Below are 56,471 nucleotides of genomic sequence, written 5' to 3'. Positions count from 1 at the left end.
CTGGGTGAGGAACGGGAAGCCGCGGATGTCGACGTCCGGCGGCTGCGGCAGGTCCAGCGAGCTCTGCAGCGCCGCCCCCACCCGGTCCTCGGCGACCCACCGGGCCGCGAAGTCGACACCGACCAGCACGGCGACGATCACGACCAGGGCGATCAGCAGTCCGCGCACGCCCGACACCGTGTCATCAGCCGTCGACGACGCGGTCGGCCGGGGCCGGGGCCGGACGGTTGCCGGACGACCGGCCTCGGGGGCCCGCGCGGCCGGTGGGCCGCGCTGCGCCGATCGGCGTGACTCCGGCCCGATCCCCGCGTGATCCGCGTGTCGACCGAGGCGGGCGGGCACCAGGCGGCGTTCCTGACGTCTCGAGCACCCGGGACGGCATCCGGCACGAGGATGGGGAGGCGCATGACCTCCGAGAAGCACGGCCAGACGTCACCGACGGTGTCCGACGCCGTCGCGACCTGGTTCGACGACGTGTTCCGCATCTACGGCGAGGTGGTGGACTCGCAGCGGCGCCTGGCCGTCGCGCTCGTCCACGCGTCCTCGCCGGTGCTCGACGTGGGGGAGCGGGCGAGCGAGAAGGCCGCGGCGGGCGCCGAGCGCCTGTCCGCGACGGTGCAGGCGCGGCGGCAGGCCCCGGGTCCCACCGTGGCGCCGACACCGGTCGCACCGGCACCGACGGGTCGCTCCGGCGACCAGGGGGACGACGAGGCGCTCCCGGCGTCCCGGGAGGACGTCGCCGGGCGGGAGGGCGACGCGACCCCGCGCGGTGGCGAGGGTTCCGGGGGCGAGGGCTCCAGCGTGGGTTCCCGGGGCGAGGGCTCCGGCGACGAGGAGATCGCCGACGTCACCGCGGCCGAGGCGGAGGCCGCCGGCACGGAGGAGGCCGTCGACACGGAGGAGGCCGCCGGCACGGAGGACGCCGACGCCGACGTCGCGGTCCCGACGGGGGCTGACGAGGACGACGTGGAGGCCGAGGCCATCGCCGAGTTCGACGTCGACGTGCCGGAGGACGTCGACACCCCGACGGAGACGGACACCGGGGCCGCGGAGGTCGCCGCGCCGGTGGACGTCGACGTCCCCACGGAGACCGAGACCGAGACCGGGACCGCGGGCGACGGGGCGGCTGGGGACGCCGGGGAGCGCGACAGGACGCCCCGGCGAGCGAACGGCGACGACGCGGACAGCTCCGGGCGGCGTCGCGCCACCGGCACCCGGAAGGCCTCCGGGGGTTCCCGGCCGGCGCGGCGGACGACCTCCGGCACGTCGAGCGGGCGCGGGACCTCGCGCTGATCCGGCGGTGCCGTCCCGGCCGAGCGCCGGGGCGGCACCGCGGCGCAGGACCGGGCACACGAACGCCGGCCGGGCCACGAGGGTCCGGCCGGCGTCGCCGCTGGTCAGCGGGTGCGGAGGATACGGGATTTGAACCCGTGAGGGTGTTGAGCCCTACACGATTTCCAATCGTGCGCCTTAGGCCGCTCGGCCAATCCTCCGCGGGGCACGATACAGCCCGGCGGGAGGCGCCGAGGGGGTCGGGGCGGCCCTCGCGTGGGGATCGGCCGGCTTCGTTACACTGGGCCACGGACCCCGCGCGGCGTCCATCCTGTGAACTCCCCCAGGGCCGGAAGGCAGCAAGGGTCAGCGGGCTCTGGCGGGTGCGCGGGGTCCCCTTCATCTCCCCTCCGGCGACGTCGGGGGGCCCGCGTAGCCTCGGGCTCGTGGCTCTGGCGCTCTACCGCAGGTACCGGCCGGCGACGTTCGCCGAGGTGGTCGGTCAGGAGCACGTCACCGATCCGCTGCGCACGGCGCTGGCCGCCGGCCGGATCAACCACGCCTACCTCTTCTCCGGGCCGCGGGGCTGCGGCAAGACGTCCAGCGCACGCATCCTGGCCCGCTCGCTGAACTGCGAGCAGGGTCCGACGCCCGACCCGTGCGGCGTCTGCGAGTCCTGCATCGCGCTCGCCCCCAACGGCCCCGGCTCGCTCGACGTCACCGAGATGGACGCCGCGAGCCACAACGGCGTCGACGACGCCCGTGAGCTGCGCGACCGCGCCCACTTCGCGCCGGTGAGCTCCCGCTACCGCGTCTTCATCATCGACGAGGCGCACATGGTCACCACGGCGGCGTTCAACGCGCTGCTCAAGGTGGTCGAGGAGCCGCCCGAGCACCTGATCTTCATCTTCGCCACCACCGAGCCGGACAAGGTGCTCACCACCATCCGCTCGCGCACCCACCACTACCCGTTCCGCCTGCTGCCGCCCAGCACGCTGCGCGGGCTCCTCGAGCGCATCTGCACCGAGGAGGGCGTGACGGTCGAGCCGGCCGTCTACCCGCTCGTGGTGCGAGCCGGCGGCGGGTCCGCCCGCGACTCGCTCTCGGTGCTCGACCAGCTGCTGGCCGGCGCCGGCGAGGAGGGCGTCACCTACTCCCACGCGGTGGGGCTGCTCGGGGTCACCGACGTCGCGATCCTCGACGACGTCGTCGATGCGCTCGGTGCCGGTGACGGGCCCGCGGTGTTCGGGGCGGTCGACCGGCTCGTCGAGGCGGGGCACGACCCACGGCGCTTCGCCGCCGACCTGCTGCAGCGCCTGCGCGACCTCATCCTCGTCCAGGCCGTCCCCGACGCCGGGGAGCGCGGTCTCGTCGACGTCCCCGCCGACGAGATGGAGCGGATGGTCGATCAGGCGCAGCGCCTCGGCCCGGCAGCGCTGGCCCGCCACGCGGAGCTCGTGCACACCGCGCTCACCGAGATGCGCGGGGCGACGGCCGCGCGGCTGCTGCTCGAGCTGGTCTGCGCCCGCATGCTGCTGCCCGCCGCCTCGTCGGCCGACGCGGCGATGATCCAGCGCCTCGAGGGCGTCGAGCGGCGCCTCGCGGTGGGCGCGCCCGGCCCGTCCGACGACGCGTCCTCCCGCTTCAGCCGGCCGTCGCAGCGGTCCGACGACGAAGCTCCCTCGCGCGCCGGCGAGCTCGACGCCACCGTCGTGCCGCCCACCGACCGGCCGACCGCCACCGTCGCGGCCCGCGACGAGCCGCCGCGCGACGCTCCCCGGGAGCGGCCGCACGCGGAGCCCCAGCGCCCGGAGCGCCCGGAACGGTCGGCCGCCCCCGAGCGTCCCGCTGCTCCGGAGCCCCCGCAGGCGCCCGAGCCCGAGCCGACCCCGGAGCCCCAGCGCGCCCCGGCGGCCGCCGGCGCGCTCGACGCCGCGGCGCTGCGCCGGGTCTGGCCCGAGGTGATGACCCAGGTCCGCGAGCGCAACAAGCCCACCCACGCGCTGCTGCAGAACGCGACGGTGACGGCGGTCGAGGGCACGACGATCACGCTCGGTATGCCGACGCCCCCGCTCGCGCGCCAGCTCTCCCAGCCCAACCGCGCCGACCACGTCGCCGCGGCGCTCGGGGCCGTGCTCTCGGGGCAGTGGACCGTGCAGGCGGTGCACGGCACCGGCGGGGGAGACGGCGGCGGTGGCGGTCAGGGCGGAGCGCGGGGCGGCGGACGCCCGGAGCAGAGCCGTCAACGCCCCGACCCGCCGCGGCGCCCCGAGCGCCCCCAGCGCCCGGAGCAGCCGCCGCGAGCGGACGCTCCTCCCGCCGAGGCTCCCGCCCGGGGTGGGTCGGGCGACGCCCCACCGGCCCGGCGCCCCGCCCCGCCGTCGGACATCCCGCCCCCTCCGGAGCCGCCTGAAGAAGATTCGGACGAGCACGCCGATAGGGTGTCCGAGGAGGACATGTACGCCGAGGCGGCCGCCGATCCGGGCGGGACCGCGGGCGGCGCGCGCGTCGATCCCGAGGAGGCGGCCATGGAGCTGCTGACCTCGCAGCTCGGCGCGCGGCGCGTCGACGGCCGCTAGCGAGCCGCCACGGGCGGGTTGAGCCGGGCGAAGCCTTCCTGGCGCTCGTACGGGAAGTGCGGGTAGGGCGCGGGGCGACGGCTGACCGCGTCGAGGCGGGTGAGCTGGTCACCGTCGAGGTCCCAGCCGACGGCGCCGAGGTTCTGCTCGAGCTGGTCGAGGTCGCGGGCGCCGACGATCACCGAGCTCACCGTTGGGCGGGTCGTCAGCCAGTTCAGGGCGATCTGCGGGACGGTCCGGCCGGTCTCGACGGCGATCGCCTCGAGGACGTCGACGACGTCGTGGAGCAGCTGGTCGTCCACCGGTGGCCCAGCGGCGGCGGTGGTGTGCAGCCGGCTCCCCGCCGGGAGCGGGGCCCCGCGGCGCACGCGACCTGTCAGACGGCCCCACCCGAGCGGGCTCCAGACCAGCGCCCCGACGCCCTCCTCGGAGCCGAGGGGCATGAGGTCCCACTCGTAGTCGCGCCCGATCAGCGAGTAGTAGACCTGGTGGGCCACGAAGCGGGGCCATCCGTGCTGGTCGGCACGCTCGAGGGCGCGCATGAGCTGCCACCCGGAGTAGTTGGAGACGCCGACGTAGCGGATCGTGCCGTCGTCGACGAGCCGGTCGAGGGTCGACAGGACCTCGTCGACGGGGGTCGAGGCGTCGTAGGCGTGGAGCTGGAACAGGTCGATGTGGTCGGTGCCCAGCCGGCGCAGCGCGTCGTGCACGGCGCGGCGGAGGTGCTGGCGGGAGGTGCCGGCGTCGTTCGCGCCGGGTCCGGCAGGGAGCGCGGCCTTCGTCGAGATCAGCACCTCGTCCCGGCGACGTCCCACCGCGGCGCCCAGGACCTCCTCCGAGGCGCCCTCGGAGTACACGTCGGCGGTGTCGAACAGCGTCACCCCGGCGTCGAGGCACCGGGCGACGATGTCCCGCGCCGCGGTGACGTCGGTCGAGCCCCAGGCCCCGAAGAGCTCTCCCCGCCCGCCGAACGTGCCGGCCCCGAAGCCCAGCACCGGCACGCGCAGTCCACTGCGGCCCAGCGTCCGATGTTCCATGACCACTCCTTAACGGTGCTTTAGTTCCGTTAACGACCGTAGCACAAACGGGACCAGAGAACCGATAAGCTGTGTCGGTGCCAGGAGCCGACGTCCGTCCCGGGGGCAGGGCCGCGCGGGTCCGGGCCGCGCTGCTCGACGCGGCGGCCGAGGCGCTCGTCGACGGCGGGCCGTCCGGGATCGACCTCGCCGAGCTCGCCCGTCGGGCCGGGATCGGCAAGACCACGGTCTACCGGCGGTGGGGCACCGTCGCCGCGGTCGTCAACGACCTCGTCGCCGACATGGCCGAGACGTCGTTGCCCCGGGTCGACACCGGCACGCTGGACGGCGACCTCGCGGCCAACGCCGACCTGGTCCGGTCGACCCTCGCCGACCCCCGCCAGGGCCGACTTTTCGCCGCGCTCGTCGCGTCGGCCACCGCCGATCCCGGCACCGCCGAGGCGCTGCGCGGCTTCTACGACCGCCGGATCGCCACGTGGAGCCCGTGCGTCATGGACGCCGTCGAGCGGGGGGAGGTGCCTCGCGGGACCGATCCCTCCGCGGTCGTCCGCGCGGTGTCCGCGCCGCTGTACTACCAGTTGCTCACCCGGGGCGAGGTGCCCACCAAGGACGACGCGCGCCGCGCCGCGCGGGCGGCGGCCGCGGCGGCGCGCGCCGGGGTCTTCGCGGAGTAGGGGTCCTGGGCGATCAGCTCGTCAGCGCCCGCCCCAGGAACGCAACCGCCCGGGGATAGGCGTCGAGCCGGTTGGCGCGCTTGGCCAGCCCGTGGCCCTCGTCGTCGTAGACCACCATCTCCACCTCGACGCCGTTGGCCCGCACCGCCGCGGCCACCTGCTCGGCCTCGGACAGCGGCACCCGCGGGTCGTTCGCGCCGTGGATGACGAACAACGGCGCGCGCACGTCGCCGATCCGCGTCAGCGGCGACGCGCGCTCGAGGAACGCGCGGTCGCGCTCCAGCGAGCCGTACTCCCGCTCGCGGTGGGCGCGCCGGTAGGGCGAGGTGTTCTCCAGGAACGTCACGAGCGACGAGATGCCGACGATGTCGACGCCCGCCGCCCAGAGCTCGGGCTGGAAGGCGAGCCCGGCGAGCACCATGTAGCCGCCGTACGAGCCGCCCCACAGCGCCGCCCGCGCGGGGTCGAGCCCGAGGCGGGGGAGGTAGGCGTGCAGGGCGGCGAGGTCGGCGACGGAGTCGAGGCGCAGTTCGACGTCGTCGAGCGAGTACCAGCGCTTTCCGTAGCCCACCGAGCCGCGCACATTCGGCACGAGAACGGTGTGCCCGGCGCCGACCAGCGCCTGGACGATCGGCGAGAACGCGCGCACCGACTGCCCCTCGGGCCCACCGTGCACGATCGTCACGCTCGATCCGGACGGTTGGGTCGGGGTGTAGACGAAGCACGGCACGGTCTCGCCGTCCGGCGTCGGCACGCCGTGGCTGGTGGGGGCGACGAGGTCGAGGTCCGCCAGCGGCTCGCGGGACGAGGCCACCACACCGGAGCGGCCGCGCGCGGCGTCGACGAGCAGGACGTCGGCCGGGGTCGCGGGGTCGGTCCACGTGATCGCGAGCCCGGTGCCGTCGGGCGACCAGCGCGGCACGGCGAGGAAGTCGGCGACCCCGCCGCGCAGCTCGGCGGGCAGGCCGACCGCGTGCCGGAAGGTGCCGTCGACGTCGTGGACCGCGAGGCGGCTCGTGCCGTCGTCGTCGGTCACCACCAGGAGCGTCTCGCCGTCCGGGGACAGGCGGGCGGTGACGTCGTGCTCGTCGTCGGTCACCAGCCAGGTCAGCTCGCCGCTGCGGACGTCGAGCCGGGCGACGCCGAGGTGGTCGCGCCCGGAGTCCGTGGTGATCACTGCGGACTCGCCCTGGGGCAGCCACTGCGGCCCGAGGTAGCGGGCGTGCTCCCCGGCGTCGGTGAGCTCGGTGGTCGTGTCGCCGGCGAGCAGCAGGACCTGCGAGCTCAGCGCTGGGCGGCCGGGTCGCGTCATCAGCGCGCGCGTGCCGTCGTGGCTCACCGCGGCGCCGCCGACCATTCCGCCGCCGTCGTAGAGGACGGTCTCGGTGCCGTCCCCGACGCGGCGGACGACGAGGTCGAAGTCGACGCCGTTGCGCCGGTTCGTCGTGTAGACGACCTCGCCGGTCGGGAGGACCTCGACGAGACCGTGGATGTACGCGGGGTCGTGCACGAGCGGGACGAGCCCGTCCTCGCCGACAGGCTCGGTCACGGCGTCCGGGTCGAGCAGCGAGAGCTGGGCGCGCTCGTCGCCGCCGGCGTCGTGGGAGACGACGACGCGCCGCGTGCCCGGCAGGTACCGCCCGTGGCAGGCGCCCGGCAGGGCCGTGAGGGCCACGCGTTCGCCATCGGGACGCAGCTCGACGAGCTGGACCGTCCCGGAAGCGTCGTGCCCGGCGAGGATTCGGCCCTGGGCGTCCACGTCGAACGCGCGCCAGGTGGTGGCCTCGAGGAGGCGGTGCAGCAGGTCGGTCGTCTCATTCATCGCGAGGGAGCCTGCCTTCCGCGGGGCTCCGCGGCGACACATGGGACGCGGTTAGGGTGGTGACGTGCAACCTGGTCAGAACCCTGAAGGCATGGACATGGGCGCGCTGCTGCAGCAGGCGCAGGCGATGCAGGAGCAGCTGATGTCCGCCCAGGCGGAGCTCGCTGAGGCCGAGGTCACCGGCCAGGCGGGCAACGGGCTGGTCACGGTCACGCAGACCGCCACTGGCGAGGTCCGCTCCGTGAAGATCGACCCGAAGGTCGTCGACCCCGACGACGTCGAGACGCTGCAGGACCTCATCGTCGGTGCGATCTCCGACGCGGCGCAGGCGGCCGCCGAGCTCCAGGCCGAGAAGATGGGCCCGCTCGCCGGCGGGCTCGGGGACATGGGCGGCGGGCTGGGCCTGCCGGGCCAGTAGGTCCCCGCGGTGTTCGAGGGGCCGGTCCAGGACCTGATCGACGAGCTGGGCCGGCTGCCCGGCATCGGTCCCAAGAGCGCCCAGCGCATCGCCTTCCACCTCCTCGCCACCGAGGAGGCCGACGTGACGCGCCTGCAGGAGGCCCTGCAGAAGGTCAAGGTCGGTGTCGTCTTCTGCGACGTCTGCGGCAACGTCTCCGAGCAGCCCCGCTGCCGTATCTGCAGCGACGCCCGGCGCGACGCGACGGTGGTCTGCGTCGTCGAGGAGCCCAAGGACGTCATGGCGGTGGAGCGCACCCGCGAGTTCCGCGGTCGCTACCACGTCCTGGGCGGGGCGCTCGATCCGCTCTCGGGCATCGGCCCCGATCAGCTGCGCGTCCGTGAGCTGCTCACCCGGATCGGCGGCGCCGGCGACGAGCCGGAGATCGCCGAGGTCATCCTGGCCATGGACCCGAACACCGAGGGCGAGGCAACGGCCACCTATCTCGTGCGGCTGCTGCGCGACTTCCCGGGGCTCAGCGTCACCAAGCTGGCCTCCGGCCTCCCCATGGGCGGCGACCTCGAGTTCGCCGACGAGCTCACGCTCGGTCGGGCCCTCGCAGGTCGCCGCGCCTTCTAGAGCCGGGCGTCCCGCGCCCGGATCGGCGTGCGGTAGGCGACGGACTCCGCCCGGTCGAGCTCCATCTCGGCGCGGTGCACGCGCCCCATCCGCTTGCGCGTCGCCTCGCGGTGCACGGAGATGCCCACGAGCACACCCACGACGAACAGCGCCCAGAAGATCACTACGGCGATGATGATGGTCATGGCGGTCATCGTCGGCCGCCCTTCGTTGCGCACATGATCAGTGCCTCCCGTCGAGTCGTGCGGCCCGTTGTGCGGTCCACAGCTCCGGCGATCCAGCTCCGGTATTCCTGACAGTGCTGTGTGAGAGCCCACAGCACAAGCGAATTTTGCAATTGCACGCAACGATTGCGTGACGACATAGCCGTGCGGGGTCTACCGTGCACGCGCAGAGGTCGGCAGGGGGGCCGACGCAGGAGAAGCGCCCGACCCAGGAGGCGTACCGATGACCTGGTCGCCCGGCCCCGTGGTGACCCGCCGCCGCCTCGGCGGTGAGCTCAAGCGCCTGCGCGAGGGCCGGCGCCTCAAGCTCGAGGACGTGGCGCGCCGGCTCGAGTGCTCGCCGTCGAAGATCAGCCGTCTCGAGAACGGCAAGGGCGTGCCCCGCTGGCGCGACGTGCGGGACATGCTCGACGTGTACGACGTCCAGGACGCCGGCATGCGCGACCGTCTCGAGTCCTGGGCGCGGACCGGCCAGGCGAAGATGTGGTGGCGGTCGTACAGCGACGTCATGCCCCCCGCCATGGCGACGTACGTCGAGCTCGAGTGGGACGCGGCGCGGATCCAGGCGTTCGAGCCGTTCGTCGTGCACGGTCTCCTGCAGACGCCCGAGTACGCCCGCGTGGTGCTCCGCAACGCACTGGGGTCGTCCGCACCTGAGCGGACGATCGACAAGCTGGTCGAGGTGCGGATGCAGCGCCAGGACGCCCTGAAGCAGGAGCACGGGCTCGCCTTTGCGTGCGTGCTCGACGAGTCCATCCTCAATCGGGTCGTCGGATCGGTCGAGATACTCAAGGCGCAGCTCGAGCACCTGCTGACCGCCTCCGAGGCGGAGCACGTCGACGTGCGCGTCCTGCCGTTCTCGGCGGGCCTCGTGCCCGGGAGCCGCGGCGCGTTCGCCAAGCTCGACTACACCGAGGGCATCGAGCACGGCCTCGTGTACGTCGAGCGGCCGCCGGTCGCGGGCGAGTTCCTCGCGGACCCGGCGGAGATCGCGGATCACGAGGCCTGGTTGAAGGGCCTGTACGCGGCGGCGTTGAGCGAGTCGGACTCCGTCCCGCTGCTGGAACGAGCCGTTCGCCGCATCGACACCTCCGATGGGTGAGTCCGGCTTCCGACGACGTCGCGGAGGCCACGAAGATGCCGCAGTGCAACCGCGTCGTGACGTTCAGGTGCCGGTGAGGACGAGCAGCTTCTGCAGCGACGGGAGCTGTGTCGGCGTCGCGATCGGGGCCGACGGGGTGCGGGTCGTCGACACGAAGACCGACGGCGCGCTGAGCTTCACGGCCTCGGAATGGGCGGCGTTCGTCGCGGGCGTGAAGGCCGGGGAGTTCGACCTCCCCTAGCAAGATCCGGTTTCATGGAGCAAACGCTCCGCTGAGCGAGACAACCGCTCCGCGAACCGGGATCTTGCCCGCGCACACGCGACCTCGGTGACGAAACCCGCGCCCAGCGCGGGTTCCGCCACCGAAGTCGGGAACGTCAGCGCATCGCGCGGTTGATCGCCGACACGACGGCCTTCAGCGAGGCCGTGAGGATCGAGCCGTCGATGCCGATGCCCCAGACCTCGACGTCGCCGACGGCCGCCTCGACGTAGGCGGCGGCACGGGCATCGTCGCCCGCCGACATCGCGTGCTCGGCGTAGTCCAGGACGCGGACGTCGTAGCCGACGGTGGCGAGGGCGTCGACGAAGGCGGCGATCGGGCCGTTGCCGACGCCGGTGACCTCGTGCAGGTCGCCCTCGACCTTCAGCGTGGCGCTGAGCTCGGCCTTGCCGTCGTCGTGGGTCGACACCCGCGAGCTGACGAGCTCCAGGGGCACCCGGCGCAGCAGGTACTCCTCGGTGAAGATGTCGTACATCTCCTTGGCCGAGACCTCGCCGCCCTCGGAGTCGGTGACCTCCTGGACGCGGCGCGAGAACTCGATCTGCAGGCGTCGCGGCAGGTCCATCTGGTGCTCGGTCTTCATCAGGTAGGCGACGCCGCCCTTGCCCGACTGCGAGTTGACCCGGATGACGGCCTCGTACGTGCGGCCGACGTCCTTCGGGTCGATCGGCAGGTAGGGGACCTCCCACGGGTGCTCGGACACGTCGTGCCCGGCCTCCGAGGCCTCGGCCGCCATCGCCTGCAGGCCCTTGTTGATCGCGTCCTGGTGCGAGCCCGAGAACGCGGTGAAGACGAGGTCACCGCCCCAGGGGTGGCGCTCGCCGACGGGCAGCTGGTTGCAGAACTCGACGGTGCGGCGGACCTCGTCGATGTCCGAGAAGTCGATCTGCGGGTCGATGCCCTGGCTGAACAGGTTCATGCCCAGGGTCACGAGGCAGACGTTGCCGGTGCGCTCGCCGTTGCCGAACAGGCAGCCCTCGACGCGGTCGGCGCCGGCCTGGACGCCGAGCTCGGCGGCGGCGACGCCGGTGCCGCGGTCGTTGTGGGGGTGCAGCGACAGGATGATCGAGTCGCGGCGCGCGAGGTTGCGGTGCATCCACTCGATGGAGTCCGCGTAGACGTTCGGCGTCGCCATCTCCACCGTGGCCGGCAGGTTGACGATCATCGGCCGCTCGGGCGTCGGCTCCCAGACGTCACCGACGGCGTCGACGATCTCCTTGGCGTACGAGAGCTCGGTGCCGGTGTACGACTCGGGCGAGTACTGGAAGCGCCAGTCGGTGCCCGGCCGCTTCTCGGCCTCCTCGCGGACCTTCTTCGCTCCGTCGACCGCGATCTTCGTGATGCCGTCGCGGTCGGAGCGGAACACCACGCGCCGCTGCAGGATCGAGGTCGAGTTGTAGAGGTGGACGACCGCGGAGTGCACGCCCTCGAGGGACTCGAACGTGCGCGTGATCAGCTCGGGCCGGGCCTGGGTCAGCACCTGGATGCGGACGTCGGCCGGGATCGCGCCCTGCTCGATGATCTCGCGGACGAAGTCGAAGTCGGTCTGCGAGGCGGCGGGGAAGCCGACCTCGATCTCCTTGTAGCCCATGCGGACGAGCAGGTCGAACATCCGTCGCTTGCGCGCGGGCGACATCGGGTCGATGAGGGCCTGGTTGCCGTCGCGCAGGTCGACCGCGCCCCAGAGCGGGGTCTTGTCGATCACGCGGTCCGGCCACGTGCGGTCGGGCAGCGAGATCTTCTCGACGAGGTCGGCGAACCGGCGGTAGCGCTGCACCGGCATGCGGCTGGGGCGCTGGGTGTTCCAGGCCGGCTGGCCGTCGGGGATGTCGCCGTCGGGATGGACGACGGTCGAACGGATGTCGGCGATCGGCTCGTCGTTCATCGACGTGCCGGGAGTGATGCTCATGGGGTGTCGCGCTCCTGGATCCTGCAGCACTGCGAGGGATGGCGACCGGCAGCGCGCATCACCCGCGGCAGGGGGCCGGTCCTTTCAGACCCCGCCGCGGCGGCGAAGAAGCAGGCCCGGGGTGATGGCCGGGGCTGCGGGCGCGGAGAACATCGCCCTCCACGGTAGCCCCGCCACGTCGTGGTCCGGTACCCCGGGACCCCGGACGAAGGGGCCCGCGGACCCCCGAACGGGCCTCCGACTTGCGAAGGAGCGCCTCGGTGACACAGGTCGCACCCTCGGCTACCGGCCAGTCAACCAACGTGCCATGATGTCGCGCATGGCGCAGGATGCGAGCACGGACACGTCCGAACAGCGGCGTTCGCACACCTCCGAGGACATGCGCGCACTGGTCCGCAAGGTCCTCACCGTGGCGGCATCCGTCATCCGGATCCTCACCGTCATCTTCGCGGCGATCCTCGTCGTCCACGTGATCCTCGCCGTGACCGGGGCCAACCCCGCCAACGGCATCACGATCTTCTTCCGCGATCTCGCGAACAACCTGACGCTGGGCATCGGTGACCTCTTCCTGCCGGCCAGCGAGTCGCTGCGGATCATCCTGAACTTCGGGCTCGCCGCAGTCGTGTGGCTCGTGATCGGGATCGTCGTCTCCAAGCTGCTCAACGCCCTCGCGCCGTAGCCGGCCCACGGTGGTGACAGCCACCTCGTGAGCCCACGGGCCTCGGATAGGGTCGGAGCCGTTCGCCGACCAGCAGGTGGAGGTCCGTCGCGGTGGCACTCGTCGTCCAGAAGTACGGCGGCTCGTCGGTGCAGTCGGCCGACCGCATCACGCGGGTGGCCGAGCGGATCGTGCGCACCGGCAAGGACGGGCACGACGTGGTCGTCGTCGCGTCCGCCATGGGGGACACGACCGACGAGCTGACCGACCTCGCGATGCAGGTGCACCCCAGCCCGCCGCCGCGCGAGATGGACATGCTGCTGACGTCGGGCGAGCGCATCTCCAACGCGCTCCTGGCCATGGCGATCAACGCCCAGGGCGGGCGCGCGCGGTCGTTCAGCGGCTCGCAGGCCGGCATGATCACCACGGGGAAGCACGGCGACGCCCGCATCGTCGACGTCACCCCGGGGCGCATCCACGCCGCCCTCGCCGAGGACCACATCGCGCTCGTCGCGGGGTTCCAGGGCGTCAGCGCGGACTCGAAGGAGATCACGACGCTCGGCCGCGGCGGGTCGGACACGACCGCGGTCGCGATGGCCGCGGCCATGAGGGCCGATGTCTGCGAGATCTACACCGACGTCGACGGCGTGTACTCCGCCGACCCGCGCATCGTCCCGGACGCGAAGCTGCTCGAGACCATCACCTACGAGGAGATGCTCGAGATGGCCGCGTGCGGGGCCAAGGTGCTGCACCTGCGCGCCGTGGAGTACGCCCGCCGCGAGGGCGTGCCGCTGCGGGTGCGCTCGTCGTACAACGACAAGCCCGGCACGACGATCGTCGGGTCGATCGAGGAGCTCAGCGTGGAACAGGCCGTCCTCACCGGCGTCGCGCACGACCGGTCCGAGGCCAAGATCACGGTGGTCGGCGTGCCCGACCAGCCCGGCTTCGCGGCGCGCATCTTCCGCGCGGTCGCCGACGCCGAGATCAACATCGACATGGTGCTGCAGAACGTGTCGCACCTGAAGACGGGCAAGACCGACGTCACCTTCACCCTGCCGGTCAAGGACGGCCCGAAGGGCGTCGCCGCCCTGTCCGCCGTGCAGGGCGAGGTCGGCCACGAGGACGTCATCTACGACGAGCACATCGGCAAGGTGACCCTCGTGGGCGCCGGCATGCGCAGCCACCCGGGCGTCACCGCGACGTTCTGCGAGTCGCTGGCCCTCGCCGGCGTGAACATCGAGATGATGAACACCTCGGAGATCCGGATCTCCGCGCTCATGCGCGACACCCAGCTGGACGACGCCGTCCGCGCCCTCCACGCCGCCTTCGACCTCGGGGGCGACGAGGAGGCCGTGGTGCACGCGGGAACAGGACGCTGACCATGACCACCCTCGCCATCGTCGGCGCGACCGGGGCCGTGGGCTCCGTCATGATCGACATCATCGACGGCCGTGAGACCGTGCCCTGGTCGGAGATCCGCCTGATCGCCTCGCCGCGCTCGGCGGGCAAGCGCCTCACGGTGCGCGGCCAGGAGATCGAGGTCGTCGCGCTCGCGCCCGAGGCCTTCGACGGCATCGACATCGCGATGTTCGACGTGCCCGACGAGATCAGCGCCGAGTGGGCGCCGATCGCGGTGTCCCGCGGTGCGATCGCGGTGGACAACTCCGGCGCGTTCCGCATGGACCCCGAGGTCCCGCTCGTCGTGCCCGAGGTCAACGCGGAGGCGGCGCACACGCGGCCCAAGGGCATCGTCGCCAACCCGAACTGCACGACGCTGTCGATGATGGCGGCGCTCGGCGCCCTGCACCGCGCCTTCGGGCTGCGCGAGCTCGTCGTGGCCAGCTACCAGGCGGCGTCCGGCGCGGGCCAGGAGGGCATCGACCGCCTGCGCGCGGAGCTCGCGGCCGTCGCCGGCAAGGACGTCGGCAACCGCAAGGGCGACGTCGCCGAGGCCCTCGCGGCCGCCGGCCTCGCCGAGGACTCCCCGTTCAACGCCCCGCTGGCGCTCAACGTCGTGCCGTTCGCGGGCTCGCTGCGGGACGGCGGCTGGACCTCCGAGGAGCTCAAGGTCCGCAACGAGTCGCGCAAGATCCTCGGTCTGCCCGAGCTCAAGGTGTCGGCCACCTGCACGCGTGTCCCGGTGATCACCACGCACTCGATCGCCGTGCACGCCACGTTCGACGGTCCCGTGGACGTCGCGACGGCGCACCAGGTCTTCGCCGCCCAGTCCTCGATCGTGCTGGTCGACGAGCCGGAGGCCAAGCGCTTCCCGACTCCCGCGGACGTCGTCGGCGAGGACCCGACCTACGTCGGGCGCGTGCGGCAGGCGCTGGACTTCCCGAACACCCTCGACTTCTTCGTGTGCGGCGACAACCTGCGCAAGGGCGCCGCACTGAACACCTACGAGATCGCCGAGGAGCTCGTCCGGAGCTGAGGCGGCGCCGCTCCGCTTTTCTTGACTCATTCCAGTCTCGGTGGCACCTTGGGGTCATCATGACCTCACGGACCGAGCCCGAGGGCGACCCCGCAGCGATGCCTGTGGTCGCGTCTCCTGCGGATCCGCGCCACCACGTGGCCGATCCGCGGGCACGGCTCCGCCAGGCCGGGCTGCGGGTCACCGCGCCCCGCCAGGCGGTGCTCGGCGTCCTCGGCGAGTACCCCCACTCCACGGCCGACGCCGTGGCGTCCGCGGTGCGGGGCCGGTTGGGGTCGGTGTCCACCCAGGCGGTGTACGACGTCCTCGCCGCCTGCGTGGACGCCGGTCTGGTGCGCCGCATAGAGCCCGCGGGCTCGGCGGCGCGGTACGAGACACGCACGGGCGACAACCACCACCACGTCGTCTGCCGCGCGTGCGGCGCGACCGCCGACGTCGACTGCGTCGTGGGTGAGCGTCCGTGCCTCGCCCCGTCCGACGCGGGGGGCTTCGTCGTGGACGAGGCCGAGATCGTCTTCTGGGGCACCTGCCCGGCCTGCCGTGCCGTGCGAGCGGGTACCCCGCTGACCAGCACCGACGGGACGAGCTCGATCCCGTCACGGTGAGACACGAGAGCCACCACCACGAGGAGAGGCGAACGTGACCAACCCGAATCGCTCTGACGCCACCGACGACGCCGGCATCCCGGCACCCAGCCACGAGTTCTCCGCGACGGTCGGGACGGACGGACCCCTGGTCCTCCAGGACCACTACCTGATCGAGCAGATGGCGAACTTCAACCGCGAGCGCATCCCGGAGCGGCAGCCGCACGCGAAGGGCAGCGGGGCGTTCCTGACGTTCGAGGTCACGCAGGACGTGTCGGCCTACACCAAGGCCGCGGTCTTCCAGCCCGGTGAGACCACCGAGGGGATCATCCGGTTCTCCACCGTCGCCGGTGAGCGGGGCAGCCCCGACACCTGGCGCGACCCCCGCGGCTTCGCCCTCAAGCTGTGGACCCGCGAGGGCAACTGGGACATGGTCGGCAACAACACGCCGGTCTTCTTCATCCGCGACCCCATGAAGTTCCAGAACTTCATCCGGTCGCAGAAGCGCCTGGCCCGCAACGGGCTGCGCGACCACGACATGCAGTGGGACTTCTGGACGCTCTCGCCCGAGTCGAAGCACCAGGTCACGTGGCTCATGGGCGACCGGGGCATCCCGAAGGACTGGCGCCACATGAACGGCTACTCGAGCCACACCTACATGTGGATCAACTCGGCCGGCGAGGAGTTCTGGGTCAAGTACCACTTCAAGTCGGACCAGGGCGTCGAGTGCCTGACCGAGGAGGAGGCCGGCCGCCTCGCGGGTGAGGACGCCGACTACCACCAGCGCGACCTCTACGAGGCGATCGAGCGCGGGGAGTTCCCGAGCTGGACCCTCCACGTGCAGATCATGCCGTTCGAGGACGCGAAGACCTACCGGTTCAACCCGTTCGACCTGACGAAGGTGTGGCCGCACAGCGACTACCCCCTGCAGGAGGTCGGGAAGATGACGCTGAACCGGAACCCGGTCGACTACCACACCGAGATCGAGCAGGTCGCGTTCGAGCCGAACAACCAGCCGCCCGGGCTGGGGCTGTCGCCGGACAAGATGCTGCTGGCCCGGGGGTTCTCCTACGCCGACGCGCACCGCGCCCGGCTCGGGGTCAACTACAAGCAGATCCCGGTCAACTCGCCGCAGGGCACCGACGCGCACCCGTACACCGTGGCGGGCGCGATGCGCGTCGTGAACGCGCCGGACCCGGTCTACGCGCCGAACACCAAGGGCGGCCCGCAGACGACCGAGACGATCCAGCCGCCGACGTGGTACTCGGACGGCCAGATCCAGCGCGCGGCCTACGTGCCGCACGCCGAGGACACCGACGAGGTCCAGGCCCGCACGATGATGCTCGAGGTCTGGGACGACGACATGCGTGACCGCTTCGTCGAGAACGTCTCCGGCCACCTCTCCAAGGGTGTCGGCGACGACGTCCTCGCCCGCGCGTTCGACTACTGGAAGTCGATCGACGAGGGCATGGGTCAGCGCGTCGAGGACCGCGTCCGCGAGCTGACCGGCAAGGAGCAGAAGGTGCTCAGCCAGAGCTGAGCCCAGCGCTCACACGTCGCCACGGCCCGCCCCACACACCGGTGGGGTGGGCCGTGGTGCTCGAAGGGAGATCACCACCATGGCCACCGCCCCCATCACGAGTCCGCTGCCCGACGACGCGCAGCAGACCGTCGGCGCCGTCCTGCAGGACAGCCTCGCCGACTTCGTCGACCTGTCCCTGACCGCCAAGCAGTGGCACTGGAACGTCGTCGGCCGCAACTTCCGCGAGGCGCACCTGCACCTCGACGAGCTCGTCGAGCTCGCGCGGACCTACTCGGACGAGGTCGCGGAGCGCGCCGCCACCATCGGCGTCTCGCCCGACGGCCGCACCGAGACCGTCGCCAAGAGCAGCGGTCTGCAGAAGACCGAGGAGGGCTGGCGCGACGTCGAGGACGTCAACGAGGCCGTCGTCGAGACGCTCGCCCGCCTCATCGAGCGCATGCGCGAGCGCATCGAGGCCACCGACGAGCCCGACCCGGTCACCCAGGACCTGCTCATCGCCCAGACGGCGAAGCTCGAGGAGGCCCACTGGATGTGGCAGGCCAAGACGGCCTGAGTCCGTCAGGCACCGTCCGTCAGGCGGGAACGGGGAGTCCGAGCGCCCGGCGGGCGAACGCGATCTCGGCGACCGTGTGCCGCAGGGTCTCGGCCACCACCAGGGACCCGTGTCCGGCGTCGTAGCGCACCATCGCGTACTCCCGCCCCCGCTCGGCCAGGGCGTCGAGATAGTTGTCGATCTGACGGATCGGGCAGCGGGGGTCGTTCTCGCCGGCGAGCACGAGCACCGGGGCCCGCACCGCGTCCACCCACGTGAGCGGTGAGGCCTCGGTGTAGCGCTCGGGCACCTGCTCGGGCGACCCGCCGAACAGCGACCGGTCGAAGGCGCGTAGCGGCTCCATCTCGTCCTCGTACGCCGCGAGGTAGTCCGCCACCGGGACGCCCGCACAGCCCACGGCCCAGCGCTCCGGCTGGCGGCCGAGTCCGAGCAGCGTGAGGTAGCCGCCCCAGGACCAGCCCTCGAGCACGCAGGCGGCCGGGTCGGCGAGCCCCAACGCGACGGCCCAGTCGTGCACGGCGGCGACGTCCTCGAGCTCGGTGGTGCCCGGGCGTCCCTCGATGGCGTCCCGCCACGCCGACCCGTAGCCCGACGAGCCGCGGTAGTTCACGTGCACGACGGCGAAGCCCGCGTCGACCCACACCGCGCGCACCGGCGACCAGCGGTCCTCGTCGGCCGCCTGCGGGCCTCCGTGGATCATGAACACGGTCGGGACGGGGCCGGTCGTGCCCGCCGGCCGGGTCCACAGCGCGTGGACCGGACCGGCGACCCCGTCGACCCACGCATCCTCGAGGGCGACCGAGGGCTCGGGTCGGTCCCCGGGCGGGGCGAGCAGCTCGGTGTCGGTGCCGTCCGGGCGCAGGGCGCGCACCGATGACGGGTACGCCGCCGACGACCAGCCGTACTCGACGGTGCCGTCGGGGCGCACGTCCGCGCCGCCGACCGACCCGGCGGCCGTCGGCAGCTCGGCCAGCGCCCCCGTGGCGAGGTCGTAGCGGTGCAGCGTCGTGCGGCCCGCTCGGGTGTGGGCGACGAGCAGCGCCGAGGCGTCGGGGTAGAAACCGGCGGTGAGGTCGCCGGGCAGGTCGATGTCGAGCACCGTCTCGGTGTCCGTGGCCAGGTCCCAGATCAGCAGCTCGTCGCGGCCCCGGCGCTCGTGGCCGACGAGCAGCCGCTGGTCGCCCTCGACCGGCGCGAACTCGATCGGGTCCAGACCCTTGCCCTCGCCGTCGTGCCGCTCGCCCACCGCGACGCCGTCGGCCACCCGCAGCACGCGGACCGCGGGGTGGCGCGAGTCGCCGTGCTCGGCGTGCGAGATGGCCAGCAGCGTCTCGTCGCGCGACAGTGCGCCGATCCCGGCGTCCTCGGTGTGCGTGTAGAGGACACGCGCGTCCCCGCCATCCTCGCTGACGGCGAGCGTCGACCCGTCGTCGGTCGACCAGCCGACGGCCACCGTGCGCCGGCCCAGGTCGAGCCCCGCCGGGTAGCCCGGCTCCGCACCCGAGACGGCCGGCTCGGCCGACCCGCCGTCGAAGGGCTCGCGGACCCACACCCCGAACTCGTCGCCGTCGGTGTCGTCGAACCACCAGATCGCGGTGCCGTCGGTGCTCGCCGCGCCGCCCCGTGTACCGTTCGGCCGATCGGTGACCCGCCGATGGGTGTCCGCGGACCGGGCCCAGGCGTAGATCTCCCAGGTCCCGGTGGCGTTCGACGAGTAGACGCTGCGATCGGGGGCATCCCGCGCCCAATCGGGCACCGAGACGCGCGCGGCCGTGAACCGGCCTCGCCAGCGATTCTCGACGGCGGCGTCGGCGAACAGGGCGTCCGGGATCTCCGGGGCGGGGTCCTGGCGGCGGTGCGGCGACGACGCGGTCATGACCTGAATCCTGCCCGTCGGTGTGCCGCTGCCGCCGGGTGGACCGGCCGGTGGGAGAGGATGCGCACCGGGGGGAGGGACCAATGACCGATCTCGGGCCGGACGACGAGGAGACGCCGCCGAATCTGGCGCGCGTGTTCGACCACTATCTCGGTGGCGACGACAACACCGTCGTCGACCGGGAGTTCGCCGCGGAGGTGGATCAGGTCCTGCCCGCCATGGGCGATCTGTGCCGGAGCCACCGGCGCTTCTCCGCCGCGGTGGTGGACCACTGGTGCGCCGAGGGCATCGACCAGTTCCTCGAGCTGGGCTCGGGCCTCCCGACCGTCGACCACGTCCACGTCCGCGCGCGCCGCGTGCACCCCGTGGCACGGGTGGCCTACGTCGACCACGACCCGGTCGCGGTCGTGCACGCCCGCCGTGTCGTCGCGCGCCACGAGGCCGTCTCGGTGCTGCTGGCCGACGCGGGCGACGCGGAGACGGTGCTGGCGGCGCCCGAGGTCCGGGACCTCCTGGACCTCACCCGGCCGGTCGGGGTGCTCGCCGTCGGCGTCCTGCACTACGTGCCCGACGCGGTCGCCGCGGAGGCGATGCGCCGCTACCGCGAAGCGCTCGCGCCGGGGAGCGGCGTCGCGATCTCGCACCTCACGGGCGTCGGGCGGCCCGATCTCCACACGTGGTCGACGATCAACCACGGTGGCTGGAGCTACGCGCCGACGTTGCGGGACCCCGAGGACATGGACCCGTGGCTCGAGGGCCTGGAGCTGGTCGGCCCGGGCTGGGTCTCCGCGCCGCACTGGAGCCCGGAGGGCGCGGTGCCGCGTGCCGAGGAGACGGCGAGCGGGCTGTGGGGTGTGGTCGCGCGACGACCCGACCGCCGGGGATGATCGGCGCGTGATCGGTACCCAGCGCCATGACGGCGCGGTCCACGAGATCCGCCTCGACCGCACCGAGCGGCGCAACGCCCTCGACACCGCGCACTGCCGCGACCTGCACGCGGCCGTCGACGCCGCTCTCGCCGACGGCGCCCGCGTGCTCGTGCTCACCGGCGAGGGCACGGCGTTCTGCTCCGGCGCGGACCTCGACACCGTCGGCGACCCGGACTTCCTCGCCGCGCTCTACGGCATGCTCCACCGGCTCGCGGAGGTGCCGGTGCCCGTCGTGGCCGCGGTGCACGGGCCCGCAATCGGCGCCGGCACGCAGCTCGCGCTCGCCGCGGACCTGCGCGTCGTCGACCAGGCGGGGGTGTTCGGGCTGCCCACCGCAGGCCTCGGCCTCGCCGTCGACCCGTGGACGGTGCGCCGTCTCGCGCTCGTCGCGGGCGGCGGCGCGGCGCGGCGGATCCTGCTGGCCTGCGAGCGCCTCGACCACGACGCCGCCCGGGCCGCCGGGCTGGTCGACCGCGTCGGCGACCGTGACACCGCCCTGGCCTGGGCCGCCGAGATGGCCGCCCTCGCGCCCCTCACGCTGGCCTACAACAAGCTCGCCGTCGCCCGGCTGCTCGAGGACGCGCCGGTGCCCGACGAGGTCGCCGCGGCCTTCGACGCCTGCTGGGCGAGCGAGGACCTGGTCGAGGGCCGCCGGGCCCGGGCGGAGAAGCGGGCGCCGGTGTTCAGGGGTCGCTAGCCGCCGAAGCGACGGCCCCTCGTGCTCCTCCGTCGCACGAGGGGCAGATCGCCGGCGGAGGGGTCGCTGACCGGCGTTCGTCGGCCCTCGCCCGGCCAGTGGGCCAGCGTGTCGATGTAGGACTGCCGGACGCCCTCGATGCGCTCGTCGAGGTCCGTGCGGGTCCAGGACGAGACGTCGATCGGCGGCAGCACGGCGACCTGGACGACGCCGGGATGGATGATCAGCGCGTTGCGGCTCATCAGCTCACCGGTGTTGCGGAAGACGAGCGGGACGATCGGCACGCCGGCCTGCATGGCCAGGTGGAACGCGCCCTTCTTGAACTTCCCCGGGGTCGGGGTGGGCGAGCGGGTGCCCTCGGGGGCGATGACGATCGAGGTGCCCTCGCGGAGCCGTTCGACGGCGGGCTCGAGGGCCTTGCGGGCCTGGGCGTTGTCGGCGCGGTCGATGAACGCCGTCTCGAGCAGGCGCATGAGCCCGCCGAACAGCACGTCGTTGGCCAGCTCCTTCTTCGCGACCGGCGCGAAGTTGCCGCGCAGGAGCCCGCCCAGGACGAGGACGTCGAGCTGGCTCTGGTGGTTGAACAGGAAGACCGCCGGCTGGGCCTCCCAGATGTGCCGGGCCCCGTGGACGTCGAGCGAGACGCCCGAGGCCATCAGCGAGAGGTCACCGCCGAGCCCGATGCCGAGGTTGAGCCCGGCGCGCCGCGAGCCGCCGAGCAGGCCGATGCCGAGCCCGGTGGCGAAGCCGCCCATCATCCCGGCGAACGTCGCCACGGTGCGGCCGACCTCGATCGGCGTGGCCCACGGGCGGCCGTCGAAGTCGAGCGCGGGCCAGGCGCGCTCCGCCGCGGCCCGGCGCAGTCCCGCGCTGGGGTTCACCGCGGCCGGGTGGCCCACGGTCGCCAGGAAGGGGACGTCCTCGCCGCCGTTGGAGTACGCGAAGCTCGCGTCCAGGTCCACGTCGTGGCTCGCCGCGAACTCCTTGACCGCCGCGGCCTTGCCCTCGCCGTAGGGCGAGCGGCCGTCGGGGTGCCCGGTGAGCGTGCCGTCCTCGCCGACCTCGACGGCCGTGTAGATCGTGTGGTCGACGCCCAGGGCCTTCGCCGCCGGCTCCACCTGGAACCGGGTGGCCGAGCTCGCCAGGACGACCGTGTGGCCCTTCTCCAGGTGCAGGCGGATCAGGCGCCACGCCTCCGGGTAGACGCTCGGGCCGATCTCGTCGCGGAAGAGCTGGTTGCCGATCTTCTCGAGCTCCTCGGGCGTCCGGCCCGCCCAGGTGCGCAGCGTGATGCCGAGGAACTTGCGGAAGTCCTCCTCGCCGTGCAGGCCCTGCCAGCCGCTGACCAGCGTCTCGATCGTCGTGCGCGGGTGCAGGTCGAGGTTCTTGACGTGGTGACGCATGAACGCGGTGACCGAGTAGCCGGCGATCACCGTGCCGTCGAAGTCGAAGAACGCGCCCACCTGGGGGCCCTCGGGTGCCGCGGAGACCGCGTCCATGAGGTCGGCGGCGGTGACCGCCGTGCTGGTCTCAGGGTCGGACACCCGCGGACTCCTGTCGGTTCGTCGCGTCGGTCTCGTCGATGGTCACAACTCGTTCCACTACCCCGCGAATCTCCGCGGCGAACGCCCGGCGACGGGTCGCCAGATCCGGTTCCCCCTCACGAGGGGGGCTCGGGGTCAGGAGACCCCGGTTGGAGGCGAGCCGCACCGCGGAGGCGAAGAGCTCCCGCGACAGCGATTCGGGCCCGTGCAGCTTGCCCTGCAGCAGCAGCTGACGACCGACGGCGGCGGACCGGTCGAGCAGCGCGTCCTCGTCGACGGGCGTGTCGGGGTCGTGCTCGGCGAGGCGCTCGGCCACCACCCACTGCGCGTCGACGAAGGACCGGAGCACCCGATGCGCGCACAGGAACCGGCTCTGGCGCAGCAGCTTCTGGGTGCGGGCGACGTCGTCGACCCCGGACTGCCAGTCGGGGTCGATGAGCGTGAGCTCGCGGATCAGTTCCTCGCGGAACGTCTCCTTGTCGGGGAAGAAGAACTCGTACTTGAGGAGGTCGCGCAGGTCCAGGGCCGCCTGGAAGCCGCGCGCGAGCGCGTCCCGGCCGGTGAGGTCGCCGACCTCGAGGATCGAGAGCTCGACGATCGCGCGGTTGACGAAGTGGTGGATCGCGGAGTTCCGGTAGAACGCGGCGACGATGTGGTGGCCCCGCTCGACCGAGAACACCGGCTCGGAGCCCTCGGTGTAGGCGCTGACCACCTTCTCCCGGCGCAGCGAGAGGAGCGCCTCCGCGACGCCGCCGTTGGTGCGCAGGGAGCCGATGCCGGTGTGCGGCAGGCCGCGGGCGTCGACGTAGTCGAGCACCGGCTCGACGACCCGGCGGACCTGCGAGAGCGTCAGCGCGCGGTCACGCACCCCGAGCAGGGCGAGGGCCGCCAGCGCGATAGGTGTCACCGGCGTGACCCGGTTGATGCGGACGAAGACCTCGAACGCCGTCTTCTGCAGGGCCAGCCGGCGGGCCGCGGAGTCCTCCGCCGCGACACCGTCGGTGTCCTCTCCCGTCTGGCTCGGACGCACGTCGAGCGCCGGGTCGTTGGCCGCGGAGAGCGCGGCGCGCAGCGACAGCGGCTCGCCGAAGCTCACGTGCACCCCGCCGACCGGACGGCGCTGCGCCCGGGCGTAACCGGCGAGCCAGCGCAGGCCCTCCGGGGTCTTGGTGGCGCCGGTCTGCTCGGCCGCCATCTGGTGCACTTCCTGGAGCTGGTCGTGGATGATCGACACCGGCACGAGGTAGACGTCCTCCGCGCGCCGGGTCTCGACGGCGCTGGCGACGTCGGAGAGCAGCCCGTACTTCGGCGGCCGGAGCTTCCCGGTGCGGGTGCGCCCGCCCTCCATGTACCACTCGAGGTTGAAGCGCTTCGCCGACAGCCAGGAGAAGTACTCGCGCACCACGGCCTTGTAGACCGGGTCCCCGCCGAAGCTGCGGCGGATGAAGATGATGCCGCTGCGCCGCGCGAGCTGCTCGAGCCCGAGGATGCGCAGGTTGTCGCCGCCGAGGACGTGGTTGCGCGGGAAGTCGTTGCTGCGCAGCACGTCGGCCAGCACGAACGGGTCGGTGTACGAGCGGTGCGAGGGCAGGAAGACCAGGGCGTGCTCGGCGTTGAGCTCCCGCAGCGGCTCGAGCCCCGCGGTGTCGGCGTGCACGGTCCACGCCTTCTCGTGCATGGGGCGCAGCACGCCGGAGAACAGGTCGACGGCGCTGGGGTCGAGCGAGGCGACGATGCTCTCGAGGTCGGTGGCGGCCTCGGCGGACACGTCGTCCTCGGGGCGGCCGGTCTCCGCCGCGAGCCGGCGGATCTCACGGCTGAAGTGCGCCGACCCGATGATCTGCGACGCCACCTCGCGGGGCACCTTGAAGCGGTTGCCGGTGAGCGCGCGCTCGGCACGGTCGAGCGCGAGCGTCGCCTGGCGGGCCACGAACCGCACGAAGTCGGCGGTGTCGGTGGAGTCCCGCTCCCGGCGGTGGCGACGCAGGAGCTCGCGGACCGTGGCCGGGCGTCCGACCACCACCTCGTGCTGCGGCGGGCTGCGACGCGCGGCGCGGGCACGGTTGCGCAGCGCCCAGCCGCGGGTGAGGACGTCGGCGAGGCGCAGCAGCGTGCCGTCGGGCTCCGGATCGGTCGCCCACACCACCCGCACGGGGACGAGCAACGGGTTGTCGCCGCGCGTCAGGCGCGCGGCGAGCTGCTCGCTGTCCGCGGGCAGCACCTCGAGGCCCCGCCCGCCCGCCTGAGCGTCCCCACGGACCCGCCCGAGCCAGCGGTCGACGAGGCGTCGCTCCATGCCCGAGGGCGCGTCGACGAGGACGACGAGGGGCCGGTCCCCGGAGTCCGGGAGGACCGCCGTGTCGACCTGGGTGCTCACGTCTCGCACCTCCCGAATCTCGCGACACCGCGCAACCGGCGTCACCGTCGTGCCTGCTCCGGACCCTACCGGGTGGAGTGGTCCGGCGACCGGCTGTGAAGGTCCGACCCCACCGGGCGGCCGCGTGCAGGCCCGCGTGTCCGGGTACGCCATCGACGACCGGTTGAGAGTCGAACAGCAGGAGGCACAGGCGTGGCCACCATGCGCGCAGTCCAGGTCCCGCAGGCGGGCGGTGCTCTCGAGCTCGTCGAGCGCGACGTGCCCACCCCCGGCCGCGGCGAGGTCCGCGTCCGCGTGCAGGCCTGCGGGGTCTGTCACAGCGACATGTTCGCCAAGGAGGGCGTCATGCCGGCGACGCCCTTCCCGATCGTCCCGGGCCACGAGGTGGTCGGGCTGGTCGACGAGGTCGGCGCGGACGTCCTCGGTGACTGGAACCTCGGCGACCGCGTCGGCGTGGGCTGGTTCGGGGGCGCCTGCCACCACTGCGACCCGTGCCGCCGCGGCGACTTCATCACCTGCGAGAACGGCCGCATCCCCGGCGTGACGTTCGACGGCGGCTACGCCGAGGCCGTCGTCGTCCCGGCGGACGCGCTGGCCCACGTGCCCGAGGAGCTCTCCGCCGAGGAGGCCGCCCCGCTCATGTGCGCGGGCGTGACGACGTACCACGCGCTGCGTTCCAGCCCGGCCCGTCCGGGCGACCGCGTCGCGGTCCAGGGCGTCGGTGGGCTGGGCCACCTCGGCATCCAGTTCGCCGCCCGCATGGGCTTCGAGGTCGTCGCGGTGTCGCGGGGACGCGAGAAGGAGGACCTCGCCCGCAAGCTCGGGGCGCACCACTACGTCGACAGCGAGGCCGGCGACCCGGCCCAGGCGCTCGCCGAGATGGGCGGCGCCGCTGTGGTGCTGGCCACCGCGACCAGCGGCGAGGCGATCTCCGCGCTCGTCGGCGGGCTGGACCGGCGCGGGCAGCTGCTCGTCGTCGGGGCCGCGGAGACCCCGCTGCAGGTCGATGCGATGAGCCTCATCGGGCCGGTCGCGAGCATCAACGGGCACGCCTCGGGCACCTCGATCGACTCCGAGGACACCCTGCGCTTCGCGCGGCTCACCGACGTCCGCCCGATGATCGAGACGATGCCGCTCGAGAAGGCCGCGGAGGCCTACGACCGGATGATGGCGAACGACGCGCGGTTCCGGATGGTGCTGACCACGGGGCAGTGATCAGCGTAGGGCCGTGATCAGCGAGGGACGCTGAAGCCCTGCGCGATCCGCGTGAACGCCCAGGGCTCCTGCTCGATGCCGCTGCAGTCGTCGGTCTCGTCCTCGGTGCCGGGGCACGAACCGTTGTCCCGGGCGAGGGCCCAGAAGCCGACGCCGCCGTAGCCGTTGCCGCGGGCGTCCTCGACGACGGCCTGCGCGTCCTCGGGCGTCGTCGTCATGTCCATGTCGTTGCGCCCGAGCATGAACGTGACCCCGGTGCGCCGTCGGACGTCGACGGGGTCGCTGCCCGGCCAGAGGGCCTGGAGCTGGCCGACGGCGGTGCTCGCGGCGCCGGTCATGGCGTCCGCCCAGGCGCCCTCGTACGAGAAGTTCATGACCATGAGGTTCACGCGCGCGGCGACGCCGGCGGTCGTGGCCTCACGGACGAGGTCGACGGCGTCGGCGCTCATGCCCTCGCTCACGCCGTCGATCTGCACGGTCAGCGTCACCCGCGCGCCGCGTTCGCGCTGGAGCAGGGCGAGGGCCTCGGCGATGCGGCGCGACGACACCTCGCGACCGCTGTCGGTCTCGACGTCGACGTCGAGGTGGTCGGTGCCGACCGCGTCGAGCGCCGTGCCGTAGGCGCGCGCGAGCGACGGCGCGTCCGGGCAGGCCTTCTCGAGGTAGTCACCGAGCGCGCCTCCCGACGACACCGTCACCGTGCCGCCGCGGGACTTCAGGCCGGCCACCCGCGCCATCACGGCGGGATCGGCCAGCGGGGTCGTGCCGCCCCAGGTCGGGGCGCACGAGCCGTCGGCCCCGGCCAGGACGAAGGCGAGCACGACGTCGGCGTGGCCGGTCGCGTCGGCCATGTCGGTCATGGTCGGCAGGGGCGGGGTGGTCAGGTCGACGTACGGCGCCATCCCGACCGTCGGCAGCGGGCCCTCGGGCGCCGCCACGCCGGCGCGTCGCGGGGCGTCCGCCGACGCGCCCCCGGCCTCGACGACGTCGGCCAGCGCCGGCTCGGGCGTCGGCGTCTCGCCGGTGACCATGGGCGCGGTGATCAGGACCGCCACCAGGGTGGCGAGCAGGAAGGCGCGCAGCGACGGCCGGGTCGCGCTGCGGCGGGGCCGGCTCAGGTGTCCGCGCCGGCGTCGACGGCGGCGTCGGCGGCGTCGTTGCCGTTCTGGGCGTTCTGGCCGTTCGGGGTGTCCGCCACCGGGGCCGGATCGGCGCGGGCGGGAGCCTGCGGCACCACGGGCACCGGAGCGACGACGACCGGGCGCGGTGCGACGCGCGCCTTCGGGGTGGTGGTGCGGGGCGCGCTGCGCGTGGTGGCGCGGGCGGAGCGGGTGGTGGTCGACGTCGCCGTCGGCTCGACCTCGGCGACGTTCTGCGCCGCCGGCCCCGGGATGGCGGTCGGCGCCGGCGGAGCCGTCGTCGGTGCCGGCAGCAGCGTGGGCGAGGAGGTCGGCCCGACCGGCCCGGCCACCGCGCCGACGGCCACGACGCCGACGTAGGACGCGCAGACGGCGGTCGCCACGATCGCGGCGGTGCGCCAGCGGCGGGCCCGGCGCCCGGTGCGGTCGGCGAACACGGGTGCGGCGACCGGCGCGGGGGCGGCGAGCGCGGCGGGGGCGGCGGCCGCGGCCCGGCGGGCCGCGCGGTCCGGGTCGGGCGAGGCGCTGATCAGCGTCGTCGTCGCCCGCGCGGCGATCTCCTCCGGGTCGGAGCGGCGGGCGGCGGGGCGCTTGACGCGCACGGGTGCGGGGCCGGCGGTGGTGTCGGCCGGGGTGGCCGCCGTGGCCTGCGTCGTACCCGTGGGCGGGAGCGGGCGGGGGACCGGGCCCTGTAGCGGGACGGCGCGTCCCGGCGCCTCCGCGTGGCGCGGGCGGTCGACGGCCCGGGTCGACGGGGTGTGGGGTTCGGGAGCCGGCCGGGGCGTGGGCAGCCCGGTGGCCTGCCGGGTCGCGGGCGCCGGCTCCGCGAGCAGGTCGGCCACGCGCGTCGTGTGTCGGGGCTCGGCGTCGCGTCGCGAGGCCCCGGACCCGTCCGGTCCGCCCGAGTGCCGTCCGCCCGTCACGGGCGCGGCGGTGGCAGGCCGCGCAGGCGCGGCGTGCCGCCCGGTGGGCGGCTGCGGTGCCCCTCCGTGTCGCATGGTGTCCCCGATCCGTGTGAGAGCCCCCCGACAGGGTGATCCGGGAGGACCATCGTTCGCCGACATCGTGTCGTTACCGAACGGAGACCGCCACGTGTGTAGTTCGAACGGTGGAAGCAGCCTCCCTCGTCCGAAACGACGAAGATCCCCATCCACACGGTGGATGGGGACCTTCCGGTCGGTGTGGGGGTGGCGGTGTCCCGTCCACCGCGTCCCGAGCCGCGGGATCGAGATATCGCCGTAGTGGGCTCAGGCGGGTCGGGCGGCGGTGCCGGGGCCCGGCACCCGTGCCTCACCGGGGGCGGGAGGTGGCGGGGTCGTCGGCGCCGGTGAAGGCGTGCCCGTCCGAGGGCGCCGCGACGGACCGAACAGGCCGGCCGCCTCGAGGGCCCGTCCGATGACGCGGTCGAAGACCCGGGGCAGGAGCCGGTAGAGCGTGACCATCGCGCTGTTGCCGGGCCCGACGCTGTCGTCGCTGTGCCGGTCGCGCTCGGTGGCGGCGACGATCCTGCGGGCGACGGTGGCCGGGTCGAGGGCGGGCAGCGGCACGCGCGGCTGCCGACCGGTGCTGTTCGGCGACCGCGGGTAGAGCGGGGTGTCGACCGGGCCCGGATGGATCCCGTGCACTCGCAGCCCGGGCGCCGGCTCCTCCTGACGCAGGACGCGGATGAGGGCGCTGAGCGCGAACTTGCTCATGATGTAGGGCGCCTGCCACGGCACGGCGGCGTCCCCCAGCACCGAGCTGAGGATCACCAGGTGGCCGTCGTGCTGCTCGCCGAAGACGGGCAGCAGCGCACGGACGGTGTTCGCGGTGCCGGTGACGTTTGTGGCGATGACGGCGTCGAACACGTCCGGTTCGATGTCGTCGAACCGACCGAACGCCGTCTGGGCCGCGTCGAGGATGGCGACGTCGACGCGGCCGAACTGGTCGGTGGTGCGGCGGACCAGCGACTCGACCTGTTCCCGGTCGGCGATGTCGACGGGCACCGGCTCGACCGGCCCGGACCCGGCGGCCTCGCAGTGGCGCGCGGTGTCCTCGAGGGCCTCCGGTGACCGAGCTGCGAGCACGAGGGAGGCGCCGCGCCGCGCGTAGGCCAGGGCGGTCTCGCGGCCGATGCCGCTCGAGGCGCCGGTGATCAGGACGACCTCGGGGGTGCTGCCCGCCGGCATCAGACGGCCCTGCGCACGAGCTCGTCGTAGGCCTTCGGGTCGTCGCCGTCGAGCACCGGGAAGCCGGCGCCGGTGGTGCCCTGCTGGTGGAAGTTGATCCCGGGGTAGTGCCGCGCGGGGGGTGACGGTCGACCGGAGCACGGCGAGGCCCAGATCGCCTCGCGCCGTCACCGCCTACCCGGCCCGTGACGGCGGACAAACGGGTGCCGGAGCATGTGCGCGGCTCCCGCACGAGACCCTCCGAGCAGCTGCGACCGACGACGGCGACGCGCCGGGCCGGTGCGTGCGACGACACGTCACCGCACCGACCCGGCGTGGTGTCACCGAGATCGACGGTCGATCCCTCAGCGCTCGGCGGCCCTGGACGTCCGCCGGGCCGACCTGGGCGGAACGCAGAAAACCCCGAACCCGTGAGGGTCCGGGGCTGTGCGGATGTCGCGAGACATCACAGCGTCGGGGTGGCGGGATTCGAACCCACGGCCTCCTCGTCCCGAACGAGGCGCGCTACCAAGCTGCGCCACACCCCGGAGGCGATCGCGCAGTCGGAACTCTACCCGTTGGCCCGCGACCGGGCGGACGGGGGCCGCCCCCCGCGCTCCCCGGCGGTGGCCGGCGTCGACGAGGTCGGGACGGAACGGGGGACGAGCTCGAGCAGGGTGGCCTCGGGGCGGCACGAGAACCGCGCCGGGGCGTACGGCGAGGTGCCGAGACCCGCCGAGACGTGCAGGCGCATGTGGGAGCCCCACCGCGAGGCGCCGCGGGCGCGGGAGCGGTCGACGCCGCAGTTGGTGATGATCGCGCCGTACCCGGGCAGCCGCAGCTGGCCGCCGTGGGTGTGGCCCGCGAGCACGAGGTCGTAGCCGTCGGCGGCGAACGCGTCGAGCACCCGGGGCTCGGGCGAGTGGGTGAGCCCGAGGCGCAGGTCGTACGGCTCGTCGGCCGGGCCCGCGATGCGGTCGTAGTCGTCGCGGCCGATGTGCGGGTCGTCGACGCCGCCGATCGCGAGGCGGAGTCCGTTCACGGTGAGCGTGTGCCGGGCGTGCGTGGCGTCGAGCCAGCCGTGCTCGAGGAACGCGGCGCGCAGGTCGCGCCACGGCAGCTCGGGTCCGAGGACCCGGTGCTGGGGGTTGACGAGGTAGTGCGCGGGGTTCTTCGGCTTCGGCCCGTGGTAGTCGTTGCTGCCCCACACCACGACGCCGGGCTTGTCGAGCAGGCCCCCCAGCGCGCGCAGCACCTCGGGCACGGCGCGCCGGTGGGAGAGGTTGTCGCCGGTGTTCACCACGAGGTCCGGCTCGAGCTCCGCGAGCCCTTCGACGAACCGTTGCTCGAGGCGCTGGCCGGGCCGCAGGTGCAGGTCGCTGACGTGCAGCACGCGCAACGTACGGCCGGCGGCGGTGTCCGGGTCGAGGACCTCGAGGCGAGCGCGGCGCAGCGCGAACCAGTGCCGCTCGACCCCGACCGCGTAGCCCAGTCCGAGGGCCCCGGCGGCGGTCACGCCCGCGGCGGCGCGCAGGGCCGTCCCCGCGATCGTCGTCCCGCTCATCCGCCGCCTCCCGTCGCTCCGGTGTTCGTTCCCCCCGCCAGGGGTGGCGGGCCGCTCGGCGGCGTGGGCGGCGAGGGCACGGTCCCGTTGGAGACCTGCAGCGTCACGACCTGGTCGGGGAGGACCGAGCCGCGCGGGTTCTGCCCGACGACCGTGCCGGCCGGGGCGCGGTTGCCCACCTGCGTCTGCGCGACCTGGAAGCCGGCGTCGCGCAGCTCCTCGGTGGCCTCGTCGACCTGCTCGCCGACGACCTCGGGCACCTGCTCGTTGGTGCCGCCCTGCAGGTAGCGCGGGCTCGTCGGGGGCAGGGGCGCGACCGGCAGCGGGGCGAACAACGGGTTCATGGCCTTGAACCAGGTGCGGGCCGGGGTGGTGCCGCCGAAGAGGTTGCCGTCGCCGCACGGGAACGGCGGGTTCTCACCACCGCCGTCGCAGAGCGTCCGGGGCGACGACGAGTCGTCGAAGGTGATCACCGAGCCGGCGTACTGCGTGTTGAAGCCGAGGAAGGCGGCCGACCGGTTGTTCTGGGTCGTCCCGGTCTTGCCGGACAGGGGGCGGTTCCACCCGTTCGAGGCGGCCGCGGCGGCCGCGGTGCCGCCGGGCTGGTCGTCCTTGCTCAGCCCGGTCATCAGGGTGTCGGCCAGCGCCGGGTCGACGACCTGCTCGCAGGGCTGCTCGACGACCGGTACGGGCGCACCGCTCGAATCCGTGATCGATTCGATCGGCGTGGGTGGGCACCACATCCCGCTCGAGGCGAGGGTGGCCCCGACGTTGGCGAGCTCGAGGGGACTGGTCGGCGTCACACCGAGGGTGAACGAGCCCTGGTTCTGCTCGCGGGCGGTGTCGGCGATCGACGACCCGTCCGGCCCGGGCTCCGCGAGGGAGCGCAGGCCGAGACGGACCGCCATGTCCACCACCGGCGGGACGCCGGTGGTCTCCATGAGCTTCACGAACCCCGTGTTCGGCGACTGGGCCAGCGCATCGGTCATGCTCAGGAAGGGGGCGAGACCCTCCTCGGCGTTGCGCACCGGGAACGGGCGCCCGGCGCCGTCGCGGTAGATCGGCGACGCGTAACCGTCGGGCGGGATCGGCATCTGATAGTTGATGCCCAGCCCCTCCTCGAGGGCGGCGGCCGCAGTGAAGATCTTGTACGTCGAGCCGGCGCCGAGGTTCACCGGTTCCCACGGGAGGCCGTAGCTGGTCTGGAGGGCGTCGCCGTCCACGCCGAAGATCCGGTTCGCGCCCATGGCCACGACGCGGTGGCGGTCGCGTCCGGGCTGGACCGTGGACATGACGTCGGCGACGTTGCGCTGCTGCGCGGGCACCTCGTCGTTCAGCGCCTGCTGCATGGCGTTCATGGCGTTGCGGTCGAGCGTGGTGCGGATCGTGTAGCCGCCACGGTTGATCTGCTCGGACGAGATGCCGGACTCGCCGAGGTAGTCGACGACGTACTTGCAGAAGAACGCGGCGTTGCCGGCGCCGATGCACCCGTTGGACGGCGTGGCCAGCGGCTCGACGATGCCGAGCGGGGAGGCGACGGCCTCCTGCGCCTGCTGCTGGGTGATCATGCCCTGGCCCAGCATCTGGTTGATGACCTCGTTGCGCCGGCCGGTGGCGGCCTGCGGGTGCCGGGTCGGGTCGAACTGGGTGGTCGACTGCACCATGCCGGCGAGCAGCGCGGCCTGCGGCACCGTGAGCCGCTCGGGCGTGGTGTTGAAGTACGTGCGCGCCGCGGCGGCCACGCCGTAGGAGTTGTTGCCCAGGAAGACGATGTTGAGGTATCGCTCGAGGACCTCGTCCTTGGCCTCCTGCTTGGTGCGCCCGGACGCGAGCTGGCGCTCGAGCTGCAGGGCCACGCGCACCTCGCGCAGCTTGCGGGCGTAGGTGGGCTCGGTGGCCTCGAGGCGCTCCGACTCGGTCTGCGCCGTGACGTAGAGCTGGTAGTTCTTGATGTACTGCTGCGTGAGCGTCGAGGCGCCCTGCTGCGTGGAACCGGCGGTCTGGTTGGTCACCAGCGCGCGCAGCGTGCCGGTCCAGTCGACCCCGTCGTGCTCGTAGAACCGGCGGTCCTCGATCGCCACGATCGCCCCGCGCATGGCGGGCGACATCTGCTGCAGCGAGACCGGCGTGCGGTTCTGCTCGTAGAGGTAGGCGAGCGGCGCGCCCTGGTTGTCGGTGACCGTCGAGACCCCGGGCAGCTGGCCGGCCGCGAGGTCCGACGACGTGGCGTTGACCGTGTCGCTCGCGTCGTTGGAGATCATCCCGATCGCGCCCGCGAAGGGGAAGGTCATGCCCGCGACGATCACGCCTGCCACCAGGCAGATCGCCAGGAGCTTCGTGATCGGTCGCACCGTCGCACCGATGTTCCGTTCGCCCCTCGCCACGACGGCGAGGGTACGCGGTGGGGCGTGAACGACCTGTCGGCGCGGCCCGCGCGTCGGGTGCCGCGCGACGGTGCGCCGTGGATCCCGTTGTGACGGGAACCGTGCGCCCATACAGTGCGTCAGACCCCAGTGACGGGCAGGGCGCGCCCGGGGACGGATCCGGCGCGCGCACGTGTGGCGCACCTGCGGGGAGGTGTGTCCGCGGACGAGGTGCCCGCACGGGGACACGAGGGTGGGGACACGACGTGACAGGTGAGTCGGTGCCGTTCGGGACGGCGACCTCGTTCGACTGGCGGCACTCCGCGCGCTGCCGCGACGACGACCCGGAGACCTTGTTCGTCCAGGGCGCCCAGCAGCGGGACGCCCGCGAGGTGTGCAAGGCCTGCCCGGTGCGCACGGAGTGCCTCGCGCACGCGCTGGACAACCGCATCCGGTTCGGCGTGTGGGGCGGCATGACCGAGCGCGAGCGCCGGGCCCTGCTCAAGCGCCGGCCCGACGTGATCTCGTGGGCCGCCCTGCTCGAGTCGGCGCGCCGTGCGGCGCTCGCGAGCCCGCCGGCCGATCCGGACGCGCCCGCCCGTACGCGCCGCAGCACGTCGGCCCGCCCCGCGGGTCCGGCCCGGCCCGCCGCGGGCGGGACGCAGCGTCACGTCGGCTAGGACGCCAGGCGGCGGCCGATCTCGCGCAGACCGTCGAGGTCGTGCACGTCGGTGCTCATCGCGGGCACGTCGATGATCGGCACCGTGGGGTGCGCGCGGGTGAAGCGCCCGAGGACGCGGCGCTCCCGCTCGGCGGTCTCGACGCGGTCGGCGTGCAGGCGCAGCACGGCCGCGGCCAGCTCGTCCCCGCGCGCCGACTCCAGGGTCTCGGCGCCCTCCCGCGCCCGCGCGCCCGACAGCGTCGCGTGCACCGGGTGGGTGCGGTTGAGCACGAGGCCGGCGAGCGGCATGCGCTCCGACGACAGGCGCTCGACGAAGTAGCTCGCCTCACGCAGGGCGTCGGGCTCCGGGGCGGCGACCACGACGAACGACGTGCCCGGGGCCCGCAGCAGCTGGTAGGTCGCGTTCGCGCGCTCCTGGAAGCCACCGAAGAGCGTGTCGAAGGCCTGCACGAACGCCGATGCGTCGGCCAGCATCTGCCCGCCGAGGATCGTCGAGACGGCCTTGGCGAACAGGCTGAACGTCGAGCCCACGATCTTGCGCAGGGCGCTGCCGCCGGCGCGCGCCGGCGCCGAGAGCAGCCGGATCATGCGCCCGTCGAGGAACGACGAGAGCCGCTGCGGGGCGTCGAGGAAGTCGAGCGCGGACCGCGACGGCGGGGTGTCGACGACGATCAGGTCCCAGGCGCCGGTGCTGGAGAGCTGGCCCAGCTTCTCCATGGCCATGTACTCCTGCGTCCCGGAGAACGAGGTGGAGATGGTCTGGTAGAAGGGGTTGTCGAAGATCGCCTGCGCGCGGTCGGGCGTGGTGTGGCCGGAGACCATCTCGTCGAAGGTCCGGCGCATGTCCAGCATCATCGCCTGCAGCTCGCCGTCGCCCCGGTCGGCGGTGTCGCGCAGCGCGCCGGGCACGTTCCGCGGCTCGTTGTCGAGCTCCTCCAGGCCCAGCGACTGCGCGAGCCTGCGGGCCGGGTCGATGGTCAGCACGACCACCCGCCGGCCCTGCTCGGCGGCGCGCAGGGCGAGCGCGGCGGCGGTGGTGGTCTTGCCGACCCCGCCCGAACCGCAGCAGACGAGCACCTTGGTGTCGCGGTCGGCGAGCAGCCCGTCGAGGTCGAGGTGGCGGGGACGTCCCCCGCGGGTCCCGGCGGCGTCGGTCCGGTCGGCGGCCATCAGCGCACCCCCTGCTCGCGCAGCAGCTCGGCGAGCTCGTAGATGCCGCCGAGGTCGACGCCCTCGGTGAGCTCGGGCAGCTCCAGCTGGGGCAGGCCTGCGGCGGTGAGGCGCGAGCGCACCGCTGACTCGATCTGCACCCGCTCGGCGTGCTCGACGGTCTCGCTGACCAGCCCGTCCACCTCCTCGTCCTTCAGGAACAGCCCGGCGGCCTCCAGCCCCGAGCGCAGCCCCGAGCCCAGCCCCGCGCCGGTCGCCGCCCCGGTCAGCGCCGTGGCGGGCAGGCGCGAGGGGCGGATGCGGTTGACCAGCACCGCCCCGGTGGGCAGGCCGGCCTCGGCGAGCTCGTCGACGGTGTCGAGCGTCTCCTGCACCGGCAGGTCCTCGAGCTGGGTGACGAGGTGGATCGCGGTGCGCGAGGAGTGCAGGAGCTCCACCACGCCCTCGCTCTGCGTGTGGATCGGGCCGGTGCGCGCGAGCGAGCCCATCGCCTTGGTGACGTCGAGGAACTTCACGATGCGTCCCGTCGGCGGCGCGTCGAGCACGACGGCGTCGTAGAGCGGCACACGGCGTCCCCCGCGGCGGTCCTCGCCGACGGTGCGCCCGACGCACTCCTTGACCTTCCCGGACAGCAGCACGTCCCGGAGGCCCGGCGCCAGCGTCGTCGCGAACTCGATCGCGCCCATCCGTCGCAGCGTCCGGCCGGCGAGGCCGAGGTTGTAGAACATCTCGAGGTACTCGAGCAGGGCCGCCTCGGCGTCCACCGACAGCCCGCGGACCTCGCCGCCGTCGGGGGCGACGGCGATGCGCTGCTCGGCGTACGGCAGCGGCGGGGTGTCGAAGACCTGGGCGATGCCCTGCCGGCCCTCCACCTCGACGAGCAGGGTGCGGCGCCCGCCCGCGGCGAGCGCGAGGGCCAGTGCGGCGGCGAGCGTCGTCTTGCCCGTGCCGCCCTTGCCGCTCACCACGTGGAGCCGGGCCTCGGCGAGGGCGGCGGGCCAGCGCTGATCGGTCACGCCGTCCACCCTAGGCCCGGTCCCGCGCGCTTGCGGGCGGTGCGGACGGGGTCCGGGTCACAGCGGTGTCGGGGGCCTTCTCTACCCTCGCCCACATGAGTGCGGATGCCGTGAAGTGGGAGTACGCGACGGTTCCGTTGCTGACCCACGCCACCAAGCAGATCCTCGACCAGTGGGGTGAGGACGGCTGGGAGCTGGTCACCGTGCTGCCCGGGCCCACCGGTGAGCAGCTCGTGGCCTACCTCAAGAAGCCACGGGCGTGACCGGGCCCCGGGAGCGGCTGCAGGAGCTCGGGCTCGAGCTCCCGGCGGTGGCCGCCCCCAAGGGCGTCTACGTGCCCGCCCGCCGGACGGGCGACCAGGTCTGGACCTCGGGGCAGCTGCCGCTCGTCGGCGGAGAGCTACCGGCCACCGGGCTGGTCGGCGCCGACGTCGACCCGGACGACGCCGCGGCCTACGCCCGGATCGCCGCGCTCAACGCGCTGGCGGCCATCGACGCCCTCGTGGGGCTCGAGGCGATCCGCTCCGTGGTCAAGGTCGTCGGCTACGTGGCGTCCGCGCCCGGGTTCGGCGGTCAGCCGCAGGTGGTCAACGGGGCGTCCGAACTCCTGGGTGCCGTCTTCGGCCGAGCGGGCGAGCACGCCCGCTCGGCGATCGGAGTGGCGGCGCTGCCGCTGGGGGCCCCGGTCGAGGTTGAGGTCGTCGTCGACCTCACGTGAGCTGGGATCCGGGCCGGCCGACACCACGGGCGGCCCGGTCGGATCGCCGCAGGGTGGATCGGAGCACAGAGCGTGGACCAGAACGGGACCGTCTCCTCGTCGGCCGACGAGGCCGAGCAGGCGTGTCACGACGTCCTGCTGGCGATGGCCGGTCGGCTGCCGGACCGCCTGCTGTGGCGTCTGCGCGACTGGCTGTCCAGCAGCGCCCACGTCGCCCTGCGCACCGCGCTCCCACGCGCTCTCCTGCGCCACCGCATCGGCGTCTCCGAGGACGAGCGCGCCCGCCTGCGCACGGCCGTGCTCGCCTGGGGTGGGCCGGCGCGGCTGGTCGACGCCGTGCTGCACGTCGACGCCGCGCCCGAGCCGACGGCCGGTTTCGTCGAGCCGGGCCGCGGTCCCGGGTGGGACGACACCGACCTGGTGCTGCGCGCCCTCGCGCCCGTGGCCGGCGGCGTCACCGCGGTCCGCCGTGCCTGGCGCCACGGGTCGGGCGCGCCGGTGCGCGTGGTGCTCGTCGATGCCCCATCGGACGCCTCCACCGGCGGCCGGGCGGCCCTGACCGGGGCGCTTCAGCGCGCGCTGCGTGCCCGCGGCGAGTCCGACCCGTGCGTCGAGGTGCTCGGCCCGACGACCGTCCCCACGCCGTACCACCGGGCCGCGCTCGCGGCGGCCGAGGTGCTGTGGCGCCGCGGCACCGACCGCGTCCCGCCCGCCCGCGCCGGGCTCGGCGCGGAGGCCGGGGAGCTGGTGGGCCATGGCTGAGCGCGACATGACCGGCGACGAGCGCCCGGAGCGTCTCGGTCTCCCGGCCGACCTGGCCGGCGCCGACCTGGACGGCTCGACCCCGACCGATCCCGACGCGTCTGCGGGGCTCGCCCGTCGACGGGCCGACGACCCCTCGCGGATCGGGCGGCTCGGCTTCCAGGGCTTCGCCGGCGACCTCGCCGGTCTCGCCGGCGGCGCCGGGGACCTCGCCAACCTGCCGCCCTGGTCGGTCCGCGACGACAGTGCAGGCGAGCGCCCCGACCGCGACCCTGTGGCGCTGGCCGCCTGGCGCCGCGTCGCCGAGCGGCGTCGTCTGCGGGCCGGCGCCGAGCCGGTCGGCGCGGGGATGGAGGTCGTGGACGACATCCCGGTCGCCGACGTGCTGGACGTCGTGCGGGCCGAGGTCGTCGGCGACCTCGCCGACGACGACCGCGTCGAGCAGTCGGCCTGGACCGAGGGAACGGGGCACCACATGGCGGGCGACCGGGCGGAGGTCCCGGTCGACGAGGACGCCGCGGGTTCTGAGGACTCCGTGGCCGGGGCTCCGGTCGATCACGACGACGCCGAGACCTCCGACGGGTTCGTGAACGAGATCCGTCCGGACGAGGTGCCGGCCGAGGCTCCTGCCGACCTTCCTGCCGACCTTCTTGCCGACGAGGTCGACGAGCCCGCCGCGCCGGCCGCCTCGACGTCCGAGGGCCGACCGGAGGGCGCGCCGCCGCCCGCTCGCGGTCCCGGAGCCCCGGCGGCACGTGGCGGCCGCGATCCCCGCCCCGGCACGCCGCCGACCGCCCGCCCCGACCAGGGCGGGCGCCACGAGGTGCTGCTCTCGCTCGCGGGGCGGATCGACGACGACGCGCTGTCGTCGGTGCGCGAGCTGGTCGCCGTGGAGGACGACGCCGCGGCCGCGGAGCTGCTCGGTGGCTGCCTGCTCGCCGCCGGCGCCGGGGTCACGGCGCGCGAGCACGCGGTGCTCGGGCGCTGGTTCGCCGCGTCGCGCGTCGACCCGGAGCTCGTCGACGTCCTGCCGCGCGACCCGGAGGCCGACCGGCGCGAGGAGCACCGGTTCACGCCCGACCCCCCGGCCTCCGCGCGCGCGTCCGGCTCGTCCCGCGACGCCGGCGAGGCCGTCGCCCGCGCCGCCGCGCGGCTGCCCGGGGTCCAGCGCGTGCGCCAGTGCTGGCGCACCACCCCGGCCGGGTCCGCGCCGGGGCCGGTGCCGCACCGGGTCGTGCTGGTCGAGACCCACTCCGCCGACGAGTGCGAGCACGTCGCCCACCACGTCGCGCACGCCGCCCGCGAGCTCGGTGCGGTGTCCGTCGAGGTCTTCGCCGCGGGCGCCGAGCTGCCCGCCTACCACCGGGCGGCCGTCCGGGTGGCGCGCCCGCTCGGTGCCGCGCCGTCCTCCCCGGTGTCCGAGACCGCGCCGCTGGGCCCGCCCGTCGGGGCGCCCCGTCCGGCATCGGGTCCCTCGCCCCGCCGTGCCGACGACGAGGTGCCGCCGTTCGGGGTACCGGTGTCGGCGCCGACGGCGGGCCCGCCGTCGTTCCTCACGGTGACCGGTCCGGACGACGCCGACGAGCGCCGGCCCGCCGAGCCCGGCCCCGAGGAGCGGTCCGGCGACGAGCAGTACCGCATCGTCGCCGCCGCGGGTCCCGACCCGCTCGAGCGCGCCCGGGAGCACGACGTCGAGGCCGACGCCCCGGAGCCCGAGGTCCCGGCCGAGCCCGAGACGGTCGCCCCCGAGGAGCCCGCGCCGGTCGACCTCGACCCGGAGGCGACCGCGGAGCGCATCGCGGCGCTGTGGCGCACCCCGCCGCCCGACGAGATCCTCTCCGACGAGCACCCCCTCTCCTCGTGGGCGGAGACGTCCCTCGGGGGCAGCTTCGGTCCGGGTTCGGGGGACCCGCTCGCCGATCAGACGTCGGCCGTGCCGTCGGTCGACCCGGACGCGGCCACCGGCGAGCTCCCGGTCGTCGCCGGCCCGGCGACCCCGGCCGGCGGCGTCGACACGCCCGCCACGAACGGCGTCGACCTGCCCGGGGCGAACGGGGAGGCGCGCGTCCGGCGTGCCAGGCACAGCCGCAGCGAGACGGGGGAGTTCGAGGCGCCCGTCGTCGACACCCCCGCCCCGACCCCGCCCGCGCGCACCAACGGCCACCACCACGGCTCCGAGCGCCCCGACGCCTCCGGGGACGCGGTCACCGGGCCGGTCCAGCGCCCCGCCGACGCCTCCGGCGCGCCGTCGACCCCCACCCCGCCGTCGACCCCCACCCCGCCGTCGCCTGCGGCCCCGGTGGGCTCCTCCGGGCCCGACTCGGTGGACTCCCAGCTCTCCGACCGCGAACGCGAGCTGCTCGCCCGCCTGCACGAGGAGCTGGCCTCCCGCGAGCGTCTCGAGGCCGACGCGCCGGACCCGCTGACGGGCCGTCCCGTGGCGCCCCCGCCGGGTTCCGAGGACGCCACGGCACCCCGGCCGAGGCCCACGGGCCCGCACCCGGGACCGGGTCGCCCGCCGGGGCCACCGCCGCCCGGGCCCGGGGGTGGCAACGGGCACCGTCCCGTCAACGGTCACGGTCTGCCCCGTCGCCGGGATCACGACGGCGAGGACGGGGCGTCGCCGGGCGGCTAGACCGTCCCGGCGACGAGGAGACGGCCGGACATCGCTCCTTCGTCGCGCTGTCCTCCCGTTCCCGCGCCTAGGGTGCCCCGGGTGACCACCGACCTCGTCGACCTGCCCCCGCGGTTCGGGATGGACCGGCCCGCCTTCGACAAGATCGGCAGCCGGCCGGCGGGCGAGCTGCGGCTCGCGGCGTCGGTGGTGCTCGTGCGCGACGCGGTCGCCGGGCCGGGCGTCGAGGTGTTCCTGCTCGAGCGTGCCGCCGGGATGGCGTTCGCCGCGGGCATGTCGGTCTTCCCGGGCGGCGGGCTCGACGCGGCCGACCGGGACGCGCTGGCCGAGGGCCTGGTCGACGCCGACGCCGCCGAGCACGCCGCGCGCAGCTGGGACACGGCGCCGGACGCCGCCGCGGCGCTGATCGCCTGCGCCGTGCGCGAGACCTACGAGGAGACGGGCGTGCTGCTCGGGGGAGCCGTGCCGCCGGCCGTCGGGACACGGGAGCGCCTGGTGGCACAGGAGGTCGGCCTGCGGGAGGTCGTGGGGCACGTCGACGCCGCGGCGCTGCGGCCCTGGGCCCGCTGGATCACGCCGGAGGGGATGCCGCGCCGCTACGACACCGCCTTCTTCGTCGCCGGGGTGCCCGACGGCCAGGAGCCCGACGGCGCCACGACCGAGGCCGTCGGCGCCGGCTGGTGCGCGCCCGCGCAGGCTCTCCACGAGTGGGAGGACGGCGTGCGCGCGCTGATGCCGCCGACCTGGGCCGTGCTCAGCGAGCTCGCGGCCGCCGACTCCGCCGCGAACCTCCTCGACGCCGCCACGGAACGACGTCCGGAGCCGGTGACCCCGAGCTTCCGGCCCGAGGGCGAGCGCGTCGGGCTCGTCGTCCCCTCGCACGCGTTCGGGGTGGACCGGTGAGCGGCCGTCTCGTCCCGGGGCCCGCCGACGCGGCACCGGCGCACCCCGCCTACGGGCTCCTGAGGACCGTCACGCAGGCCGCGGCGGTGGTCCTGGCGGAGAACCCGTCACCGATGACGCTGGACGGCACCAACACCTGGATCCTGCGCGCCCCGGGGCAGGCCGGCTGTGTCGTCGTCGACCCCGGCCCGGAGGACCCGGCGCACCTCGACCGGCTCGAGGCCTGCGGGCCCGTCGAGCTCGTGGTGCTGACCCACCGCCACCTCGACCACACCGAGGCCGCGCGGACGTTCGCCGAGCGGGTCTCCGCCCCGGTCCGTGCGCTCGACCCGACGCTGACCCTCGGCGCCGAGGGCCTCGTTGCGGGCGAACGCCTGGGCGTGGCAGGGCTCGACCTGCGCGTCCTGGTGACGCCGGGGCACACCGACGACTCGCTGTGCCTGGTGGTCGACGACGACGGCAGCGTCCTGACCGGCGACACCGTCCTGGGCCGCGGCACCACCGTGCTCGGGGACTACGAGGGCGCGCTCACCGACTACCTCGACTCCCTGCGCCGGCTCGCCGAGCTCCCCGGGGGCACGACGCTCCTGCCGGGGCACGGGCCGGACCTCGCCGACGCCGGCGAGACCGCCCGCCAGTACCTGCAGCATCGTGAGCAGCGGCTCGACCAGGTGCGCGCAGCCCTCGGCGAGCTCGGGCCGGAGCCCACGCCCCGTCAGGTCGTGGAGATCGTCTATGCGGACGTCGACGAGAAGCTCTGGCCGGCGGCCGACCAGTCGGTGGCCGCGCAGCTCGAGCACCTGCGCAGGATGGACTGACGGGTCAGCGAGCCCGTCGGGCCAGGCGGTCCGGCTCGAGGATCAGGACGCTCTTGCCCTCGAGGCGCAGCCAGCCGCGGGCGGCGAAGTCGGCGAGCGCCTTGTTGACCGTCTCGCGGGAGGCGCCGACGAGCTGGGCGATCTCCTCCTGCGTCAGGTCGTGCGTGACGCGCAGCAGGCCGGCCTCCTGCGACCCGAAGCGCTGCGCGAGCTGCAGCAGCGCCTTGGCCACGCGGCCCGGGACGTCGGTGAAGATGAGGTCGGCGAGCAGGTTGTTGGTGCGGCGCAGGCGCCGGGCCACCACGCGCAGCAGCTGCTCGGCGATCTCGGGACGCTGGGCGATCCACTCGCGGAGCGCGTTGCGGTCCATCGTGTAGGCGCGCACGTCGGTGACCGTCGTGGCCGTGGAGGTGCGCGGCCCCGGGTCGAAGATCGAGAGCTCGCCGAACATGTCGGACGGGCCGAAGATCGACAGCAGGTTCTCGCGACCGTCCGGTGACCGCCGGCCGATCTTCACCTTGCCGGTCGAGACGATGTAGAGCCGATCGCCGGGCTCGCCCTCGTTGAAGATCACCGTGCCGCGTGGGAACTCCACGCGCTCGAGGGACTCCGTGAGCACCTCGATGGCGGCGGGGTCCACCCCCTGGAAGATCCCGGCCCGCGCCAGTACCTCGTCCACCGTCCGCTCCTCAACGACTCTCGCTCTACCGCGCGCGTCCATCGGGTCACCGACCCCCGTCCGCACCTCTGTGTCACCAGTCACGTCCGCCGCAGCATAGTCACGTCCCTCGCCGTGATCACGCCACGCGACACCTTGGAACTCACCGCATCAGGGCCGATCGCCGAGTTCACGGTCTCTGTTCCCCCGATCGGACCATCATAGTCCAGAGATCCCGCGGCGTCGCTGCCGTGTGTGAGCGTCAGGCCCGTTCCTTGGTTCGCCGGGGACCGCCCCGTTTGCCGAGGTTGCGGAGCCGGAACATCTGGAGGGCCCCGCCGATCCCCTGACGGAACAGCGCCTTGACCTCGTCGGGCCGGGCGCGCTCGAGGAAGTCCTCCACCTCGTCCTCGCGCACGGTGCCGGAGCGCAGGCGGGTCTCGAGACGCTCCATACCGAGCGCGAAGACCATCACCAGCAGCGGGATGAGGATGGCGAGCCAGGCGGTCATGGTCTGCGCATCGTCGCGCACCGGTGAACGCCGTCGGGCATCGGGGTCGCCCCGGCGTGTCGTGGGCGCCGTGCCCCCGACCTCCGGCGCAGAGGCGCGTCCTACCCTGGGAGGGTGAGCAGGGCTGCGCGCGCCACGGGCGAGGAGAGCCGTCTCGCCCTGGTGCGACGGGCGCGACGGATGGATCGCGATCTCGCGATCGCCCACCCCGACGCGCACGCCGAGCTGGACTTCACCTCGCCGCTCGAGCTGCTCGTCGCCACCGTGCTCTCGGCGCAGACCACCGACGTCACGGTCAACCGCGTCACCCCGGGGCTCTTCGCCCGCTACCCGGACGCGGCGGCGTTCGCCGGCGCGGACCGCACGGAGCTCGAGGAGATCCTGCGCCCGACCGGCTTCTTCCGGGCGAAGGCCGAGTCGGTGACGAAGCTGGGCGTGGCGCTCGTCGAGCGCTACGACGGCGTCGTGCCCGCGCGCATGGAGGACCTCGTCACGCTGCCCGGCGTCGGGCGCAAGACGGCCAACGTCGTGCTCGGCAACGCCTTCGGCGTCCCCGGCATCACCGTCGACACGCACTTCGGGCGCCTGGCCCGCCGCTTCGCCTGGACGACGTCCGAGGACCCGGTGCAGGTGGAGAAGGAGGTGGGCGAGCTCATCCCGCGCAAGGACTGGACGATGCTCTCCCACCGGCTGATCTTCCACGGCCGCCGCGTCTGCCACGCCAAGAAGCCGGCCTGCGGGGCCTGCACGCTGCGTCGCGACTGCCCGTCGTCGCAGACCGGCGAGACCGACCCCGTGAAGGCCGCCAAGCTGATCAAGGGGCCGGACGCCGACCACCTGCTGTCCCTCGTCGGCCTCGAGCGGTGACCCGCGCCGAGGTCCGGGCCACCCTCGTGGTCGTGGTGCTGGCCGTGGTCGGCGTGATCGCGCTGTGGCCCCGGGACACGGGGTCCTCGCTGCCGGGGGCCACCGACCCGAGCTCGGTGCTCCAGCCCGCCCCGGCCGCCGGCAGCGACGATCCCGCCGCCGTCGCCTCCGCCCGCGCGTCGGCGGCGCTGGCCCCCTGCCCGGAGCCGGTGCCGGGCGCGGCGCCCGTCGCCGCGCTCGCGGGCGTGACACTGGAGTGCCTCGGCGCGCCGGGTCCGGTCGACCTCGCCGCGGCCCTGGCCGGGCGGGACACGCTGGTGAACCTCTGGGCGTCGTGGTGCGCGCCGTGCCGCGACGAGATCCCCGCGCTGGAGGCCTACACGGCGCAGCCGGGCGCGGTGGCGGTGCTGGGCGTCGACGCCGCGGACCGCACGACGACCGCCCTCGCGCTGATGGAGAGCCTCGGCGCCCGCTACCCGTCGGTGAGCGACCCCGCCCAGGTCGTCGGGCCGAAGCTCGGCGCGCCGCCGATCCTGCCCGCGAGCGTGCTCGTGCGCGCCGACGGCTCCGTGGTCGACATCCCGCCCCAGGTGCTGCGCACCCCCGAGCAGGTGCGCGCCGCCGTCGACGCCGCCCGGGGCGGTGCCGGGTGACCGACACCGACTCCGGCACCGACCCCGGCACCGACCCCGAGGCCGCCCCCGACTGGCTCGCCCCGCTCGTGGCGGCCTGCCGACGCCTCGGGCCCGACGACGTGCCGTTCCGGCGGCGCATCGCCGGCACGGCGCCGAACGGACGCAGCGCCGCGGTGCTCATGCTGTTCGCCGGCCCCGGGGACGCGCCCGAGCTGCTGCTCACCGAGCGCGCCGCCGAGCTGCGCGCGCACGCGGGCCAGGCCGCGTTCCCGGGCGGGACGATCGACCCCACCGACGCCGGGCCCGTCGCCGCCGCGCTGCGCGAGGCGAACGAGGAGACCGGCCTCGATCCCGACGGCGTCGTCCCCCTGGTGACGCTGCCGCCGCTGACGATCCCGGTCACCGGGTTCGCGGTCACGCCGGTGCTCGCGTACTGGGCGCGGCCCGTCCCGGTGCGGGTCGTCGACCCGGGGGAGACCGCCGCGGTGGTCCGCGTGCCGGTCGCCGCGCTCACCGATCCGGCGGCGCGGTTCCTCGTCACCGGTCCGTCCGGGTACGTGGGTCCCGCGTTCGCCGCAGGAGGACTGCTCGTCTGGGGCTTCACGGCGGGCCTGGTGGACTGGATGCTCACCCTGGCCGGGTGGGCGAGACCCTGGGACCGTTCCGATGTGCGCGACCTCGACGAGGTGTGGGCGCAGCGGCACGACCTGAGCGCAGGGACCACTGCGTGGAAGTCCGGGCACGCCGCGCCGAGCAGGCCGGACGCGGCCGCCGAAGGAGGTCCGATCCGGTGAGCTGGGTCGATGTCGTCGTCGTGTTGCTCGCGATCGCCGCGGGCATCTCGGGCTGGCGCCATGGTCTCGCCGTCGCGGCGCTGAGCTTCCTCGGCGTGCTCGGCGGTGCGCTGCTGGGGCTGAAGATCGCTCCTGCGCTGGTCGACAACTTCGAGGGCACGACGTCGAAGATCGTCGTCAGCGTCCTGCTGGTCGTCGCGCTGGTCGCCCTGGGCGAGACGCTCGGGGTCTACCTCGGGCGCGCGCTGCGCGACCGGATGCGCCTGCCGGCCGTCCGCACCGTCGACTCGGCCTTCGGCTCGGTGCTGCAGGCGATCACCGCGCTCATCGTCGCCTGGCTCATCGCGCTGCCGCTGGCGAGCTCGTCGGAGACGGCGCTCGCGTCCTCCCTGCGCGACTCGCGCGTGCTGGCCGGCGTCGACTCGGTGATGCCCGCCCCGCTGCGCGCGCTGCCCTCGGAGCTGCGGGCCCTGTTCGACGCCTCGGGCTTCCCGGACGTCCTGAGCCCCTTCTCGTCCACCCCGATCGCCGAGGTGCCCCCGCCGGAGCAGGCGCTCGTCGAGGACCCCGTGGTGCAGCAGGCCCGCGCCAGCGTGCTCAAGGTGCGCGGGCGGGCCCCCTCGTGCCAGCGGGCGCTCGAGGGCACCGGGTTCGTCGTCGGCGAGGACCGGGTCATGACCAACGCGCACGTCGTCGCGGGCACCGACGAGGTGTCGGTCGAGGTCCCGACCTCCGACGGCGACTCCCGCACCCGCCCCGCCCGCGTCGTCTACTACGACGACGAGGTCGACGTCGCCGTGCTCGCGGTGCCCGGGCTCGACGCGGACCCGCTGGACTTCGACTTCGCGGGCGCCGAGACCGGCGACAACGCCGTGGCGCTCGGTTACCCGCTCGACGGCCCGTTCTCGTCCTCGCCGGCGAAGGTGCGCCAGCGCATCCAGCTGCGCGGCCCGAACATCTACGAGAGCGAGACCGTCACCCGCGACGTCTACACGATCCGCGGGCAGGTGCGGTCGGGGAACTCCGGCGGCCCGCTGGTGGACCCCCAGGGCCGCGTCATCGGCGTCGTCTTCGGCGCGGCGGTCGACCAGGGCGACACCGGCTTCGTTCTGACCGCCGACCAGGTGCGCCCGGCGCTCGACGCATCGCCGGGCGCCACCGGCCGCGTGAGCACGGGGTCCTGCGCGGCGTAGGTCGGTGCCGGCCCGGTGTCAGCGGCCGGTGTCAGCCTGGGGGCCACGCTGACGTCCACCGTGAGGAAAGCCCCCACGATCACTCGTCCAGGAAGTCCAGCAGTGCGTCGGTGACGTGCTGGGGCGCCTCCTGGTGGGGGAAGTGCCCCACGCCGGCGAGCGTCCGGTGCACGTGCCCGGCGTCGCACCAGCGCGCCGAGGCGCGGGCGACGCGGTCGGGCACCCAGGGATCGGCCTCGCCGTGGATCTGGAGCACCGGCACCGTCACGCGGCGGGCCATCGCGGCCGCGTAGCGCGCCCCGTCGGGCCGGAACTGCGAGCGCACGCACCAGCGGAAGCCCTCCAGCGCCGTATGCGACACGCGGGGCGTCAGCATCGCCGCGCGGTGGCGGTCGGCGACCTCGGCGAACTCCGGCGCCGACGCCCACCCGTCGCCCGAGCCCGCGCGCAGGAGCTCGGCGACCCAGGCGGCGTCGTCACGGCGGAGGCGTCGCTCGGGCAGGCGCGGGGGCTGCAGCGACGCGACGACGCGTACCGCCGGCCCCCAGGGACGGCGACGGGCGGCGTCGCGCACGGTCCGGGGGTGCGGCGCCGCGACGACCGCGATCCGGGAGACGACGCCGGGGCGCAGCGTGGCGAGCGTCCAGGCGATCGCCCCGCCCCAACCCGCGCCGACGATCGTCGCCTCGCGTGCCCCCAGTGAACGGACCAGGCCGGCGGCGTCCCCGGCGAGGGTCCACAGGTCGTAGCCGCGGGGCGGGCGGTCGGACTCGCCGTAGCCGCGCAGGTCGGCCGCGGCGACCCGGTACCCGGCGGTCGCGAGGGCCGGGATCTGGTGGCGCCAGGCCCACCAGAATCCGGGGAAGCCGTGGAGCAGGAGCACCAGCGGCCCGGACTCCGGGCCCGCCTCGGCGACGTGCAGCTGCACGCCGTTCGCCGAGACGGTGCGGTGGGTCCAGGGCCCGGGAATCTCGACGGCGGGCCCTGCGGCAGTGCTCAGGCGGGTGCTCAGGCGGCGTCGGAGCGGCCGCGGTTGAAGACCGCGACCGACTCCTTGGCCGACTCGATCGTCCGTTCCGGTGCCTTGATCTTGCGGACCTTGAGGTAGCCGAGCAGGCCCATGAGGCCCGCGAACAGGATCATGAGACCGAACGTCACGGCGTAGCCGGCCCACTGCTGGGTCGGCCAGATGAGGTTGAAGGCCTCGGACACCGCGATGAAGAGGAAGAACAGGCTGAACAGGGCCACGACGCCGGCGACGACGAAGAAGACGCTGCCCTGCACGCCCTTCTTGACCTCGGCCGTGATCTCGGACTTGGCCAGCTCGACCTCGGCCCGCACGAGGGTCGAGACGTGGGTCGTGACCTCCTTGACCAGCGAGCCGACGGAGGCGTCGCCGTCTTGCCGGACGGGCTCGGCGTTCAGGGGGATCGAGGGCACGACCGGCGGGGCGGACGAGCCGCTGGCCGGCTGCTCGGGGCGGGTCACGGGCGCTCCTGCGTGGGTCGGTCGCTCGGGGTGGGGACGGCGAGCGGGTGCTGAGGTCGGTCATCGTGCCACGTCACCGGGTGTGCGCCGCGCTCCACGGCGCGCCGCCGGCTGATCACTTCTCGGCCCGGTCTTCCCCCTGACCGTCCGCTGTACTCAACGGGTTCCCCCGTTGGGGGTCACTCCCCGTTCGGCCGGCGGCGCAGTTCCTTCACCGCGCCCTGCCGGCGCTTGGCCTCCAGCCGCCTGCGGCGGGCGGAACGGGACGGTGTCGTGGGACGACGCGCCGGTGGGGGCGGCGCCAGCGCGTCGCGGAGGATCGCGGCCAGGCGCTGGCGTGCGGCGCGGCGGTTGCGTCGCTGGGAGCGGTCGTCGGAGGCGACGACGGTGAGGACACCGTCGTGCAGGCGCCCGGCGAGCCGATCGAGAAGCCGGGTGCGGTCCTCGTCGGGCAGCGGCGCCCCCACCGGATCCACCGAGCGCAGGTCCACCGAGAGCTCGACCCGCGAGTCGGTGGTGTTCACGCCCTGTCCGCCGGGCCCACCCGCGCGGGAGAAGCGCCAGTGCAGGTCGGCGGTGGACAGCACGACGTCGCGGGTGACCACGAGGTCACCCGCGACGTCGTCGCCGGTCGGCTGCATCCCGACCAGGATGCCCGGGTCAGCTGCGCGGGCCCACCGGGAGCACGGTGCGGCCCCACGTGGCGTTGGTGACGACCGCGGCCGAGGCGTACCAGGCGATCAGCGCGCTGAGCAGCCCGACGAACCCACCGGCGGTCGCGATCGCGTCGATGCCGGTGAGGTCACCGACGGCCAGCAGCGTGAACGTGAGGAACAGCGTGGCGAACACACCCACCAGCGCGCCGGTGGTCCGCAGCGAGGCGAACAGCATGTAGAGCGTGAAGATCGCCCAGCCGACGAGGAAGATTCCCGTCGCCGTGGTCACCTGGGCCTCGGTGACGCCGGAGGCCATCATCTCGGGCTCGATGAACTGGACGTAGGCCGCGAAGGCCAGCCAGAACGCCCCGTAGGACGCGAAGGCCGTCGCGCCGAACGTGTTGGCCTTGCGGAACTCCCACATCCCGGCGAGGAACTGGGCGAGACCGCCGTAGAAGAGAGCGAGGGGCAGCACCAGCGGCTCGAGCGCCTCGGGGGCGAGCCCGGCGTTGAACAGGCTCAGCGTGAAGGTCGTCAGGGCGAAGGCCGCGAGACCGAGCGGTCCCGGGTCCGCGAAACTCGGCGTGGACTCCGCGGGGGCGGGGCTGGGCGCCGTCCGCGCGGTGCGCTCCTCGGTGGTGCTCGACATGGTCGCTCCTCTCGGGTGGCCCCACGGCGCTGTGGTGCCGATCACGTGGTCCACCTACTGCCCGGTTTCGTCGGCCGGATATGCGGACTGCATCAACCGGACCGATACAGGTCCGTTCGGCGGTTGCCGGACGGGCCGTTCGGCCGCGCGGGGTGGGCTGTGACGTGGTCGGTCGACGCGGGGCTGCGACGATCGGTGCCGTGGCCGACCCGCTGGAGCCCCTGACCCGCCTGCCCGGCGTCGCCGCGGACGCCGACGCCGTCCGCGATGCGCTGACGAAGGTCCACAACCACCGCGCGAACCGGCGCGGGTGGCCCGCGACGTCCGCCGAGGCCTCCGTGCGCGCGGCCCGTGCGTCGTCGAGCCTGGACGGCGGGTCGGCCGAGCTGCCCGACGACGGCCGGGTCACCGACCCCGTCCTCGCCGGCGCCCTGCGGGTCGCCGAGGACCTCGACGGGCTGCTGGCGGCCTGGCGCTCGGCGCCGCGCCAGGCGCTCGCACGGCTGCACATGCTCGCCGCCGCCGACCTGCCCGGGATCACCGACGACGACCTCGGCAGGCCCCGCCTCGACCGGGGTGTCGGCGAGCGCCTCGACGGGCTCGCGGGACTGGTCACCGGGGGCACCTCGGTGCCGGCGCCGGTGCTCGTCGCGGTCGTGCACGGCGAGCTCCTCACCCTCGCGCCCTTCCCGACGGCGGGAGGTGTCGTGGCGCGCGCCGCCGCCCGGCTGACGGCGGTCGCCACCGGCCTCGATCCCAAGGGCCTCGCGGTCCCGGAGGTCGGCCACTACCGGGCGGAGACCGAGTACCGCGAGGCCGCCGCGGCCTTCGCCACCGGCTCGCCGGAGGGGTTGGCCCGATGGTTCGCCCACTGCGCCGAGGCCTGGCAGGTCGGCGCGCGCGAGGGGCTCGGGATCGCGGAGGCGGCGCAGCCCGCCTGACCTCGCTCCGGACCCCCGCTGGCGCCGGACCGCCGGCCGGACGCCGCGGCTAGGGCGTCCGGACGCCTTCGGCTCCGAGCGCGGCACGCCTCCGTCCCCAGGCCCGCCGGCCGTCCCCAGAGCGGCATCCGACGCTCCCTCCCGGTGCCCCTCGCGCGGCAGCGTTCTCGTCGACGGCGGGACGCGAGAGGGGTCACCGATGGCGGGGACGGGTGGGGCGGTCGGAGCGGGCGCACAGGGCCGACGGCGCGCGGTGGTGATGACCGACGACGAGGAGCTCCTCGACGAGGTGGTGCGGCTGGCCGCCGCCGCGGGTGCCGAGCTGGAGCGGGTGCCGGACGCCGCGGGGGTGCGCCGGCGCTGGCACACGGCCGGGCTGGTGCTGGTCGACGAGGACGCCGCCCGGGCGCTCGGGCCGCTGCGCCCCGGTCGCCGCGACGGGGTCGTGCTGCTCTGCCGGGGCGAGCCGCCGGGATCGGTCTGGGAGCGCGCCGTGGCCGTGGGTGCGGAGCACGTGGTGTCCCTGCCCGACGGCGAGCACTGGTTGATCTCGTCGCTGGCCGACACCGGGGCGCGCTCCTCGCCCGACGTCGGGCCGGGCCGGGTCGTGGCCGTCGTCGGGGGACGCGGCGGCGCCGGGGCCTCGGTGCTCGCCGTGGCGATCGCGGGGCGGGCGAGCACGGGCGGGACGCGGGCGCTGCTCGTCGACTGCGACCCGCTCGGGGGCGGGATCGACCTCCTCGCCGGAGCCGAGGAGCTCGAGGGCTTCCGGTGGGGCGGGCTCGCGCTCGGCGGCGGAGGCGGGGGACGGGTGTCCGCGGCGTCGCTGCACGAGGCGCTGCCCTCGCCCGACGGGATGCTGACGGTCCTCGCGTGCGACCGCGGGGGCGGCGGCCCGGAGCCCGACGCGGCCGTGGCCGTCATCGAGGCCGGACGCCGGGCCGGGGACGTCGTGGTGTGCGACCTGCCCCGGCACCTGTCGGACACGGCCCTCGCCGTCGCCGACGCCGCCGATCTCGTCGTCCTCGTGGTGCCCACCGAGGTCCGCGCCGTCGCGGCCGCCGCCCGGATCGCGGAGCCGCTGGTCGAGCGCGGGGTGCCGCTGCGTCTTGTCGTGCGCGGCCCCGCGCCCGGCGGCCTCGACGCCGACGACGTCGTCCGCGCCCTGGGGCTGGACGTGCTCGCTGCCGTGGCACCCGAGCCGGGCCTCGCCTCGGCGCTCGACCGCGGCAAGGTCCCCGGTCTGCGGCGCGGCCCCTTGCAGGACGCGGCCACGGCGGTCCTCGAGGCGCTCGACGCCGTGGCCGATCGGGGACGGGCGGCGTGAGCACCGCGCCGGCGGACCTCGTCGATCGTGTCCGCACCCGGCTGGTCAGCTCCGGCGGGCAGGCCGGGGTCGACGACCTGGCCGCCGCCGTGCGGGCGGAGGCCCGCGGCGTGGTCGGCGACGCCGACGTGCTCTCGGCCGTGCGGGGCCTGCAGCGCGAGCTCGTCGGGGCCGGCCCGCTCGAGCCGCTGCTGCGCGAGCCCGGGACCTCCGACGTGCTCGTCACCGCCCCGGACGCGGTCTGGGTCGACCGCGGCGCGGGGCTCGAGCGCACGACCATCCGCTTCCCCGACGAGGACGCGGTGCGCCGCCTCGCCCAGCGGCTCGCGAGCGCGGCCGGACGGCGCCTCGACGACGCCAGCCCGTACGTCGACGCGCGTCTGCCGGGTTCGGGCGTGCGTCTGCACGCGGTGCTCGCGCCGGTCGCCGCCGACGGGACGTGCGTGTCCCTGCGGGTGCTCCGTCCCGCCCGCCACGACCTCGCCACCCTGGCGGCCAGCGGCACGGTCGACGCCGACGGCGTGGCCCTGCTGCGCGCGGTCGTCGCGGCGCGGCTCGCGTTCCTCGTGGTCGGCGGCACGGGCTCGGGCAAGACGACGCTGCTCGCCGCGCTCCTGGGCGAGGTGGCGCCGAGCGAGCGCATCGTGTGCGTCGAGGACGCCGAGGAGCTGCGCCCGGCGCACCCGCACGTCGTGCGCATGGTCGCCCGGCCGGCGAACGTCGAGGGCGCCGGGCAGGTCCTGCTGCGCGACCTCGTGCGCCAGGCGCTGCGGATGCGCCCCGACCGGCTCGTCGTCGGCGAGGTACGCGGCGCCGAGGTGGTCGAGCTGCTGGCCGCGCTCAACACCGGTCACGACGGCGGGGCGGGCACGGTGCACGCCAACGCGCCGCGCGAGGTCCCGGCCCGGTTGGAAGCGCTCGCCGCCCTCGGCGGGCTGGGTCCCGCCGCGCTGCACAGCCAGCTCGCCGCCGCGGTACAGGTGGTCCTGCAGGTCCGACGCGACCGCGACGGGACGCGCACGCTCGACGCCGTCGGGGTCCTGCGACGCCGCGACGGGGCCGGCGAGGTCGTCGTGGTGCCGGCCTGGACCCGGGGCGACGGCTGGGCGACCGGTCGCGCCGACCTCGGCGCGATGTTCCGGGAGCGGGGCGTCGCGGCCCCGTGGCTCGACCCGCCCGACCCGCCGGCCCGGCCGTCCGCCACGGCGCCGCGCGCGGTGAGCGTCGCCGCCGGCGTGTCCCTGCTGCACCGGGAGTCGGCGTGAGCGCGGCGGCGCTCCTCCTCGCGGCCGGTGCGTTGCTCGCCTGGCCCGCGCCGGTGCCGGGGCTGCGGGTGGGCGGGTCGCTCCCGGGCCGGCGGCGGGCGCCGGGCCTCGACCGCCTCCGGCCCGCCCTGGGACGGCGCCGCGTGCTCCTCCCCGGCGCCGCCGTCCTCGGCGTGGTGCTCGCCGGCCCCGGGGGTGGCGTGGCCGCCCTCGCGCTCGCCGCGACGGTGCACCGCCAGCGGGCGACGACGAGCGCGGAACGGGACCGGGCGTCCGCGTCCGCGGGGCTCGCGGAGGCGTTGGCGTCGTTCGCCGCGGAGGTCCGCGTCGGCGCGCCCCCGGCCGCCGCGGCCGGCTCCGCGGGGTCCGACGCCCACCCGGTGGCTGCCCGGGTCATGGCCCTCGTGGGCGCGACGGCGCAGCTCGGGGGCGACGTCCCCGCGGCCCTGCGGGCGGCGCGGGCCCGCGAGCCGGTCGTCGCCGAGCACCTCGACCGCCTCGCCGGGGCGTGGGCGCTCGCCGAACGCCACGGGATCGCCCTGGCCGGCCCCGCGGCGGCCGTCGCCCGCGACCTCCGGGTCCGCGCACGGGTCGCCGGCGGGCTGCGCGCCCGCCTCGCCGGGCCGCGCGCCACGGCCGCGGTCCTCGCGGGGCTGCCGGTGCTCGGGCTGCTGCTCGGCGAGGGGATCGGCGCGCGGCCGTGGTCGGTGCTCACCGGGGGCCTGATCGGTCAGGTGCTGCTCGTGGTCGGCGTCGGTCTGGTCTGCGCCGGGCTCGCCTGGACCGAGCGGATCGTCGCGGGGGTGGCTCGGTGATCCCCGCGGCCCTGGTGCTCCTGGCCGCCGCGGTGCTCGTGGCGCCGGGCCCGGTCACGGCGCACCACCGCACGGTCCCGCGCCGGCCGCCCCGTGCCCCGGCCCGGGAGGGCCTGGTGCCCGGCCTGGCGCTGCTCGCGGTGGGCGCGGCAGCCGCACTCGCGGGGGCCGGTGCCGCCGGCGTGGTCGCGGGCGCCGCGGGCCTCGCGGTCGTCGCCGTGCTGCCGCGCTGGCGGGCGCACCGTGCGAGGCCGCGCCCGGACCCGCTCGGTCTCGCCGGGGCGTGGGACCAGCTCGCGGCCTGCCTGCGCGCCGGACTCCCGCTCGACCGCGCCGCGCGCGCCGTGGTGCCGGTCCTGCCCGCGGCGGCCGGCGAGGCGCTGGGCCGCGTGGCCGACCTCGTGGCCCTCGGCGCCGATCCCGCCGACGCCTGGGCGCCGGCGCTCGACGAGCCGGGCACGGCGCGCCTCGCCCGCGCGGCCCGCCGCTCGGCGCGCAGCGGGGCCGCGGTCGCCGACGTCGTCGAGGCCGTCGCCACCGACCTGCGGGCCGAGGCCGCCGACGCCGTCGAGGCCCGCGCTGAGCGCGCGGGCGTGATGGTCACCGGGCCGCTCGGCCTGTGCTTCCTGCCGGCGTTCCTCGCCCTGGGCATCGTCCCGGTGGTCGTCGGGCTCGCCGGGCCGCTGCTGGAGCAGCGATGAGCCCGCACGCCCCGCCGGGGCGTGGGACGAGAGGAGAACCCCATGACCGCACGGACGACGACCTGGCGCCACCGGCTGGCCCGGCTGCGCGAGGACGACGACGGCATGTCCACGGCGGAGTACGCGATCGGGACCATCGCCGCGGCGGCCTTCGGTGCCCTGCTCTACACGGTGATCACGGGCGACTCGATCATCGGGGCGCTCACCGCGATCGTGCAGCGGGCGCTGACGAGCACGTTCTGATCGCCGGCACCGGGTCCGCCCCCGACACCGGCTCGGTCACCGTCGAGGCGGCGTTCGCGGTCGGCAGCCTCGTGGTGGTGCTCGCCGTGGTCCTCGCGGCGATGGGGGCGGTGGTGCTGCAGCTGCGCTGCGTCGACGCCGCCACCGAGGCCGCCCGCCTCGGTGCCCGCGGGGACCCGGACGTCGCCCGCCGGGCGGCGGCACGCCTGCTGCCCGACGGGGCGGAGGTCGTCCTCGAGGCCCGTGGCGACGACGTGGTCGCCCGGGTCCGCGCGGCGCCGCTCGGCTCGGCGCTGCCCGCGCTGCGGGTGGGCGCGGAGGCGGTGGCGGCGCGCGAGCCGTCGCCGGTTGCCCCGGTCGAGGGCCCCGATCCGCTCCCCGGCGAGCCGCCGGAGGCCGACGCCGCCGTCTCCCCGGCCGGCCCGGTCAGCCCGGCGTCCGCCTCCGCGGCGCCCACACCGCCGGGCGCTGCGCGGTGAGCGGCGCGGTGGGCGGTCGGGAACCGTTCGACGACGGCTACGCGACGGTGTTCGCGGCCGCCGCGGTCGGTGTCCTGGTCTGCCTGCTGGGCCTCGGGCTGCAGGTCGGGGCCGCGGTGCTCGCCCGGCACGGCGCCGAGACGGCGGCGGACCTCGCCGCGCTGGCCGCCGCCCGCGAGGCCGTGCGCGGGGCCGATGTGGCCTGCGCACGGGCCACCGAGGTCGCCGCCGGCAACGGTGCGCGGCTCGTGGCGTGCTCCGTCGAGGGCTGGACCGTGATCGTCGTCACGGCGAGATCGTGCGGGTGCATGCCGAGCGTGGCCGGCGACGCCTCGGGACGCGCCCGGGCGGGCCCGGTGGCGTCCGGCGGCACCCCGGTCGGAGTCCTGGCGGTGTCCGCTGCGTAGCCGGGACGGGACGAGCGGAGGGCGGTCCCGGCTGAGCGGCGACCCTGCCGGGCGTTCGAGCAGGGTCACCCAGCTCAGCGTGCGCTCGCCCGCTGAGCGGGGCCGAGGGTGACGCTCGGCGTGTGATCACGGCCGATGGGCGATGACGGGTGGCGCCGTCACGTGCGCATGCCGTTACTGGGAACAGCACACCGGGAGCAGGAACACCGGGGCACAGGAGGAACCGATGCAGTGGTGGGACAGCTACCGCGCCGTGTACGGCACGGAGCTCCGCGCTGAGGCCATGGTGCTCGCCGACCACGGCTGGGCCGTCGTACCCGGCACCTTCCCGCAGGGCGAGGTGTGGAGCGGCTGCGCCGACGCGCCGCAGGCCGGTCCGTGCCCGGTCCTCGACGAGTGGGCGCTGCGGGCGTCCACCGACTGCGGACAGATCGCCGAGTGGTGGTCGGGCCTGCCGTACTCGATCCTCCTGCCCACCGGGCTGACCTTCGACGTCCTCGAGGTCCCCGCCACCGTCGGTCGCCGCGCCGCCGCCGTCCTCCGGGCGCTCGGGGTGCCGGTGCCGATCGCGGCGACGCCC

Annotated in this window: 57 protein-coding genes, 2 tRNA genes and 1 other RNA gene (2 of these 60 cut by a window edge); 37 read left to right on the top strand and 23 right to left on the bottom strand. The window is 74.8% G+C overall.

Annotated elements, in window-relative coordinates:
* Positions 1-168 carry the 5' end (the start) of an LmeA family phospholipid-binding protein gene (locus OG774_RS18750; protein ID WP_328303179.1) on the bottom strand. It extends 645 nt beyond the left edge of the window, so only the first 168 of its 813 coding nucleotides appear in the window; it begins with the start codon at positions 166-168; the stop codon falls past the left edge of the window.
* Positions 169-405: 237 nt separating this feature from the next.
* On the opposite strand from OG774_RS18750, the gene OG774_RS18745 reads away from it, so the two are divergent.
* Positions 406-1,293: a hypothetical protein gene (locus tag OG774_RS18745; protein WP_328303177.1), complete on the top strand. Its 888-nt coding sequence runs from the start codon at positions 406-408 to the stop codon at positions 1,291-1,293.
* A gap of 114 nt (positions 1,294-1,407) precedes the next feature.
* Here OG774_RS18745 and OG774_RS18740 read toward each other — a convergent pair.
* Positions 1,408-1,493, bottom strand: a tRNA-Ser gene (locus OG774_RS18740).
* Positions 1,494-1,579: 86 nt separating this feature from the next.
* On the opposite strand from OG774_RS18740, the gene ffs reads away from it, so the two are divergent.
* Positions 1,580-1,674, top strand: an RNA gene (gene ffs, locus OG774_RS18735) — signal recognition particle sRNA small type.
* Between the two features lie 44 nt (positions 1,675-1,718).
* Positions 1,719-3,851: a DNA polymerase III subunit gamma and tau gene (locus tag OG774_RS18730; protein ID WP_328303175.1), complete on the top strand. Its 2,133-nt coding sequence runs from the start codon at positions 1,719-1,721 to the stop codon at positions 3,849-3,851.
* Here OG774_RS18730 and OG774_RS18725 read toward each other — a convergent pair.
* Positions 3,848-4,888: an aldo/keto reductase gene (locus tag OG774_RS18725; protein ID WP_328303173.1), complete on the bottom strand. Its 1,041-nt coding sequence runs from the start codon at positions 4,886-4,888 to the stop codon at positions 3,848-3,850. The two genes, OG774_RS18730 and OG774_RS18725, sit on opposite strands and share 4 nt — an antisense overlap.
* Positions 4,889-4,965: 77 nt before the next feature.
* Between OG774_RS18725 and OG774_RS18720 the strand changes: the two genes are divergently transcribed.
* Positions 4,966-5,562 (top strand): TetR-like C-terminal domain-containing protein, encoded by a 597-nt coding sequence (locus OG774_RS18720; RefSeq protein WP_328303171.1) that lies wholly within the window; start codon positions 4,966-4,968, stop codon positions 5,560-5,562.
* 13 nt (positions 5,563-5,575) lie between these two features.
* Here the strand turns inward: OG774_RS18720 and OG774_RS18715 are convergent, their stop codons facing one another.
* Positions 5,576-7,384: an alpha/beta fold hydrolase gene (locus OG774_RS18715; protein WP_328303169.1), complete on the bottom strand. Its 1,809-nt coding sequence runs from the start codon at positions 7,382-7,384 to the stop codon at positions 5,576-5,578.
* Between the two features lie 97 nt (positions 7,385-7,481).
* On the opposite strand from OG774_RS18715, the gene OG774_RS18710 reads away from it, so the two are divergent.
* Together OG774_RS18710 and recR are read left to right on the top strand one after the other, a co-directional pair.
* Positions 7,482-7,802, top strand: coding sequence for a YbaB/EbfC family nucleoid-associated protein (locus OG774_RS18710; protein ID WP_328311026.1), 321 nt, complete (start codon positions 7,482-7,484; stop codon positions 7,800-7,802).
* 9 nt (positions 7,803-7,811) lie between these two features.
* The gene (recR, locus tag OG774_RS18705; RefSeq protein WP_274188664.1) at positions 7,812-8,420 is read left to right on the top strand and encodes a recombination mediator RecR; all 609 of its coding nucleotides are present in this window, start codon (positions 7,812-7,814) and stop codon (positions 8,418-8,420) included.
* Here the strand turns inward: recR and OG774_RS18700 are convergent.
* Positions 8,417-8,605, bottom strand: a complete 189-nt coding sequence (locus tag OG774_RS18700) for a hypothetical protein (protein ID WP_328303166.1) — start codon at positions 8,603-8,605, stop codon at positions 8,417-8,419. The genes recR and OG774_RS18700 overlap by 4 nt on opposite strands.
* A gap of 262 nt (positions 8,606-8,867) precedes the next feature.
* On the opposite strand from OG774_RS18700, the gene OG774_RS18695 reads away from it, so the two are divergent.
* Positions 8,868-9,746 carry a helix-turn-helix domain-containing protein gene (locus OG774_RS18695; RefSeq protein ID WP_328303164.1) on the top strand — a complete coding sequence of 293 codons (879 nt, stop codon included), beginning with the start codon at positions 8,868-8,870 and terminating at the stop codon, positions 9,744-9,746.
* A gap of 73 nt (positions 9,747-9,819) precedes the next feature.
* The gene (locus tag OG774_RS18690; protein WP_328303161.1) at positions 9,820-9,987 is read left to right on the top strand and encodes a DUF397 domain-containing protein; all 168 of its coding nucleotides are present in this window, start codon (positions 9,820-9,822) and stop codon (positions 9,985-9,987) included.
* A gap of 136 nt (positions 9,988-10,123) precedes the next feature.
* Here the strand turns inward: OG774_RS18690 and leuA are convergent, their stop codons facing one another.
* Positions 10,124-11,911 carry a 2-isopropylmalate synthase gene (gene leuA / locus OG774_RS18685; protein ID WP_328311025.1) on the bottom strand — a complete coding sequence of 596 codons (1,788 nt, stop codon included), beginning with the start codon at positions 11,909-11,911 and terminating at the stop codon, positions 10,124-10,126.
* Positions 11,912-12,254: 343 nt separating this feature from the next.
* On the opposite strand from leuA, the gene OG774_RS18680 reads away from it, so the two are divergent.
* The 6 genes from OG774_RS18680 to OG774_RS18655 all read left to right on the top strand — a co-directional run bounded on the left by OG774_RS18680 (position 12,255) and on the right by OG774_RS18655 (position 17,707).
* A complete protein-coding gene (locus OG774_RS18680; RefSeq protein ID WP_328303159.1) occupies positions 12,255-12,614 on the top strand; it encodes a hypothetical protein in 360 nt (119 codons plus the stop codon).
* Positions 12,615-12,706: 92 nt separating this feature from the next.
* Positions 12,707-13,972 (top strand): aspartate kinase, encoded by a 1,266-nt coding sequence (locus tag OG774_RS18675; RefSeq protein ID WP_328303157.1) that lies wholly within the window; start codon positions 12,707-12,709, stop codon positions 13,970-13,972.
* 2 nt (positions 13,973-13,974) lie between these two features.
* Positions 13,975-15,027 carry an aspartate-semialdehyde dehydrogenase gene (locus OG774_RS18670; protein ID WP_328303155.1) on the top strand — a complete coding sequence of 351 codons (1,053 nt, stop codon included), beginning with the start codon at positions 13,975-13,977 and terminating at the stop codon, positions 15,025-15,027.
* Between the two features lie 98 nt (positions 15,028-15,125).
* Positions 15,126-15,632 (top strand): Fur family transcriptional regulator, encoded by a 507-nt coding sequence (locus tag OG774_RS18665; protein WP_328311023.1) that lies wholly within the window; start codon positions 15,126-15,128, stop codon positions 15,630-15,632.
* Between the two features lie 34 nt (positions 15,633-15,666).
* Positions 15,667-17,151 (top strand): catalase, encoded by a 1,485-nt coding sequence (locus OG774_RS18660; protein WP_328303153.1) that lies wholly within the window; start codon positions 15,667-15,669, stop codon positions 17,149-17,151.
* Positions 17,152-17,230: 79 nt separating this feature from the next.
* A complete protein-coding gene (locus OG774_RS18655; RefSeq protein WP_274188656.1) occupies positions 17,231-17,707 on the top strand; it encodes a Dps family protein in 477 nt (158 codons plus the stop codon).
* A 19-nt stretch (positions 17,708-17,726) separates the two neighbouring features.
* Here the strand turns inward: OG774_RS18655 and OG774_RS18650 are convergent, their stop codons facing one another.
* Positions 17,727-19,583: a S9 family peptidase gene (locus OG774_RS18650; RefSeq protein ID WP_328303150.1), complete on the bottom strand. Its 1,857-nt coding sequence runs from the start codon at positions 19,581-19,583 to the stop codon at positions 17,727-17,729.
* 83 nt (positions 19,584-19,666) lie between these two features.
* Between OG774_RS18650 and OG774_RS18645 the strand changes: the two genes are divergently transcribed.
* Together OG774_RS18645 and OG774_RS18640 are read left to right on the top strand one after the other, a co-directional pair.
* Entirely contained in the window at positions 19,667-20,470 is an 804-nt protein-coding gene (locus OG774_RS18645; protein WP_328303148.1) for an SAM-dependent methyltransferase, read from the top strand.
* A 7-nt stretch (positions 20,471-20,477) separates the two neighbouring features.
* Positions 20,478-21,209 carry an enoyl-CoA hydratase gene (locus OG774_RS18640; RefSeq protein WP_328303146.1) on the top strand — a complete coding sequence of 244 codons (732 nt, stop codon included), beginning with the start codon at positions 20,478-20,480 and terminating at the stop codon, positions 21,207-21,209.
* Here OG774_RS18640 and OG774_RS18635 read toward each other — a convergent pair.
* On the bottom strand, positions 21,206-22,753 hold the full coding sequence (locus OG774_RS18635) for an HAD-IB family hydrolase (protein ID WP_328303144.1): 1,548 nt from the start codon (positions 22,751-22,753) through the stop codon (positions 21,206-21,208). The genes OG774_RS18640 and OG774_RS18635 overlap by 4 nt on opposite strands.
* Positions 22,740-25,130, bottom strand: a complete 2,391-nt coding sequence (locus tag OG774_RS18630) for a glycerol-3-phosphate 1-O-acyltransferase (RefSeq protein WP_328303142.1) — start codon at positions 25,128-25,130, stop codon at positions 22,740-22,742. Before OG774_RS18630 ends, OG774_RS18635 begins: the two co-directional genes overlap by 14 nt.
* A gap of 201 nt (positions 25,131-25,331) precedes the next feature.
* Here OG774_RS18630 and OG774_RS18625 point away from each other — a divergent pair, with 201 nt between their 5' ends.
* Positions 25,332-26,345, top strand: a complete 1,014-nt coding sequence (locus OG774_RS18625) for an alcohol dehydrogenase (RefSeq protein WP_328311021.1) — start codon at positions 25,332-25,334, stop codon at positions 26,343-26,345.
* A gap of 17 nt (positions 26,346-26,362) precedes the next feature.
* Here OG774_RS18625 and OG774_RS18620 read toward each other — a convergent pair whose 3' ends face one another.
* The 6 genes from OG774_RS18620 to OG774_RS18595 form a co-directional block, all read right to left on the bottom strand.
* Positions 26,363-27,400, bottom strand: a complete 1,038-nt coding sequence (locus tag OG774_RS18620; RefSeq protein WP_328303140.1) for a hypothetical protein — start codon at positions 27,398-27,400, stop codon at positions 26,363-26,365.
* 59 nt (positions 27,401-27,459) lie between these two features.
* Entirely contained in the window at positions 27,460-28,326 is an 867-nt protein-coding gene (locus OG774_RS18615) for a hypothetical protein (protein ID WP_328303138.1), read from the bottom strand.
* 405 nt (positions 28,327-28,731) lie between these two features.
* Positions 28,732-29,652 carry an SDR family NAD(P)-dependent oxidoreductase gene (locus OG774_RS18610; protein ID WP_328303136.1) on the bottom strand — a complete coding sequence of 307 codons (921 nt, stop codon included), beginning with the start codon at positions 29,650-29,652 and terminating at the stop codon, positions 28,732-28,734.
* Positions 29,653-30,105: 453 nt separating this feature from the next.
* Positions 30,106-30,179, bottom strand: a tRNA-Pro gene (locus OG774_RS18605).
* A gap of 23 nt (positions 30,180-30,202) precedes the next feature.
* On the bottom strand, positions 30,203-31,195 hold the full coding sequence (locus OG774_RS18600) for a metallophosphoesterase (RefSeq protein WP_328303134.1): 993 nt from the start codon (positions 31,193-31,195) through the stop codon (positions 30,203-30,205).
* Positions 31,192-33,579 carry a penicillin-binding protein gene (locus OG774_RS18595; RefSeq protein WP_328303132.1) on the bottom strand — a complete coding sequence of 796 codons (2,388 nt, stop codon included), beginning with the start codon at positions 33,577-33,579 and terminating at the stop codon, positions 31,192-31,194. Before OG774_RS18595 ends, OG774_RS18600 begins: the two co-directional genes overlap by 4 nt.
* Positions 33,580-33,839: 260 nt before the next feature.
* On the opposite strand from OG774_RS18595, the gene OG774_RS18590 reads away from it, so the two are divergent.
* The gene (locus OG774_RS18590) at positions 33,840-34,238 is read left to right on the top strand and encodes a WhiB family transcriptional regulator (protein WP_328311019.1); all 399 of its coding nucleotides are present in this window, start codon (positions 33,840-33,842) and stop codon (positions 34,236-34,238) included.
* On the opposite strand, the gene OG774_RS18585 is transcribed toward OG774_RS18590, so the two are convergent.
* Positions 34,235-35,410: an ArsA family ATPase gene (locus tag OG774_RS18585; RefSeq protein WP_328303130.1), complete on the bottom strand. Its 1,176-nt coding sequence runs from the start codon at positions 35,408-35,410 to the stop codon at positions 34,235-34,237. The two genes, OG774_RS18590 and OG774_RS18585, sit on opposite strands and share 4 nt — an antisense overlap.
* On the bottom strand, positions 35,410-36,426 hold the full coding sequence (locus OG774_RS18580; protein ID WP_274197262.1) for an ArsA-related P-loop ATPase: 1,017 nt from the start codon (positions 36,424-36,426) through the stop codon (positions 35,410-35,412). Before OG774_RS18580 ends, OG774_RS18585 begins: the two co-directional genes overlap by 1 nt.
* Before the next feature lie 95 nt (positions 36,427-36,521).
* On the opposite strand from OG774_RS18580, the gene OG774_RS18575 reads away from it, so the two are divergent.
* From OG774_RS18575 to OG774_RS18550, 6 genes are all read left to right on the top strand, one after another.
* A complete protein-coding gene (locus tag OG774_RS18575) occupies positions 36,522-36,689 on the top strand; it encodes a DUF4177 domain-containing protein (RefSeq protein WP_274188644.1) in 168 nt (55 codons plus the stop codon).
* Entirely contained in the window at positions 36,686-37,144 is a 459-nt protein-coding gene (locus OG774_RS18570) for a RidA family protein (protein ID WP_328303123.1), read from the top strand. The genes OG774_RS18575 and OG774_RS18570 overlap by 4 nt, the downstream gene beginning before the upstream one ends.
* A 72-nt stretch (positions 37,145-37,216) precedes the next feature.
* Positions 37,217-37,906 (top strand): hypothetical protein, encoded by a 690-nt coding sequence (locus OG774_RS18565; RefSeq protein WP_328303121.1) that lies wholly within the window; start codon positions 37,217-37,219, stop codon positions 37,904-37,906.
* Positions 37,899-40,541 carry a hypothetical protein gene (locus OG774_RS18560; RefSeq protein ID WP_328303119.1) on the top strand — a complete coding sequence of 881 codons (2,643 nt, stop codon included), beginning with the start codon at positions 37,899-37,901 and terminating at the stop codon, positions 40,539-40,541. Before OG774_RS18565 ends, OG774_RS18560 begins: the two co-directional genes overlap by 8 nt.
* Positions 40,542-40,622: 81 nt before the next feature.
* Positions 40,623-41,444, top strand: a complete 822-nt coding sequence (locus OG774_RS18555) for an NUDIX hydrolase (RefSeq protein ID WP_328303117.1) — start codon at positions 40,623-40,625, stop codon at positions 41,442-41,444.
* Positions 41,441-42,262: an MBL fold metallo-hydrolase gene (locus OG774_RS18550; RefSeq protein ID WP_328303115.1), complete on the top strand. Its 822-nt coding sequence runs from the start codon at positions 41,441-41,443 to the stop codon at positions 42,260-42,262. The genes OG774_RS18555 and OG774_RS18550 overlap by 4 nt, the downstream gene beginning before the upstream one ends.
* 4 nt (positions 42,263-42,266) lie before the next feature.
* Here the strand turns inward: OG774_RS18550 and OG774_RS18545 are convergent, their stop codons facing one another.
* Together OG774_RS18545 and OG774_RS18540 are read right to left on the bottom strand one after the other, a co-directional pair.
* Positions 42,267-42,941 carry a Crp/Fnr family transcriptional regulator gene (locus OG774_RS18545; protein ID WP_116708603.1) on the bottom strand — a complete coding sequence of 225 codons (675 nt, stop codon included), beginning with the start codon at positions 42,939-42,941 and terminating at the stop codon, positions 42,267-42,269.
* A gap of 241 nt (positions 42,942-43,182) precedes the next feature.
* On the bottom strand, positions 43,183-43,431 hold the full coding sequence (locus OG774_RS18540; RefSeq protein WP_274188638.1) for a hypothetical protein: 249 nt from the start codon (positions 43,429-43,431) through the stop codon (positions 43,183-43,185).
* A gap of 114 nt (positions 43,432-43,545) precedes the next feature.
* On the opposite strand from OG774_RS18540, the gene nth reads away from it, so the two are divergent.
* The 4 genes from nth to OG774_RS18520 are packed head-to-tail and all read left to right on the top strand — an operon-like array spanning position 43,546 to position 46,920.
* The gene (gene nth / locus OG774_RS18535) at positions 43,546-44,298 is read left to right on the top strand and encodes an endonuclease III (RefSeq protein ID WP_328303109.1); all 753 of its coding nucleotides are present in this window, start codon (positions 43,546-43,548) and stop codon (positions 44,296-44,298) included.
* Positions 44,295-44,951, top strand: a complete 657-nt coding sequence (locus OG774_RS18530) for a TlpA family protein disulfide reductase (RefSeq protein ID WP_328303107.1) — start codon at positions 44,295-44,297, stop codon at positions 44,949-44,951. Before nth ends, OG774_RS18530 begins: the two co-directional genes overlap by 4 nt.
* Entirely contained in the window at positions 44,948-45,727 is a 780-nt protein-coding gene (locus tag OG774_RS18525) for an NUDIX hydrolase (protein ID WP_328303105.1), read from the top strand. Before OG774_RS18530 ends, OG774_RS18525 begins: the two co-directional genes overlap by 4 nt.
* On the top strand, positions 45,724-46,920 hold the full coding sequence (locus OG774_RS18520; protein ID WP_328303103.1) for a MarP family serine protease: 1,197 nt from the start codon (positions 45,724-45,726) through the stop codon (positions 46,918-46,920). The genes OG774_RS18525 and OG774_RS18520 overlap by 4 nt, the downstream gene beginning before the upstream one ends.
* Before the next feature lie 79 nt (positions 46,921-46,999).
* Here OG774_RS18520 and OG774_RS18515 read toward each other — a convergent pair whose 3' ends face one another.
* The 4 genes from OG774_RS18515 to OG774_RS18500 form a co-directional block, all read right to left on the bottom strand.
* The gene (locus OG774_RS18515; RefSeq protein ID WP_328303101.1) at positions 47,000-47,848 is read right to left on the bottom strand and encodes an alpha/beta fold hydrolase; all 849 of its coding nucleotides are present in this window, start codon (positions 47,846-47,848) and stop codon (positions 47,000-47,002) included.
* Positions 47,849-47,928: 80 nt separating this feature from the next.
* Positions 47,929-48,408 (bottom strand): phage holin family protein, encoded by a 480-nt coding sequence (locus OG774_RS18510; RefSeq protein ID WP_328303099.1) that lies wholly within the window; start codon positions 48,406-48,408, stop codon positions 47,929-47,931.
* A gap of 179 nt (positions 48,409-48,587) precedes the next feature.
* Positions 48,588-49,049, bottom strand: coding sequence for an alternative ribosome rescue aminoacyl-tRNA hydrolase ArfB (gene arfB, locus OG774_RS18505; protein ID WP_328303097.1), 462 nt, complete (start codon positions 49,047-49,049; stop codon positions 48,588-48,590).
* Positions 49,050-49,068: 19 nt separating this feature from the next.
* A complete protein-coding gene (locus OG774_RS18500) occupies positions 49,069-49,713 on the bottom strand; it encodes an acetate uptake transporter (RefSeq protein WP_328303095.1) in 645 nt (214 codons plus the stop codon).
* A 200-nt stretch (positions 49,714-49,913) separates the two neighbouring features.
* Here OG774_RS18500 and OG774_RS18495 point away from each other — a divergent pair, with 200 nt between their 5' ends.
* The 9 genes from OG774_RS18495 to OG774_RS18455 form a co-directional block, all read left to right on the top strand.
* Positions 49,914-50,654, top strand: a complete 741-nt coding sequence (locus tag OG774_RS18495) for an oxidoreductase (protein WP_328303093.1) — start codon at positions 49,914-49,916, stop codon at positions 50,652-50,654.
* Positions 50,655-50,853: 199 nt separating this feature from the next.
* Positions 50,854-51,981: a septum site-determining protein Ssd gene (gene ssd / locus OG774_RS18490; protein WP_328303091.1), complete on the top strand. Its 1,128-nt coding sequence runs from the start codon at positions 50,854-50,856 to the stop codon at positions 51,979-51,981.
* Positions 51,978-53,246, top strand: a complete 1,269-nt coding sequence (locus OG774_RS18485) for a TadA family conjugal transfer-associated ATPase (protein ID WP_328303089.1) — start codon at positions 51,978-51,980, stop codon at positions 53,244-53,246. The genes ssd and OG774_RS18485 overlap by 4 nt, the downstream gene beginning before the upstream one ends.
* On the top strand, positions 53,243-54,061 hold the full coding sequence (locus tag OG774_RS18480; protein ID WP_328303087.1) for a type II secretion system F family protein: 819 nt from the start codon (positions 53,243-53,245) through the stop codon (positions 54,059-54,061). The genes OG774_RS18485 and OG774_RS18480 overlap by 4 nt, the downstream gene beginning before the upstream one ends.
* On the top strand, positions 54,058-54,762 hold the full coding sequence (locus OG774_RS18475; protein WP_328303085.1) for a type II secretion system F family protein: 705 nt from the start codon (positions 54,058-54,060) through the stop codon (positions 54,760-54,762). Before OG774_RS18480 ends, OG774_RS18475 begins: the two co-directional genes overlap by 4 nt.
* Positions 54,763-54,804: 42 nt before the next feature.
* Entirely contained in the window at positions 54,805-55,005 is a 201-nt protein-coding gene (locus tag OG774_RS18470; RefSeq protein ID WP_274188626.1) for a DUF4244 domain-containing protein, read from the top strand.
* On the top strand, positions 55,002-55,484 hold the full coding sequence (locus OG774_RS18465) for a TadE family type IV pilus minor pilin (RefSeq protein WP_328311018.1): 483 nt from the start codon (positions 55,002-55,004) through the stop codon (positions 55,482-55,484). The genes OG774_RS18470 and OG774_RS18465 overlap by 4 nt, the downstream gene beginning before the upstream one ends.
* Before the next feature lie 8 nt (positions 55,485-55,492).
* Entirely contained in the window at positions 55,493-55,891 is a 399-nt protein-coding gene (locus OG774_RS18460) for an Rv3654c family TadE-like protein (protein ID WP_328303082.1), read from the top strand.
* A gap of 226 nt (positions 55,892-56,117) precedes the next feature.
* Positions 56,118-56,471: the 5' portion of a bifunctional DNA primase/polymerase gene (locus OG774_RS18455; RefSeq protein ID WP_328303080.1), read on the top strand. The gene runs 291 nt beyond the window's last position; the window shows 354 of its 645 coding nt (coding positions 1-354); its start codon is at positions 56,118-56,120; its stop codon lies beyond the right edge, outside the window.

The sequence above is a fragment of the Actinomycetospora sp. NBC_00405 genome (genome assembly GCF_036044095.1).
Lineage (GTDB): Bacteria > Actinomycetota > Actinomycetes > Mycobacteriales > Pseudonocardiaceae > Actinomycetospora > Actinomycetospora callitridis.
Note: the sequence above shows the minus strand (reverse complement) of the source record. Positions and strands in the feature narration are given on the sequence as shown.

Coding starts and splice junctions, on each gene's coding strand:
- OG774_RS18575 (WP_274188644.1), top strand. CDS start 36,522: ATGAGTGCGGATGCCGTGAAGTGGGAGTACGCGACGGTTCCGTTGCTG.
- OG774_RS18710 (WP_328311026.1), top strand. CDS start 7,482: ATGGGCGCGCTGCTGCAGCAGGCGCAGGCGATGCAGGAGCAGCTGATG.
- OG774_RS18745 (WP_328303177.1), top strand. CDS start 406: ATGACCTCCGAGAAGCACGGCCAGACGTCACCGACGGTGTCCGACGCC.
- OG774_RS18670 (WP_328303155.1), top strand. CDS start 13,975: ATGACCACCCTCGCCATCGTCGGCGCGACCGGGGCCGTGGGCTCCGTC.
- OG774_RS18650 (WP_328303150.1), bottom strand. CDS start 19,583: ATGACCGCGTCGTCGCCGCACCGCCGCCAGGACCCCGCCCCGGAGATC.
- OG774_RS18655 (WP_274188656.1), top strand. CDS start 17,231: ATGGCCACCGCCCCCATCACGAGTCCGCTGCCCGACGACGCGCAGCAG.
- OG774_RS18725 (WP_328303173.1), bottom strand. CDS start 4,888: ATGGAACATCGGACGCTGGGCCGCAGTGGACTGCGCGTGCCGGTGCTG.
- OG774_RS18695 (WP_328303164.1), top strand. CDS start 8,868: ATGACCTGGTCGCCCGGCCCCGTGGTGACCCGCCGCCGCCTCGGCGGT.
- leuA (WP_328311025.1), bottom strand. CDS start 11,911: ATGAACGACGAGCCGATCGCCGACATCCGTTCGACCGTCGTCCATCCC.
- OG774_RS18715 (WP_328303169.1), bottom strand. CDS start 7,384: ATGAATGAGACGACCGACCTGCTGCACCGCCTCCTCGAGGCCACCACC.
- OG774_RS18645 (WP_328303148.1), top strand. CDS start 19,667: ATGACCGATCTCGGGCCGGACGACGAGGAGACGCCGCCGAATCTGGCG.
- OG774_RS18610 (WP_328303136.1), bottom strand. CDS start 29,652: ATGCCGGCGGGCAGCACCCCCGAGGTCGTCCTGATCACCGGCGCCTCG.
- ssd (WP_328303091.1), top strand. CDS start 50,854: ATGGCGGGGACGGGTGGGGCGGTCGGAGCGGGCGCACAGGGCCGACGG.
- OG774_RS18665 (WP_328311023.1), top strand. CDS start 15,126: ATGCCTGTGGTCGCGTCTCCTGCGGATCCGCGCCACCACGTGGCCGAT.
- OG774_RS18700 (WP_328303166.1), bottom strand. CDS start 8,605: ATGACCATCATCATCGCCGTAGTGATCTTCTGGGCGCTGTTCGTCGTG.
- OG774_RS18585 (WP_328303130.1), bottom strand. CDS start 35,410: ATGGCCGCCGACCGGACCGACGCCGCCGGGACCCGCGGGGGACGTCCC.
- arfB (WP_328303097.1), bottom strand. CDS start 49,049: ATGCAGCCGACCGGCGACGACGTCGCGGGTGACCTCGTGGTCACCCGC.
- OG774_RS18560 (WP_328303119.1), top strand. CDS start 37,899: ATGGCTGAGCGCGACATGACCGGCGACGAGCGCCCGGAGCGTCTCGGT.
- OG774_RS18625 (WP_328311021.1), top strand. CDS start 25,332: ATGCGCGCAGTCCAGGTCCCGCAGGCGGGCGGTGCTCTCGAGCTCGTC.
- OG774_RS18470 (WP_274188626.1), top strand. CDS start 54,805: ATGACCGCACGGACGACGACCTGGCGCCACCGGCTGGCCCGGCTGCGC.
- OG774_RS18680 (WP_328303159.1), top strand. CDS start 12,255: ATGGCGCAGGATGCGAGCACGGACACGTCCGAACAGCGGCGTTCGCAC.
- OG774_RS18600 (WP_328303134.1), bottom strand. CDS start 31,195: ATGAGCGGGACGACGATCGCGGGGACGGCCCTGCGCGCCGCCGCGGGC.
- OG774_RS18500 (WP_328303095.1), bottom strand. CDS start 49,713: ATGTCGAGCACCACCGAGGAGCGCACCGCGCGGACGGCGCCCAGCCCC.
- OG774_RS18540 (WP_274188638.1), bottom strand. CDS start 43,431: ATGACCGCCTGGCTCGCCATCCTCATCCCGCTGCTGGTGATGGTCTTC.